This is a genomic window from Caproiciproducens galactitolivorans (genome assembly GCF_004768785.1).
GTDB classification, from domain to species: Bacteria; Bacillota; Clostridia; order Oscillospirales; family Acutalibacteraceae; genus Caproiciproducens; species Caproiciproducens galactitolivorans.
Genome location: NZ_SRMQ01000008.1, coordinates 57672 through 115342, shown reverse-complemented (window position 1 = coordinate 115342; position 57671 = coordinate 57672). Strand labels below are relative to the sequence as shown.

The 57671-nt window shown below is 47.8% G+C and carries 51 protein-coding genes and 2 riboswitches (1 of these 53 only partly in view); of the genes, 48 read left to right on the top strand and 3 right to left on the bottom strand.

The annotated features are described in order from the left end of the window. The first annotated feature begins 4 nt into the window (after positions 1-4). The 3 genes from CAGA_RS09150 to CAGA_RS09140 all read left to right on the top strand — a co-directional run bounded on the left by CAGA_RS09150 (position 5) and on the right by CAGA_RS09140 (position 4087). The gene (locus CAGA_RS09150; protein ID WP_135660080.1) at positions 5-817 is read left to right on the top strand and encodes a M15 family metallopeptidase; all 813 of its coding nucleotides are present in this window, start codon (positions 5-7) and stop codon (positions 815-817) included. Positions 818-925: 108 nt separating this feature from the next. Continuing rightward, positions 926-2392, top strand: a complete 1467-nt coding sequence (gene gltX / locus CAGA_RS09145; RefSeq protein ID WP_135660078.1) for a glutamate--tRNA ligase — start codon at positions 926-928, stop codon at positions 2390-2392. 12 nt (positions 2393-2404) lie between these two features. Then, the gene (locus CAGA_RS09140) at positions 2405-4087 is read left to right on the top strand and encodes a glutamine--tRNA ligase/YqeY domain fusion protein (protein WP_135660076.1); all 1683 of its coding nucleotides are present in this window, start codon (positions 2405-2407) and stop codon (positions 4085-4087) included. Positions 4088-4121: 34 nt separating this feature from the next. On the opposite strand, the gene CAGA_RS09135 is transcribed toward CAGA_RS09140, so the two are convergent. Beyond that, positions 4122-5099: a biotin--[acetyl-CoA-carboxylase] ligase gene (locus tag CAGA_RS09135; RefSeq protein WP_135660074.1), complete on the bottom strand. Its 978-nt coding sequence runs from the start codon at positions 5097-5099 to the stop codon at positions 4122-4124. A 160-nt stretch (positions 5100-5259) separates the two neighbouring features. Here CAGA_RS09135 and CAGA_RS09130 point away from each other — a divergent pair, with 160 nt between their 5' ends. The 7 genes from CAGA_RS09130 to CAGA_RS09100 all read left to right on the top strand — a co-directional run bounded on the left by CAGA_RS09130 (position 5260) and on the right by CAGA_RS09100 (position 11268). After that, positions 5260-5457, top strand: a complete 198-nt coding sequence (locus CAGA_RS09130) for a DUF951 domain-containing protein (protein ID WP_135660072.1) — start codon at positions 5260-5262, stop codon at positions 5455-5457. 40 nt (positions 5458-5497) lie between these two features. After that, positions 5498-6595 (top strand): peptide chain release factor 1, encoded by a 1098-nt coding sequence (gene prfA, locus CAGA_RS09125; RefSeq protein WP_135660071.1) that lies wholly within the window; start codon positions 5498-5500, stop codon positions 6593-6595. Beyond that, positions 6595-7617 carry an L-threonylcarbamoyladenylate synthase gene (locus tag CAGA_RS09120; protein ID WP_135660070.1) on the top strand — a complete coding sequence of 341 codons (1023 nt, stop codon included), beginning with the start codon at positions 6595-6597 and terminating at the stop codon, positions 7615-7617. Before prfA ends, CAGA_RS09120 begins: the two co-directional genes overlap by 1 nt. Further along, positions 7610-8212, top strand: coding sequence for a dephospho-CoA kinase (coaE, locus tag CAGA_RS09115; RefSeq protein ID WP_167875201.1), 603 nt, complete (start codon positions 7610-7612; stop codon positions 8210-8212). The genes CAGA_RS09120 and coaE overlap by 8 nt, the downstream gene beginning before the upstream one ends. Then, the gene (locus CAGA_RS09110) at positions 8209-8808 is read left to right on the top strand and encodes a lytic transglycosylase domain-containing protein (RefSeq protein ID WP_135660066.1); all 600 of its coding nucleotides are present in this window, start codon (positions 8209-8211) and stop codon (positions 8806-8808) included. The genes coaE and CAGA_RS09110 overlap by 4 nt, the downstream gene beginning before the upstream one ends. Next, positions 8801-10210: an aminopeptidase gene (locus CAGA_RS09105; RefSeq protein ID WP_135660064.1), complete on the top strand. Its 1410-nt coding sequence runs from the start codon at positions 8801-8803 to the stop codon at positions 10208-10210. The genes CAGA_RS09110 and CAGA_RS09105 overlap by 8 nt, the downstream gene beginning before the upstream one ends. Positions 10211-10272: 62 nt before the next feature. Next, positions 10273-11268 carry a hypothetical protein gene (locus tag CAGA_RS09100; protein WP_135660063.1) on the top strand — a complete coding sequence of 332 codons (996 nt, stop codon included), beginning with the start codon at positions 10273-10275 and terminating at the stop codon, positions 11266-11268. A 65-nt stretch (positions 11269-11333) separates the two neighbouring features. On the opposite strand, the gene pyk is transcribed toward CAGA_RS09100, so the two are convergent. After that, entirely contained in the window at positions 11334-13091 is a 1758-nt protein-coding gene (gene pyk / locus CAGA_RS09095; protein ID WP_135660061.1) for a pyruvate kinase, read from the bottom strand. Between the two features lie 230 nt (positions 13092-13321). Between pyk and CAGA_RS09090 the strand changes: the two genes are divergently transcribed. The 21 genes from CAGA_RS09090 to CAGA_RS08990 all read left to right on the top strand — a co-directional run bounded on the left by CAGA_RS09090 (position 13322) and on the right by CAGA_RS08990 (position 42436). Then, positions 13322-14134: a M15 family metallopeptidase gene (locus CAGA_RS09090; protein ID WP_135660059.1), complete on the top strand. Its 813-nt coding sequence runs from the start codon at positions 13322-13324 to the stop codon at positions 14132-14134. Positions 14135-14240: 106 nt separating this feature from the next. Next, complete coding sequence (rpmE, locus tag CAGA_RS09085) at positions 14241-14444, top strand: 50S ribosomal protein L31 (protein WP_135660057.1); 204 nt, start codon at positions 14241-14243, stop codon at positions 14442-14444. A gap of 75 nt (positions 14445-14519) precedes the next feature. Next, positions 14520-15140, top strand: coding sequence for a YigZ family protein (locus CAGA_RS09080; RefSeq protein WP_135660055.1), 621 nt, complete (start codon positions 14520-14522; stop codon positions 15138-15140). Between the two features lie 71 nt (positions 15141-15211). Then, positions 15212-16207 carry a deoxyguanosinetriphosphate triphosphohydrolase gene (locus CAGA_RS09075; protein WP_135660052.1) on the top strand — a complete coding sequence of 332 codons (996 nt, stop codon included), beginning with the start codon at positions 15212-15214 and terminating at the stop codon, positions 16205-16207. A 23-nt stretch (positions 16208-16230) separates the two neighbouring features. Further along, positions 16231-17997: a DNA primase gene (gene dnaG, locus CAGA_RS09070; RefSeq protein ID WP_135660050.1), complete on the top strand. Its 1767-nt coding sequence runs from the start codon at positions 16231-16233 to the stop codon at positions 17995-17997. Positions 17998-18008: 11 nt separating this feature from the next. After that, positions 18009-19103, top strand: a complete 1095-nt coding sequence (gene rpoD / locus CAGA_RS09065) for an RNA polymerase sigma factor RpoD (RefSeq protein ID WP_135660048.1) — start codon at positions 18009-18011, stop codon at positions 19101-19103. A gap of 11 nt (positions 19104-19114) precedes the next feature. Then, positions 19115-19522, top strand: coding sequence for an RrF2 family transcriptional regulator (locus CAGA_RS09060; RefSeq protein WP_135660046.1), 408 nt, complete (start codon positions 19115-19117; stop codon positions 19520-19522). 272 nt (positions 19523-19794) lie between these two features. After that, positions 19795-23535: a DNA-directed RNA polymerase subunit beta gene (rpoB, locus tag CAGA_RS09055; protein WP_135660116.1), complete on the top strand. Its 3741-nt coding sequence runs from the start codon at positions 19795-19797 to the stop codon at positions 23533-23535. 18 nt (positions 23536-23553) lie between these two features. Continuing rightward, positions 23554-27096 (top strand): DNA-directed RNA polymerase subunit beta', encoded by a 3543-nt coding sequence (gene rpoC / locus CAGA_RS09050; RefSeq protein ID WP_135660044.1) that lies wholly within the window; start codon positions 23554-23556, stop codon positions 27094-27096. A 164-nt stretch (positions 27097-27260) separates the two neighbouring features. Continuing rightward, positions 27261-27689: a 30S ribosomal protein S12 gene (rpsL, locus tag CAGA_RS09045; protein WP_135660043.1), complete on the top strand. Its 429-nt coding sequence runs from the start codon at positions 27261-27263 to the stop codon at positions 27687-27689. Positions 27690-27822: 133 nt separating this feature from the next. Then, on the top strand, positions 27823-28293 hold the full coding sequence (rpsG, locus tag CAGA_RS09040; RefSeq protein ID WP_207669570.1) for a 30S ribosomal protein S7: 471 nt from the start codon (positions 27823-27825) through the stop codon (positions 28291-28293). Between the two features lie 69 nt (positions 28294-28362). Next, the gene (fusA, locus tag CAGA_RS09035; RefSeq protein ID WP_135660041.1) at positions 28363-30444 is read left to right on the top strand and encodes an elongation factor G; all 2082 of its coding nucleotides are present in this window, start codon (positions 28363-28365) and stop codon (positions 30442-30444) included. Between the two features lie 100 nt (positions 30445-30544). Next, positions 30545-31747, top strand: coding sequence for an elongation factor Tu (gene tuf, locus CAGA_RS09030; RefSeq protein WP_135660039.1), 1203 nt, complete (start codon positions 30545-30547; stop codon positions 31745-31747). A gap of 468 nt (positions 31748-32215) precedes the next feature. Further along, on the top strand, positions 32216-33448 hold the full coding sequence (locus CAGA_RS09025) for a CapA family protein (protein WP_167875200.1): 1233 nt from the start codon (positions 32216-32218) through the stop codon (positions 33446-33448). A gap of 40 nt (positions 33449-33488) precedes the next feature. Further along, positions 33489-33618: riboswitch (FMN riboswitch) on the top strand. A 75-nt stretch (positions 33619-33693) separates the two neighbouring features. Next, the gene (locus CAGA_RS09020) at positions 33694-34263 is read left to right on the top strand and encodes an ECF transporter S component (RefSeq protein ID WP_135660035.1); all 570 of its coding nucleotides are present in this window, start codon (positions 33694-33696) and stop codon (positions 34261-34263) included. A 78-nt stretch (positions 34264-34341) separates the two neighbouring features. Beyond that, a riboswitch (SAM riboswitch) is annotated at positions 34342-34438 on the top strand. Between the two features lie 77 nt (positions 34439-34515). Continuing rightward, on the top strand, positions 34516-35700 hold the full coding sequence (gene metK / locus CAGA_RS09015; protein ID WP_243113009.1) for a methionine adenosyltransferase: 1185 nt from the start codon (positions 34516-34518) through the stop codon (positions 35698-35700). A 49-nt stretch (positions 35701-35749) separates the two neighbouring features. After that, on the top strand, positions 35750-36088 hold the full coding sequence (locus CAGA_RS09010; protein ID WP_135660031.1) for a hypothetical protein: 339 nt from the start codon (positions 35750-35752) through the stop codon (positions 36086-36088). A gap of 63 nt (positions 36089-36151) precedes the next feature. Continuing rightward, positions 36152-38368 (top strand): SF1B family DNA helicase RecD2, encoded by a 2217-nt coding sequence (gene recD2 / locus CAGA_RS09005; RefSeq protein WP_135660029.1) that lies wholly within the window; start codon positions 36152-36154, stop codon positions 38366-38368. Then, a complete protein-coding gene (locus tag CAGA_RS09000; protein ID WP_135660027.1) occupies positions 38358-39026 on the top strand; it encodes a ComF family protein in 669 nt (222 codons plus the stop codon). Before recD2 ends, CAGA_RS09000 begins: the two co-directional genes overlap by 11 nt. 63 nt (positions 39027-39089) lie before the next feature. Next, complete coding sequence (gene mreB / locus CAGA_RS08995; RefSeq protein ID WP_135660025.1) at positions 39090-40115, top strand: rod shape-determining protein; 1026 nt, start codon at positions 39090-39092, stop codon at positions 40113-40115. Between the two features lie 452 nt (positions 40116-40567). Then, complete coding sequence (locus CAGA_RS08990; protein ID WP_167875199.1) at positions 40568-42436, top strand: methyl-accepting chemotaxis protein; 1869 nt, start codon at positions 40568-40570, stop codon at positions 42434-42436. 186 nt (positions 42437-42622) lie between these two features. On the opposite strand, the gene CAGA_RS08985 is transcribed toward CAGA_RS08990, so the two are convergent. Then, positions 42623-42859: a hypothetical protein gene (locus CAGA_RS08985; protein WP_135660021.1), complete on the bottom strand. Its 237-nt coding sequence runs from the start codon at positions 42857-42859 to the stop codon at positions 42623-42625. Between the two features lie 341 nt (positions 42860-43200). Between CAGA_RS08985 and CAGA_RS08980 the strand changes: the two genes are divergently transcribed. From CAGA_RS08980 to CAGA_RS08905, 17 genes are all read left to right on the top strand, one after another. Then, positions 43201-44106 carry a DUF5685 family protein gene (locus CAGA_RS08980; protein ID WP_135660019.1) on the top strand — a complete coding sequence of 302 codons (906 nt, stop codon included), beginning with the start codon at positions 43201-43203 and terminating at the stop codon, positions 44104-44106. Continuing rightward, positions 44090-44731 (top strand): J domain-containing protein, encoded by a 642-nt coding sequence (locus CAGA_RS08975; protein WP_135660017.1) that lies wholly within the window; start codon positions 44090-44092, stop codon positions 44729-44731. Before CAGA_RS08980 ends, CAGA_RS08975 begins: the two co-directional genes overlap by 17 nt. A 22-nt stretch (positions 44732-44753) precedes the next feature. Further along, positions 44754-45287, top strand: coding sequence for a hypothetical protein (locus CAGA_RS08970; RefSeq protein WP_135660015.1), 534 nt, complete (start codon positions 44754-44756; stop codon positions 45285-45287). 140 nt (positions 45288-45427) lie between these two features. Continuing rightward, positions 45428-46312 carry a MurR/RpiR family transcriptional regulator gene (locus CAGA_RS08965; RefSeq protein WP_135660013.1) on the top strand — a complete coding sequence of 295 codons (885 nt, stop codon included), beginning with the start codon at positions 45428-45430 and terminating at the stop codon, positions 46310-46312. Next, complete coding sequence (locus CAGA_RS08960) at positions 46284-47555, top strand: BaiN/RdsA family NAD(P)/FAD-dependent oxidoreductase (protein WP_135660011.1); 1272 nt, start codon at positions 46284-46286, stop codon at positions 47553-47555. The genes CAGA_RS08965 and CAGA_RS08960 overlap by 29 nt, the downstream gene beginning before the upstream one ends. Next, a complete protein-coding gene (cmk, locus tag CAGA_RS08955) occupies positions 47552-48226 on the top strand; it encodes a (d)CMP kinase (protein WP_135660009.1) in 675 nt (224 codons plus the stop codon). The genes CAGA_RS08960 and cmk overlap by 4 nt, the downstream gene beginning before the upstream one ends. A gap of 78 nt (positions 48227-48304) precedes the next feature. Continuing rightward, positions 48305-48871 carry a lysophospholipid acyltransferase family protein gene (locus tag CAGA_RS08950; RefSeq protein ID WP_135660007.1) on the top strand — a complete coding sequence of 189 codons (567 nt, stop codon included), beginning with the start codon at positions 48305-48307 and terminating at the stop codon, positions 48869-48871. 11 nt (positions 48872-48882) lie between these two features. Then, entirely contained in the window at positions 48883-49482 is a 600-nt protein-coding gene (locus CAGA_RS08945; RefSeq protein WP_135660005.1) for a lysophospholipid acyltransferase family protein, read from the top strand. Further along, positions 49479-51449 (top strand): bifunctional 4-hydroxy-3-methylbut-2-enyl diphosphate reductase/30S ribosomal protein S1, encoded by a 1971-nt coding sequence (locus tag CAGA_RS08940; protein ID WP_135660003.1) that lies wholly within the window; start codon positions 49479-49481, stop codon positions 51447-51449. The genes CAGA_RS08945 and CAGA_RS08940 overlap by 4 nt, the downstream gene beginning before the upstream one ends. Positions 51450-51562: 113 nt before the next feature. Next, positions 51563-52198, top strand: coding sequence for a sporulation protein YunB (yunB, locus tag CAGA_RS08935; protein WP_135660001.1), 636 nt, complete (start codon positions 51563-51565; stop codon positions 52196-52198). A gap of 74 nt (positions 52199-52272) precedes the next feature. Further along, a complete protein-coding gene (ligA, locus tag CAGA_RS08930; RefSeq protein ID WP_461949990.1) occupies positions 52273-54270 on the top strand; it encodes an NAD-dependent DNA ligase LigA in 1998 nt (665 codons plus the stop codon). A 113-nt stretch (positions 54271-54383) separates the two neighbouring features. After that, positions 54384-55403, top strand: coding sequence for a stage III sporulation protein AA (locus CAGA_RS12680; protein ID WP_167875197.1), 1020 nt, complete (start codon positions 54384-54386; stop codon positions 55401-55403). Next, a complete protein-coding gene (locus CAGA_RS08925; protein WP_243113007.1) occupies positions 55390-55818 on the top strand; it encodes a stage III sporulation protein AB in 429 nt (142 codons plus the stop codon). Before CAGA_RS12680 ends, CAGA_RS08925 begins: the two co-directional genes overlap by 14 nt. 16 nt (positions 55819-55834) lie before the next feature. Further along, positions 55835-56029: a stage III sporulation protein AC gene (gene spoIIIAC, locus CAGA_RS08920; RefSeq protein ID WP_135659997.1), complete on the top strand. Its 195-nt coding sequence runs from the start codon at positions 55835-55837 to the stop codon at positions 56027-56029. Positions 56030-56032: 3 nt separating this feature from the next. After that, the gene (locus CAGA_RS08915; RefSeq protein WP_135659995.1) at positions 56033-56428 is read left to right on the top strand and encodes a SpoIIIAC/SpoIIIAD family protein; all 396 of its coding nucleotides are present in this window, start codon (positions 56033-56035) and stop codon (positions 56426-56428) included. Then, entirely contained in the window at positions 56425-57564 is a 1140-nt protein-coding gene (locus CAGA_RS08910; RefSeq protein ID WP_135659993.1) for a stage III sporulation protein AE, read from the top strand. Before CAGA_RS08915 ends, CAGA_RS08910 begins: the two co-directional genes overlap by 4 nt. Further along, on the top strand, positions 57561-57671 hold the start of the coding sequence (locus tag CAGA_RS08905; RefSeq protein WP_167875195.1) for a stage III sporulation protein AF. The gene runs 369 nt beyond the window's last position; 111 of the gene's 480 nt are visible here — the first part of the coding sequence; the start codon lies at positions 57561-57563; its stop codon lies beyond the right edge, outside the window. The genes CAGA_RS08910 and CAGA_RS08905 overlap by 4 nt, the downstream gene beginning before the upstream one ends.

The following is a 57671-nucleotide window of genomic DNA, read 5'->3' as shown; positions in this document are numbered from 1 at the left end:
CAGGATGTATCAAGAAAAACATAGATTTAAAAAGACACTATCGGCATTAGCTGTTATTTTCGTTGAGCTGGCACTTATGGCCGCGACAACCGCTGTTTTCGTGGTGGCTTTTGAACGCGTGGACGCAATGCGGCTTGCCGCCGCAGCGGCTGCGAAAAGCAGCAGCTCCGAAGTGATTACACAGGAAAAACTGGATGATGGGGGTTTCTCGTCTTCGTCTAGTGGGGCAACTCAGGAGTTTAAGCAACCGGACGACTGGCGGCTTGTTTTAGTGAATTTGGACCATGAACTGCCTCAAACGTATAAAGCAAATATTGTACACAAGTTTAATGTGGATATTGATTCCAGAATTGCCGATTCTTATCAGCAGATGCGCGACGCCGCTTTAAAGGATAATATCAAGCTGTGGATATCCTCGGGCTATAGAAGCTATGAAAAACAGCGGCAGCTTTTTTCAGAGGAAATTCAGGCGTTTTATAAAAATGGAATCAGCCGGGAGGAGGCGGTCAGCAAAGCGGCCCGTTCGGTGGCCCGCCCCGGATGCAGCGAGCATATAACCGGGCTTGCCGTTGATTTGAACGGCGTTTTGGAAAATTTCGGTGATACTAAGGAGTTCACTTGGCTGCAGCAGCACGCGCAGGACTATGGCTTTGTCCTTCGCTACCCGAAGGACAAGCAGCATACAACAAAAATAAAATTTGAACCGTGGCATTACCGCTATGTCGGGGTGGAACATGCGAAAAAGATGAAAGCCCTCAATATGTGTTTGGAGGAATATGTTGATTATTACAATAAAAATCAGGCTGCGTCGCATTGAATAACGGCTTGTGATTTGCTATAATTATAAAATTAAGGCTCGGCCCTGTTTAGAAAAGAATGGAATATAGGACTGGGAATTTTTTAATTTGATGAGAGGGGTCTATTCATGCAGCAAAAAACAGTTCGAACAAGGTTTGCGCCAAGCCCGACGGGGTTTATGCACGTTGGAAATTTGCGCACGGCCTTGTATGAATATTTGATCGCAAAATCGCTGGGCGGCACTTTTGTGCTGCGCATAGAGGATACCGATCAGGAAAGGCTTGTTCCGGGCGCGGTCGATGTGATTTACAAAACACTTGAAAAAGTGGGGCTTAAGCATGATGAAGGACCGGATATTGGAGGCAAATTCGGCCCCTATATTCAAAGCGAACGCAAGGATATTTATAAACCGTATGCGGAGCAGCTTGTCCGGGAAGGAAGGGCATATTACTGCTTCTGCACCAAAGAGCGCCTTGAGGCGCTGCACGAGGGAAAGGAAGGGGAGTTCCCTGGCGGCTATGATCGTCATTGCCGCGACCTGCCCAAAGAGGAAGTGGAACGGCTTTTAGAATCCGGTGTTCCCTATGTTATCCGTCAGCGGATGCCGATCGAAGGCTCGACCACCTTCAATGATGTTGTATACGGTTCGATCACAATTGAAAATAAAGAGCTTGAGGATCAGATCCTAATTAAATCCGACGGTTACCCAACCTACAATTTTGCGAACGTCATCGACGACCATCTGATGCACATTACCCATGTAGTGCGGGGTTGCGAATATCTTACTTCCACGCCGAAGTATAACCTGCTGTATCAGGCTTTCGGCTGGGAGGTTCCTACTTATGTCCATCTGCCCTTAATCATGGGAAAAAATGAGGACGGAAGCGTTTCGAAACTTTCCAAGCGACATGGTTCGACCGGCTTCGAAGATTTAATGAAGGAAGGCTATCTTCCACAGACAATTATCAATTACATAGCGCTTTTGGGTTGGTGCCCGAAGGACAACAGGGAGCTTTTCACGCTGCCGGAACTGGTGGAGAATTTCTCCATTGACGGGATTAGCAAGTCCCCTGCCGTTTTTGATTACGATAAGCTCACCTGGTTTAACGGCGAATACATCCGTGCCATGAGCGAGGAAGAATTTATCCAGAACGCCATGCCGTATTTTAAGGAAGTATTTCCTGACAAAGAAATGAACTGGAAGGTTCTGGCTTCCATTTTGCAGCCGCGAATCACAAAGTTTACGCAAATTCCGGAAATGATTGTGTTTTTAAAAGAACTGCCGGATTACTCAACCGACTTTTTTGTCAATAAAAAGAGCAAAACCAACCTTGAAAACTCCGTGCAGATGCTGAAGGAAGCCCTACCCGTACTGGAAGAAATTAACGACTGGACGGTGGAGGTTATCCACGACGCGCTGATTGGACTTGCGCAGAAGCTTGAAGTAAAGAACGGAACCCTGCTCTGGCCGGTTCGCATTGCGGCGGCCGGCATGCTGGTAACGCCGGGAGGGGCAATGGAAATTCTTGCGATTCTCGGCAAAGAGGAATCTATCCGCCGCCTGCGCTTGGGACTTGAAAAATTGGGAGCATAAGGAGCGAAAACAATGAACGAAAAGAAAAGCAATACGGAAGAAACCGAGATTTCGAGCAATTTCATTCAGACCTTCATAGCGGAGGATATTGCTCCGGGAGGAAGGTTTGAGGGGAAAAAGGTACATACCCGTTTCCCGCCCGAACCGAACGGTTATCTTCATATCGGCCACGCGAAAGCAATTTGCATTGATTTTGGCATGGCGGAAAAATTTGGCGGGATCTGCAACCTACGCATGGACGACACCAACCCCACAAAAGAAGATACCGAGTACGTTGACGCCATCAAGGAAGATATTCGCTGGCTCGGTTTCTCTTGGGATGACCGTTTTTACTATGCTTCCGATTACTTCCCGCAAATGTACGAAATGGCTGTCAATTTGATTCGGAAAGGGCTGGCGTATGTCTGCCAGCTTACCCCGGAACAGATGCGGGAAAACAGGGGCGACCTGACCCATCCGGCTGTCAGCCCTTACCGTGACCGCCCGATTGAAGAAAGCCTGGACTTGTTCGAGCGGATGCGAAAGGGCGAGTTCCGGGACGGGGAAATGACCCTGCGCGCAAAAATCGATCTTGCTTCGGGCAACTTCAATATGCGCGACCCGGTTATTTACCGCATTAACCATATCGAGCATCACCGCACAGGATCCGAGTGGTGCATTTATCCCATGTACGATTTTGCCCATCCGATCGAGGATGCGCTTGAGGGGATTACCCATTCGCTCTGTACCTTGGAATTTGAAGATCACAGGCCGCTTTACGAGTGGGTGATTAACCATATCGATTTGCCGGACAAGCCGCGGCAGATCGAATTCGCCCGTCTTGGGATCAACAATACCGTAATGAGCAAGCGCAAACTTCGCCAGTTGGTGGAAAACCACTATGTCAACGGGTGGGACGACCCGCGCATGCCGACGCTTTGCGGGTTGCGCCGCAGAGGCTACACGCCGGCATCCATTCGCAATTTCTGCGAACGCATTGGTGTGGCAAAAGTCAACAGCACCGTGGAATACAGCTTTTTAGAGCATTGCCTGCGGGAGGATTTGAACCTTAACGCACAGCGTACCATGGCGGTATTGCACCCGGTAAAGCTGGTTTTGACGAACTATCCGGAGGATCAGACCGAAGAATTTGAAGTGGAAAACAACCCGGAAAAGCCGCAGAACGGCACCCGGAAGGTTTCTTTCTCCCGCACGCTGTGGATTGAGAAGGAGGACTTCATGGAAGAGCCGGTAAAGGGCTATTTCCGCCTTTTCCCGGGCAATGAGGTTCGCCTGAAAACGGCGTATGTGGTTCGCTGCACGGGTTGCAAAAAGGACGAAAATGGGAACGTTGTGGAAGTCTATGCGGAATACGACCCGCAGACGCGCGGCGGAAACACGCCGGACGGCAGGAAAGTAAAGGGAACCATCCATTGGGTGGACGCGGAAACTGCCGTTGACGCGGAAGTCCGCCTGTACGACAGTCTGTTTACGGTTCCCGATCCGGAAGCGGACGATTTTCTGGAGCATATCAATCCGGATTCCCTCAAGGTATTACAGAACTGCAAAGTAGAACCTTCACTAGTTAACGAGAAAGTACCGAAATCCTTCCAGTTTATGCGCCAGGGCTATTTCTGCCTAGATTACGACAGCACGCCGGAGCATCTGATATTTAACCGTTCCGTATCCTTAAAAGATAGCTTCAAAAAGAAATAAAACCATATAAAAAGCCCGCTGTTAGGCGGGCTTTTTATTCCCCATAGATTCCCTGTACGGTTACTTCGCCGGAAGAAATCGGGAATTTTGTTCCGTCGTCACAGCGGACAATAAGCTCTCCGCTCGGCGAAATATCCTCCGCTACGCCGACCATCTTCCGGTTTTCCCTTATAAATCCGACCCTTCGGTTCAAGGAAACGCATCGGGATTTATATTCGCGGAGCAGGCTTTCGGTGTGGAGTGGGAAATCCTTCAGCACCGTTTCCAATTCGAACAGGATTTCCTGCAAAAGAGGTACGCGCCGGATGAAGCTTCCGCTTTCCAGTCGAAGGGAGGTTGCCTTTACAGACAACTCCTCTGGGAAATTTTCATTATTAACATTCACGCCGATACCGACCGCCATATATTCGATCCGGTCCATTTCGGCGGCCATTTCTGTTAGAATCCCGCAGACTTTTTTGCTTTCGATGACAATGTCGTTCGGCCATTTGATCATGGCGGCGCATCCGGTGTTTCTTTGAATTGCCCGGCAGACTGCCAGCCCGGCCAGCAGGGTGATATTGGCTGCCTGTGAAGGTAATAAGCTTGACCGCAAAAGGACGGTAAACCAAAGTCCCTGCCCGGCGGGCGAAGTCCAGGAACGGCCGAGCCGCCCCTTTCCGCCGGTTTGCTCTTCCGCAACGAACAGACTTCCGTCCGGGGCACCTGCAAGCGCTTTCCGTTTCGCTTCCTCGTTTGTAGAGTCGATACGGTCGTAGCAGTCTATTCTTTTCGCCAGAAGCTTTGTTTTTAGTCCCAAAGCGATTTCTTCCGGGGTGATTTTGTCAGGGCGGGCTATCAGTTTGTAACCGCGGTTTGTCACGGATTCGATGGAATATCCGCTGTTCCGCAAGGCGTTGATATTTTTCCATACGGCGGTACGGGTGATGTGCAGGAACTCGCTGATCTTCTCGCCGGAAACATATTCGCTGTTCTGCTCTAATATCCTGATAATTTCTTTTTTTGTATTCATAAAACCACGGCCTTTATCGAATTGTTCCTTTCATTATACCTTCCCTTTGTGTGGAATGGCAAGGAAATATCAAAAATGTATTGTTCCACTCGCGTGTTTAGTGCTATACTATATCATATATGTCCTATTAGAATTTGAACTGGAAAGCGGGGTGTGTGCCATGGATGTCAGGCCGGGTGACATTTTGCAAATGAAAAAAACACATCCGTGCGGTAGCAAGACCTTTCTTGTGCTCCGTTCCGGCATGGATTTTAAAATCCGCTGTACCGGCTGCGGCCATGAGGTCATGGTGCCAAGGCTGAAATGCGAAAAGAATATCAAGAAAATCATCCGCGAGGAACCCCAGCATGAATTGTAGCTCCTTAATATTCAATTCATAAAAATTAAGGAGAATAACAATGTTTGAAAATTTAGAAGTGTTTGAGAAACGGTATGAAGAACTGGGGCAAAAGCTCTATGACCCGTCTGTTTTGGCGGATCAGACCACCTATACGGAGTTAATGAAGGAGTATAAAAATATTACTCCGATTGTCGAAAAATACCACGAATATTTGAAAGCGATCCAAACCGTGAAGGATTCAAAGGAACTCTTGGAAGAGAGCGGCTTGGACAGGGAACTGAGGGATATGGCGGAGGAGGAACTGCAAACGGCAAAAGCCGATGTTGAACGGTGCAGCGAGGAACTGAAAATCCTGCTCCTGCCAAGTGATCCGAACGATGAGCGAAATGTTATTGTTGAAATCCGCGGCGGGGCCGGCGGGGAAGAAGCAGCCCTGTTTTCCGCCGTTTTATTCCGTATGTACAGCATGTACGCCGAATCGAGAGGGTGGAAGACGGAAATCCTAAACGCAAACGAAACGGAGCTTGGCGGATTTAAGGAAATCAGCTTTATGATTACCGGGCACGGTGCGTATTCCCGGCTGAAATACGAAAGCGGCGTCCACCGTGTTCAGCGCGTTCCGGAAACAGAAACGCAGGGGCGTGTCCACACTTCCACCTCTACGGTCGCTGTTTTGCCGGAAGCGGAAGAAGTGGAAATTGAAATTAATCCAAAGGATTTGCAGATCGACACCTACCGCTCCAGCGGCGCGGGCGGTCAGCATATTAACAAGACCTCCTCCGCAATCCGCATTACGCATCTGCCCACCGGAACGGTGGTCGAATGCCAGGATGAGCGGAGCCAGTACAAAAACAAGGAAAAGGCGATGCGGGTGCTGCGTTCGCGCCTGTACGAGGCAAAACTGCGGGAGCATGACGCGGCGATTGCTTCCGAGCGCAGGAGCCAGGTTGGTACCGGCGACCGTTCGGAGCGTATCCGGACGTATAACTACCCGCAAGGCAGAATGACCGACCATCGTATCGGTTTGACGCTTTACCGTCTGGACGATATTTTGAACGGTAACCTGGATGAAATTATTGACGCCCTGATTACGGCGGACAGAGCCGCGAAACTGCAAAATACGATTGATAACCAGTCAGAAGAGAGAGATTCATAATGCAAACCCTGCGTTTAAATGCAAATAATCCGGAAGATATTCAAAAAGCCGCTCAAATCCTCCGCGAGGGCGGCTTGGTTGGCATGCCTACGGAAACGGTATACGGGTTAGCGGCAAATGCGCTGGACGGGAAGGCTGTTGCAAAGATTTTCGCTGCAAAGGGAAGACCGATGGACAATCCCCTGATCGTACATATTTCAAAATTCGATCAGCTTTATAAACTGGTCAGAGAAGTTCCGCCGGAGGCGGAAAAGCTCGCACAAGCGTACTGGCCGGGTCCCATGACAATGGTTATGCCGAAAACCGGCTGCATCCCGGACGAAGTGAGCGCGGGGCTGGAAACGGTGGCGGTTCGGTTCCCGTCGCATCCGGCGGCGCAGGCGCTGATTAGCGCATCCGGCCTTCCGCTTGCCGCGCCTTCCGCAAACCTTTCCGGAAGGCCCAGCCCCACCACCGCGGAGCATGTCCTGCACGACATGGACGGGAAAATCGAGGCTGTTTTGGATGGAGGAGCCTGCGGGGTCGGCGTGGAGTCCACCGTCGTTACGCTCGCCACAAAACCGCCGCGGCTTTTAAGGCCGGGCGGAATCACTTTGGAGCAGCTCCGCGCCGTTCTTGGAGAGGTCGAGATGGACAATGCTGTGCTGAAACCGCTTGCCGAGGGCGTCAAGGCGGCTTCCCCCGGAATGAAGTACAAGCATTATTCACCAAAAGCGAACGTAATCATCATTGACAGCAGTTTTGAAGCATATAAACAGTATGTAAATGCTCATAAGGAAGCGGGAACGGCCGCGCTGTGCTACAGCGGAGAAGCCCCGGAGCTGGAGGTCCCGGTGGTCTGCTACGGAAGGGAAGACGATTACGGCGAGCAGGCGCGGGAGCTTTTCGATGCGCTGCGCAGGCTGGATGAAATCCATGCAAAAACCGTCTATGCGCGATGTCCCGAACCCAAAGGCGTTGGGCTGGCGGTTTACAACCGGCTGATCCGCGCGGCCGGATTTGAGGTGCTTCGTCTTGAGTAAACTGGTGATCGGCCTTACCGGGCCGACCGGAGCGGGGAAATCAACCGTCGCGCAGGCGTTCGAAAGGGCAGGCTGTGAAATCATTGACGCTGATCTGGTTGCCCGGCAGGCGGTAACGGATGAAAAATGTCTGGCGGCTTTAAAAGCCGAATTTGGGAATGATATTGTGCAGGACGGCGTTTTAAACCGTCGTTTGTTGGCACAGCGGGCTTTTTCGAGCGAAAAGGGCGCCGCGAAATTAAATTCGATTACGCATCCCGTCATTATGGGTATGGTCAAGAATCAAATTGCGTCCATCAAAACAAGCGGCGCAAAAGCGGTTGTCCTTGACGCCGCCCTTCTGTTTGAAAGCGGAGCGGATTCGCTGTGCGATACAACGGTTGCCGTTACCGCGCCGGTGGAAATCCGCCTGAACCGCATTATGAACCGGGACGGGATTTCCAAAGAACTGGCTGAAGCGCGTATCGGGGCGCAGAAGGGGAATTCGTATTATAACGAACGCGCACGGTACCGGCTGGACGGTGTCATGAACCGGGATGACATCCAGACGGCGGTCAATCGGCTTTTAGAACAGATCATTGGAGATTATACATGAAACGTTACAAACGAATCCTATTCATCTGCGCCATAGCAGCGGCTTTGCTTCTGCTTGGTTGGTTTTTCTTAAACCGTGAATACAAGTACTTTATGAGAAGTGCTTATCCGCTGAAATATTCGGATATTGTCGCAAAAGAGGCCACGAAAAACCATCTTGACCCGGCCATGGTGTATTCCGTTATCAAAGCGGAAAGCAATTTTGATCCCGACGCGAAATCCCGGGCGGGTGCCATCGGCCTGATGCAGCTTACCCCGGACACGTTCGATTGGTTGCAGACGAAACTGAAAAGCGATGAAAAATATACCGAGAACAATCTGTATTCTCCGGAAATCAACATTCGCTATGGCTGCAAGTTTTTGTCGATTTTGTTCAATAAATACAGCAAGCAGGCAACCGCGCTATGCGCTTATAACGCCGGAATCGGCACGGTAAATGCATGGCTGAAGGATCCGGATATTTCAAAGGACGGCGTTACGCTTGACCAAATTCCTTTTGAAGAGACAAGGAATTATGTCAATATCGTCCTGAAGAATTACGAGAATTATAAAAAGACTTATCAATTTAATGACAAAGGAGAAAGTGTGAATGACTAAGCTTAGCAAGGAAGATGTTAAAAAGATGTCGGAAGAGCTTCTGCTTGACCGCAAAAATCCCTTTTTTAAAGTCGAGGATGAAAAGGTTCGCAAAGCGGATGAATTTTGCGAGGGCTACAAGAAGTTTTTAAACGAGTCCAAAACCGAACGGGAAGCAGTCCGCTTTAGCGTGAAAGCGGCGGAGGCCGCCGGGTTTGTGCCGTTTGATCCTGCGAAAAAATACAATGCAGGAGATAAGGTTTATTACAACAACCGCGGGAAAGCCCTGATTCTTGCGGTAATCGGGAAGAACGGCTGTAAAAACGGTGTCCGTATTGCAGCAGCGCACATCGATTGCCCCCGCCTTGATTTGAAACCGCATCCGCTCTATGAGAAGGATGAAATCGCTTTCTTTAAAACCCATTATTACGGTGGCGTGAAGAAATATCAGTGGACGGCCATCCCCCTTGCCATGCACGGCCTTGCGGTGCTGAAAGACGGTACGCCGATGGAAATCTGTATTGGGGAAGAGGAAGGCGATCCGCAGTTCTGCATTACCGACCTTCTCCCGCATTTAAGCGCAGAGCAATATGAAAAGAAGCTTTCCAAAGCGATCGAAGGGGAAAATCTGAATATCGTAGTGGGAAGCCGCCCGGTTGTATCCGACGAAGGCGACGATTTATTTAAGCTGAATGCCATGAGGCTGATTCATGACAAATACGGCATGACAGAGGAAGACTTTGTTTCCGCCGATATTGAGTTTGTTCCGGCGTTCAAAGCAAGGGATATCGGTTTTGACCGCAGCATGATCGGTTCCTACGGCCACGATGACAGGGTCTGTGCCTATCCGGCAATCATGGCGGCACTAGATTTACAGGCCCCGGAGAATACGGTGCTTACTGTTCTGGCCGATAAGGAGGAAATCGGCAGCGACGGCAATACCGGTTTAAACTCCCGGTTTATGCAGTATTTTATTTCGGATCTGGCAAGAGCGGAAGGGTTGGAGCCGCAGCATGTTTTAAGTAAGTCCAAATGCCTTTCTGCGGACGTGACGGCCGCTTATGACCCGACCTATTCTAGTGTATATGAACCGAACAATTCCTGCTATATCAATAATGGCATTGGAATGGCCAAATATACCGGCTCCAGAGGAAAGAGCGGTTCTAGTGAAGCGTCGGCGGAATTCGTTGCGGAAATCCGCCGGCTGTTTGAGGCTAACGGCGTTCTCTGGCAGATTGGCGAGCTGGGCAAGGTTGATGCCGGCGGCGGCGGAACCGTTGCCCTGTGCATAGCAAGTCTGAATGTTGATGTTCTGGACGTCGGCGTTCCGGTCCTGTCGATGCATTCTCCTTTTGAAATCGTATCGAAGCTGGACGTTTACATGACCTATCTTGGCATCCGGGCTTTTTATGAGGCAAAATAAAAAGCAATAAAGAAATCGTGCCGGCACTTTGCCCGGCCCGTTGAATTGAGGGAGGAATCACGATGCGTTTTCCGAAGTTATTCAGCACAAAGGGACCGGGCAAAAAATGTGCGGCACTATTTTTATCCCTGTGCACGGTATTCTTTACTGCCTGCAATTCGGCCCCTAATCCGGGAAAGCCCGAATCGGTTTCTTCCGGCATTTCCGCAGGCCGTTCGAGCAATGCGGCCGCGCTTGAGTCCCAAGCATCGGGGAATACAGATAATATAGAGAACAATCTAAACATAATTTTATCGTCCCCGAAAGAAAGTTCCAATCCGGCTGATTATATTAACGCGCACCAAAAAGAATATGAGAATATCATCAAATCAGGGGACGATGCGCTTTTCTATTTGCTGAATGAATTTAAGGAAGGACGAGCCGAAGGGCTGCGCGGCGAGGTGATGAAAGCCATCTGTGTGGAACTGCTGGGCGCGAAAAACAATGTTCCCGAAGGCAGTTATCATACGGCGCAGGAATGGTACGAAAAACTGCAGCCGCTAAGTCCGCTTCCAATGCCGAAAGCCGTCTATTGGGAAACCGGCGACCCCGATTATGATTTCATGTATGCTTCTTTAATTGAACGGTATTCGAAAAATGAGGAGGATACGGTTACCATCTTCGCTCCTGTTCTTTACGGAAGCGACAAGAAAGGTGAAACAACAAAGCTGTTTGCAACGGTGTGTATGCAGGACTTCCGAGTGCTTGGCGACACGATTTTTGAAACGGGCGGAGCGGTTCTTCCGGTGGCAATTACTGCTGTGGAAAGCGGCGGCACAATAAAATGCACGGATATTGCACAGGCGAAGGATGGCGGCTATTTTGCTTCGTCCATTCGCGATTTCTGCGGAACGCATAAAGATATTGCGGAAGAGATGATTTCACGCTATTCAAAGGAAAATTATCAGGCTCTTATTAAAAAGAATTTGCAAACGTATCTGAAAGCCGTCAATATTAGTCCAAAATATTACAGCAATACCGTCGAAAAGATGGCCTTTGCGGATTATTTGAAGAAATAAAAAAACGAAAAAGGCTTGGTTCCGCACATGAACAGAACCAAGCCTTTTGTAAACCGGAACAGGAATCAGACCCCGCATTTTTCTTTTCCGCTGAACACAATTGCCCGGGCGGCGTCAAGCGTAACCGTTGTGCCGCTTTTTAAAATTTGTGTGGCGTGTTCCGCGGCGACAATCACCGGCTTGTCCAAAGCTAGACCGACGATTGCGGCATGGGAATTCATGCCGCCGTTTTCGGTGATAATGCCGGATGCTTTTTTAATAATGTTCAGGATTCGATTGCTTGTCTGCGGGATGACAAGAATATCCCCTTCTTTAAAGGTTTTTATAGCGGTATCTTCATCCTTGCAAACGCAGAGGTTTCCGCAGACGGCACCTTTTGTTACCCCGATACCGGAGACAAGCACGTCGCCGACCAGATGAACCTTTAGCAGGTTGGTTGTTCCCGAAATCCCAAGCGGGACGCCGGCGGTAATAACAACCAGGTCGCCGTTTTTCAAAAGCCCCTTGCTACGCGCAACGTCCACCACATGGTCGAACAGCTCGTCGGTGTTATCCTTTTCGTCTACCAAAATCGGAACTACGCCCCAGGACAGATTCATCTGGCGCTGAACGGTTTCGTCGGTTGTGCCGCTGATAATCGGGCATTCCGGGCGGTATTTTGAAATCATACGGGCGGTTCTTCCCGACTTGGATACGGTGATGATAGCTACCGCACCCAAATCCTGCGCGGTCGTGCAGGTTGCGTGGGAAATCGCAGAGGTAACATTCGGCAGTTCGGTAAAATCCCGCTTCCGAAAACGGGATTGATAATCAATATCCCGCTCCGTGCGTTCCGCAATCGTGGCCATCATTCTCAGCGCGGCGATCGGGTATTTGCCGGCGGCGGTTTCACCGGAAAGCATAATTGCGCTTGTGCCGTCATAAATTGCATTGGCAACATCGGAGGTTTCGGCGCGGGTAGGACGTGGGTTTTTCATCATGGAATCCAGCATCTGTGTCGCGGTAATCACCTGTTTGCCGGCGTTGTATCCTTTTTTGATTAATTTCTTTTGTATAACCGGGACTTCCTCCAGCGGAATTTCAACGCCGAGATCCCCGCGGGCAACCATGATGCCGTCAGAAACGCGGATAATTTCGTCAATATTATCCACTCCCTCGGAATTTTCAATTTTTGCAATAATGCGGATTTTATGGCAATTATGTTTTTCCAGCTCTGTGCGCAAATCCAGAATGTCTTGGGCGCTGCGCGTAAAGGAAGCGGCGATGAAATCGAAATCCTCTTTTACGGCAAAGGCAATGTCTTCCTTGTCCTTTTCGCTGATAAACGGCAGGGATAATTTGCTGCCGGGCACATTGATGCCCTTGTGTGCGGAAACATCGCCGCCGTTGATTACGGTGCAGTAGATATCGGTGTCCGTACGTGATTCCACTTTCAATTCAATCAAACCGTCGTCAATCAGAATTTTTGCACCGGGAACAACCTCCTGCGGAAGGTGGTCAAAGGTAACGGAGGCAATCGTTTCGTTTCCGACAATATCTCGGTTTGTAAGGGTGAATTTATCGCCGGCATTTAGTGTGACTTTTGGTTTGCTGAACTCTTTCAGCCGGATTTCCGGGCCTTTGGTATCCAGCAGAAGAGCCACCGGAAGCCCAAGCTCGCTGCGCAGCTTTTTAACCGCATCTGCCCGCACTTTCTGCTCGGCAGCAGTTTGGTGCGAAAAATTTAATCGGGCGACGTCCATTCCGGCAAGCATAAGCTGGCGGAGAACGTCCCCGTTATCCGTTGCAGGTCCAAGAGTGCATATGATTTTTGTTTTTCTCAAGAGGCACACCCCAATCTATATAAATAAAAAACCTTACCCAGTTTATATGATATTACATTTTGCTATATAAATCAAATATATTGGAACATATTGTATAGAAATCTGAAAAGAAGAAACCAGTTGAATTTATTTGATGGAAGATATACAATAAAATAAGAATTAAAGGGAAAACGGGGAAAGTAGTCTCCGTTTGTTATTAAATAGGGAATGTTTAGGGAGGAAAATTATTCGTGCGTAAACGCGGGGAAAAGATCGTGAAACGCCGTACCGGCTGGTATAAGGCAAACGAAGTGAGAAGAATTAAAATTATGATGTCCGTTATAGCCGTAACGCTTTGTGTTTCGGTTGCGGCAGGAGCGGTTCTGTTCTGGGTTGAAGTGAAACAGCCGTTCAGCAAACCGGCTTCCGCCAGTATTGCGGAAAGTTCAAAAAGTGCATCTTCAAACAGGGAATTGCCTGTTTACGATAATTCCTATAATTTACTGGTCGTAAATTCGTCGAACGGCCTTAAATCCGATTTTCGTGTTCAGTTAGAAGACTTTAACGGCGTGAAAGTGGATTCAAAAATCGTTCCCGCCCTGAAAAAGATGATAGAAGATGCCAAGGCAGACGGCTGTGCATTAAAGCTTACAAAGGGCTACGTTGCAACCGAGGAACAGGAACGCCTTTATAATGCCGCGGTGCAGGATCTGATGAAAAAACAGGGCTATTCGCAGGTGCGGGCACAAAATGAAATGCAAAATACGATTGGCCGCGGCGGCTATAATGAAAACCAGACTGGGATGGCCGTTGAATTTACCGCCGAGGGTCTTCCCGAAAACGGCGATTTCACCACGACGAAAGAATATAAATGGCTGTTGAAAAACAGCGTACAGTATGGCTTTATCCTTCGTTACCCAGAGAACAAGGCTTCCTTAACCGGAATGGCTTTTAATCCCCGCCATTTTCGCTACGTAGGAACGGCGAACGCGGTGAAGATGCGTGAATATTCGATGTGCCTGGAAGAATACGCAACGTATATGAGTCAGCAGGCTCCTAGGTAATCCATAAGAATTATTCCCGCAAATCGGATATTTTACTTGCATTTTATTGCTTGCTATGGTAGAATTCTAATGTTAAGTTGCAGTATTATTGAAAGAGGTGACAGGAATGAAGGAAAATATACATCCAGCGTATAAAGAGACAACAATCACTTGCGCCTGCGGAAATGTTATTAAAACAAAATCCACGAAGGAGAATATCCGCGTTGAAATATGCTCCAAGTGCCACCCGTTCTTCACGGGTAAGCAAAAGCTTGTTGATACAAGTGGACGTGTTGACATGTTTAAGAAACGTTACGGTATGGACAAGTAATTGTTCTTTTGCTCTCGTTGGATTTTAGGCGGTGCAGTTTTCTGCGCCGCTTATTTTATTGCAAAGGGAGGAGCCATGATTGAGTATCGGACCGTTGCAGGCGAAGCCTGCGCGGAATTTATGGAGAAACATTCCCGCTTTATCGGTTATGCAAAACCTGTTCAGAGTGAAGAAGAAGCCGTTTCCTTTATCCGTTCCATAAAATCAAAGCATTGGGACGCAACACATAATGTGTATGCTTATTCCGTGCGAGCCGGACAGGCCCAAAGATACTCGGACGACGGGGAACCGCAGGGCACAGCGGGAATCCCGGTGCTGGACGTTATCCGAAAGTCCGGCGTAACGGATACGGTTATTGTTGTTACCCGTTATTTCGGCGGAATCCTGCTTGGCGCGGGCGGTTTGGTCCGCGCCTATTCACACGGTGCTTCCCTTGCGCTTGAAAAGGCGAAAATCATTACTATGCGCACCTGTGTGACCGCGGAGGTATGCTGTGACTACAGCCGGTACGGCCGGTTGAGCGCGTTAATTCCCGAATGCGGCGGGACCATTGACGATACGGAGTTTACGGATGAAGTGAAGATCCTTTTTCATATGAGCGACATTACCTTGCCGACTTTCGAACAAAAACTTGCCGATATTACGTGCGGGCAAAGCAAAATTATCATTACCGGAGAAAAGTTTTTTGAAATTTAATTAAGAAATGCAGGAAATTTGTATTATTCTGCGTATATCTTAATTGAAGCATGAAAACAGGTGGTGATATTATGACGGTTCGTGAGCGGACGCAGACAATAGAGGAGCAGACTTTGTCGCCCTATGCGGCACTCTCGAAGAATACGCTGGGCAGAGATACCCCGGAAGAGGAATGTACGCTGAGGACGCCCTATCAGCGCGATAGGGACAGAATCCTTCATTGCAAATCCTTTCGGCGCTTAAAGCACAAAACACAGGTTTTCCTTTCACCGGAGGGCGACCATTACCGGACGCGCCTGACGCATACGCTGGAGGTTTCCCAGATCGCGCGCACCATTGCAAGGGCGCTGCGCCTGAATGAGGATTTAACCGAGGCAATTTCTCTCGGCCATGATTTGGGACATACCCCATTCGGGCATGCCGGTGAGCGCGCGTTGAACGATTTAATGGAAGGCGGCTTTCGGCATTACGAGCAAAGTGTGCGGATCGTTGAAAAGCTGGAGAAATCCGGAGCCGGGCTGAACCTGACAAAAGAGGTGCGCGACGGGATCCTTTGCCACACGAAGGGTACGGAGGCAATGACACTGGAGGGCAGGGTGGTACGCCTGGCGGATCGAATTGCCTACATCAATCACGATATTGATGACGCGGAACGGGCCGGGGTGCTGCATGAAAAGGATATCCCAAGGGAAATTACGTCTGTTTTAGGCGGACGCAGGTCGGAGCGAATAGATACGCTGGTTCATTCCCTAGTGGAAAACAGCCTTGACGGCAGAATACGGATGGATCCGGAGATACAGGAAGCTTTTGACAAGCTCTATGATTTTATGTTTGAATATGTATACTTGAATTCTTACGCGAAAGCGGAAGAGAAAAAGGTTCCGAACCTGATCGGTGCGCTTTTTGATTATTTGCGCAAGCCCGAAAATCTTCCGGATGATATGCGGAGAATTGCCGAACAGGACGGAATAGAGCGGGCGGCCTGCGATTATATTGCGGGTATGACCGATCATTTTGCACTTGAGTTATTCCAGGATATTTATGTGCCGAAGTCCTGGAATATTTAATTATCATAAAAAGGGGTGACGGCATGCCATTGCCGGAAGCTTTTATGCAGGAATTAAAAGCGCGCAATGATATTGCGGAAGTAGTCGCTTCCTATGTAAATCTGAGGCACAGCGGAAGAACATACGTCGGGCTTTGTCCCTTTCATATGGAAAAGACGCCGTCTTTCAACGTTTATTCGGACAACGGTTCCTTTTACTGCTTTGGCTGCGGGGCGGGCGGCGACGTCATTACATTCATCCGCCGAATCGAAAATTTAGATTACATGGAGGCGGTCCGTTTCCTGGCGCAGCGCGCCGGAATCCCGGTGCCGGAAAACAACGTGGACGATGGGATGCGCAGGCTGAAGGCGCGAATCTTGGAAATTAACCGCGAAGCCGCTCGATTTTTCTACGCTACTCTGAATTCGAAAGAAGGGGCGGAGGGGATGGAATACCTGCGGCGGCGTGCTTTAACGCCGCAGACCATCCGGCACTTCGGGCTTGGATGGGCGCCCGCTTCCCGTTATTCGCTTACACGGTATCTTGCCCAAAAGGGATTTACGCAAGAGGAAATGGTGTTGGCGAACGTTGCCTTTAAAGGTAGGAGCGGGCAGATCATCGACCGCTTTGCTTCCCGGGTAATGTTTCCGATCATTGATTTACGGGGAAATGTGGTTGCTTTCGGCGGCCGTATTTTAACGGACGCGAAGCCCAAATATTTGAATACATCGGATACGCCGGTGTTTAATAAGGGGAATTTTTTATTTGCGCTGAATTTCGCGAAAAACAATGCAAACGGGCAGCTGATTTTGTGCGAAGGCTATATGGATGTCATCTCCATGCATCAGGCGGGATTTACAAATGCCGTTGCAACGCTCGGAACGGCGCTGACCCCCTCGCAGGCAAGGCTGATGGCCCACTATGCCACAGAGGTGGTCCTTTCTTACGACGCGGATGAAGCCGGGCAGAAGGCGACCAGCCGGGCGATCCCCATTCTGCGGGACGCCGGACTTTTGGTGAAGGTTCTTACGATTGCAGGAGGCAAGGATCCGGACGAATACCTTCGTACAAACGGGAAAAATGGATATATAAAATTTAAGCAGCTTTTGGAAGCCTGCGGAAATGATGTAGAGTACCGGTTGCAAAAGATCAGGCAGAGCAGCAATCTGCAAAGCGCGCAGGGGCGAGTCGCTTATCTTACGGGAGCCTCCACCGTCCTTTCCACTTTGGAAAATGAGGTGGAACAGGAAGTCTATGCGGGGAAGCTGGCGGAAGAGACGGGCGTGGAACGCTCTGCGATTATGCAGCTGGTGAAAAGGGAAAGCGAAAAGCGGAAGAAAAACCGTGAACGGAAGGAGTTCAAGGCTTTTCAGCAGCAGTTGGCCGGGATACGCGATAGCATCAATCCCGAAAAAGCACAGAATTTGCGTGCCGCAAGCGCGGAAGAGGCGCTGATCGCGTATATTGTGCAATACCCGGAGAACGCTAAGGATATACTGGAAAGGTTACCCTCCGAAAAATTCATTACGGCGTTTAACCGTCGTGTATATCGGACAATAATGGATAGAATGAAAGATGAAAAGGCAATTAGCCTTACAGATATATCGGAAGACTTTTCTGTCGAGGAGATCTCCTCTATATCGAAGATTCTCGCCAAATTTCACGATGTTTCCGTCACAAAAAAGGACGCGCAGGAATATATTGACGTGATTGAACAAGAATATGAAAAAATACGTATAGAAAAAGCAAAATCAGCAGAACCACAGGATATACAGGAATATTTGCAGAAACTGAGGTCACAGAAAAAATAGGGGGATTCAATATGGGAGCACCGGATAAAAAAACAGCAATCAGGGAATTGATTGAGCAGGGGAAAAGCAAAGGTCAGCTTTCTACGAAGGAAATTTTAGACGCGATCGGGGAACTCGACTTTGAACCGGAACAAATCGAAAAATTTTATGATACCCTGGAAGCACAGGGCGTAGAGATTATTGAAGATTTTGTCGACACGTCTCTCGACGATCTTGACTTTAATTCCCAGATTGATGAAAATGAAGATCTCGAATCCGCCCTCAGCACAGAGGGAATCGCGATTGATGATCCGGTTAAGGTTTATTTGAAGGAAATCGGACGTGTTCCGCTTCTTTCGCCGGAAGAGGAAATTGATCTGGCAATCCGGATATCCGACGGAGACGAGGCCGCAAAGAAACGCCTGTCCGAAGCAAACCTTCGCCTGGTCGTCAGCATCGCGAAGCGCTATCTTGGGCGTGGCATGCAGTTCCTCGATTTGATCCAGGAAGGGAATCTCGGTCTGATTAAGGCGGTTGAAAAATTTGATTATTCAAAGGGGTTTAAATTTTCCACCTATGCCACATGGTGGATTCGTCAGGCGATTACCCGCGCCATCGCGGATCAGGCAAGGACAATCCGTATCCCGGTGCATATGGTGGAAACCATTAATAAGGTGAAAAAGGTTTCCAGCCAGCTTTTGCACACAAACGGCCACGAACCTACTGCGGATGAGATTTCCGCTGAATTGGACATGCCTGTCGATAAGGTGCGTGAAATCATGCGGGTGGCGCAGGAACCGGTTTCCCTTGAAACGCCGATCGGAGAGGAAGAGGACAGCCACCTTGGTGACTTTATTCCTGACGACGACGCTCCGGCTCCGGCGGACGCCGCTTCACATACGCTTTTGAAGGAACAGCTTGCGGATGTGCTCGATACGCTTACCCCGCGTGAGGAAAAGGTTCTCCGTCTCCGCTTCGGCCTTGAAGACGGCCGTTCCCGCACACTAGAAGAGGTTGGTAAGGAATTTAACGTTACCCGTGAGCGAATCCGCCAGATTGAAGCGAAAGCCCTGCGTAAGCTTCGCCATCCGAGCCGCAGCAAAAAGCTCAAAGATTTCTTGGATTAGGGGTGACGTAAATGGTCATGACACTTGAAGCCGACTATGCGGTGCGGATTGTGGAGCTGCTGGCGGTTTCCAGCGAAAAAATAGATGCAAAAACAATTTCCGAACAGGCTCATGTGCCGCTGCGGTTTGCGCTGAAAATCCTGCGTAAGATGGTGGCGGACGATTTGATCGTTTCTTACAAGGGAGCGCACGGCGGGTACAAATTGGCGCGTGAGCCCGGGAAAATTACCCTTCGTCAGGTGATCGAATCCGTTGAGGGACCATATATGATCAGCCGCTGCCAGCAGGATAAATATGCCTGCACACATACAACAAGCTGCCGCTTTCATCAGATTTATGGCGAAATTTCCGATCTTGTTAGAGCAAAGCTCGAATCGTATACATTTGATTCCCTAGGCGGCACAGATGAAAAAGAATAAATGAACATAAAAAAGCCGACGAATCCGTCGGCTTTTTAAATTTACAGAAATTTTAGCAAATAAAACTTGACAAACACAATATATTGTTATAAAATAATATACTGCATCATCATGGAAACATATACTCATATCCATCTTGGACTATAATATCACAAACGATGAAAAAAGGCAAGAGTATATCACAAAAGCTTCAAAAATCAATGGTTGATGCAATTTTTTTGTGCTTAATTTATGCCGCGGATGGTAAATATATGAATGGAGTGATTGAGCCAATGGTGAATGTCAAACCGGTGCAAGTAGGCAAAAATGTTCGCATGAGCTTCGCGCGTATTGATGAAGTTTTGGACATGCCAAATCTAATCGAGGTACAGAAGAATTCCTACAAATGGTTTCTTGAAGAAGGCCTCAAAGAGGTTTTTAGGGATGTTTCCGGAATTACAGATTATACGGGCAATCTCGTGCTGGACTTTGTGGATTACAAACTGGACGACGATAAACCGAATTACAGCGTAGAAGAGTGTAAAGAGCGCGACGCTACTTATGCTGCGGCTCTAAGGGTTACCGCCCGCCTGCTCAACAAGGAAAGCGGCGAAATAAAAGAATCCGAAGTCTTCATGGGTGATTTCCCGCTTATGACGGATAGCGGCACTTTTGTCATTAATGGCGCAGAGCGTGTTATTGTTTCCCAATTGGTTCGTTCACCGGGCGTTTATTATAAAATGGAATACGATAAAACTGGAAAGGAACTTTTCAGTTCGACCGTTATTCCAAACCGCGGAGCATGGCTTGAATACGAAAACGATGCAAACGATGTTTTTTATGTTCGTATCGATAAGAACAGGAAAATACCGGTAACCGTGTTTATCCGTGCGCTCGGTCTTGGTACGGATGAAGAAATCCGCGAATATTTCGGGGATGACGACCGCATCAATGCAACCATTGAAAAGGATCCCTGCAAAAATATGGAGGAAGCCCTTTTTGAAGTATACAGAAAATTAAGACCGAGCGAACCGCCGACCATTGAAAGCGCACAGTCGCATATCAACGGCCTATTTTTTGACGCCCGGCGTTATGACCTTTCCCGTGTGGGGCGTTATAAATACAATAAGAAACTGAATTTGGCAGGACGGATTACCGGTCAGAAGCTGTCCCGCCCGATTGTAAATCCGCTTACCGGCGAGCTCATGGCTGAAGCCGGCGAAATCGTTTCCCACGAAAAGGCGCAGCAGATTGACGATGCGGGTGTTTCCGTTGTTTATGTGAATGTGAATGAGCGCGAAGTTAAGGTCATTTCCAATGGGATGGTTGACATTAATAAATTCGTTAACTTTGACGCGATTGAAGAATGCAATATCAAGGAAAGGGTTCGTTTTAGCGTTCTGGTTGACATTCTGAATTCCTGCTCTACAGATGAGGAGATAAAAGAAGCAATTAAGACTAGAGTGGACGAACTCATTCCAAAGCACATCATTATTGATGATATTTTTTCATCGATTAACTATATGAACTGCCTTGCGATGGGTCTTGGCAACGTTGACGATATCGACCATTTGGGCAACCGCCGTATCCGTTCCGTCGGTGAGCTGCTTCAGAATCAGTTCCGCATTGGTTTCTCCCGTCTAGAGCGTGTTATTCGTGAAAGAATGACTTTACAGGCGCAGGATCTTGAAGTTCTGACTCCTCATTCCTTAATTAATATCCGGCCTGTTGTGGCGGCGATCAAAGAATTCTTCGGTTCTTCACCGCTGTCGCAGTTCATGGATCAGACAAATCCGCTTACCGAGCTTACGCATAAGCGCCGTCTTTCTGCTTTGGGTCCCGGCGGCTTGTCTAGAGACCGCGCCGGATTCGAAGTCCGTGACGTTCACTACAGCCACTATGGCCGTATGTGCCCTATCGAAACACCTGAAGGCCCGAATATCGGTTTGATTTCCTATCTTGCAACTTTTGCAAGAATTAATGAATATGGTTTTATTGAAGCACCGTTCCGCCGCGTGGACAAAAAGACCGGCCGCGTAACAGACGAGGTTGTTTATATGACGGCGGATGTAGAGGACGATTATATTGTTGCACAGGCGAACGAACCCCTTGACGAGGAAGGCCGTTTTAAAAATTCCAAGGTTAATTCCCGTTACCGCGATGAATTTCTTGAAATTGAACGTGAAAAAGCGGACTATATGGACGTGTCGCCTCGTATGGTTGTTTCCGTTGCTACGGCAATGATTCCGTTCCTTGAAAACGATGACGCGAACCGTGCCCTGATGGGTTCCAACATGCAGCGGCAGGCTGTTCCGCTTCTTAGGACAGAAGCGCCGATTGTTGGTACCGGCATGGAATACAAGGCTGGTGTGGACTCTGGCGTATGCGTTATTGCCAAACACTCCGGCGTTGTTTCCAGCGTGAGCGCGGATGAAATCCGGATTACCTGCGACGATGGCACGGTGGACACGTACCATATTATTAAGTTTATGCGTTCCAACCAGGGGACATGTATTAATCAGGTTCCGATCGTAGACGTAAACCAGAGAGTGGAAGCCGGTTCTGTTATTGCCGACGGTCCGGCGACCAAGGATGGAGAAATCAGCCTTGGCAAAAATGCTTTGATCGGGTTTATGACATGGGAAGGCTATAACTATGAGGATGCGGTTCTGATTAGTGAAAAAATTGTACGCGACGACGTTTATACTTCCATTCATATTGAGGAATATGAGATTGAAGCCAGAGACACGAAGCTGGGGCCGGAAGAAATCACACGCGATATTCCGAACGTGAATGAAGACCTTCTGCATGATTTGGACGAAAACGGCATTATCCGCATCGGTGCGGAAGTACGTGCCGGCGATATCCTTGTCGGAAAAGTAACACCGAAGGGCGAAACGGAGCTGACCGCAGAAGAGCGCCTGCTGCGCGCGATCTTTGGAGAGAAGGCCAGAGAGGTGAGGGATACATCCCTTCGCGTACCGCACGGCGAATACGGTATCGTTGTCGATGTAAAAGTATTTACCCGCGAGAACAGCCACGACGAATTAAGCCCGGGTGTCAATAAGGTTGTTCGCTGCTATATTGCACAGAAACGCAAGATTTCCGTCGGTGATAAAATGGCCGGCCGCCACGGTAACAAAGGTGTTGTTTCCCGTATTCTTCCTGTGGAAGATATGCCGTATCTGCCGGACGGCACGCCGCTTGATATCGTTTTAAACCCGTTGGGCGTTCCTTCCCGTATGAACATCGGCCAGGTGCTGGAGGTTCATCTGGGCTACGCCGCGAAAGCGCTGGGCTGGAAGATTATGACCCCAGTATTCGACGGTGCTCATGAAGATGACATCGTTGAGTGCTTTAAAATGGCCGGTATCAGTGAAGACGGCAAAACCATTCTGAGGGACGGCCGTACCGGAGAATTCTTCGATAATCCGGTTACCGTTGGCATTATGTATTACCTTAAATTGCACCACCTTGTTGATGATAAGATCCACGCGCGTTCAACCGGTCCGTATTCTTTGGTTACGCAGCAGCCTCTGGGCGGCAAGGCGCAGTTTGGCGGCCAGCGTTTCGGCGAAATGGAAGTTTGGGCGCTGGAAGCTTACGGTGCCGCTTATACTCTGCAAGAAATCCTTACGGTGAAATCCGACGACGTTGTTGGCCGTGTCAAGACCTATGAATCCATTGTGAAAGGCCAGAATATTCCGAAGCCGGGCGTTCCGGAATCCTTTAAGGTTCTTATTAAGGAACTCCAATCCCTTGGTCTTGATGTCAAAGTGCTGAATAAGGATAACGAGGAAATTGATTTGAAACAGAATTTTGACGATGAAGACGATATCGGCTTCAATCCTACTGAGGAGAACTTCGACGAACCCAACGTCGCAGACGATCTGGAAGGGTATTCCGTTGAGGAGTCAGAAGAGGACGAAAGCCTGTTTGACGACGCGGACGATTATGTCGATGTAGACGGCGATGATGAATTTGATAGGGATGAACCCTTTGACCTTAATTCTGACAGCGGCGATGAAATATAAAGAGAATGGGGTTGCAATATGGAATTTAATGAATTTGAATCAATTAAGATCGGACTTGCTTCACCGGAAAAAATAAGAGAATGGTCTCATGGCGAGGTAAAAAAGCCGGAAACAATAAATTATCGTACCCTGAAGCCGGAACGCGACGGACTTTTCTGCGAGCGCATTTTCGGGCCTCAGAAAGACTGGGAATGCCATTGCGGAAAATATAAGAGAATCCGTTATAAGGGCAAGATTTGTGAACGCTGCGGCGTTGAAGTAACGCGGGCAAAGGTTCGCCGCGAACGCATGGGCCATATTGAACTTGCCGCCCCGGTTTCGCATATCTGGTATTTTAAGGGCATTCCTTCCCGAATGGGTTTAATATTAGATATTTCGCCCCGTATGCTGGAAAAAGTGCTGTACTTTGCACTATATATTGTAACCGATCCCGGAAATGTTCGTGAATTGCAGAAGAAGCAGCTTCTCAATGAGAAGGAATACCGCGACATGCGTGAAAAATACGAGGACGATTTTGAAGCCGGGATGGGTGCGGAAGCAATTAAAAAGCTTCTGGCGGAAATCGATCTGGATCAGGTTTCCGAGGAATTGAAGGGCGAACTTCAGAACGCTTCCGGTCAAAAACGCGTGCGTATTTTAAAACGCCTGGAAGTCGTTGAAGCCTTCCGCCTTTCCGGGAACCGCCCGGAATGGATGATTCTCGATGTCGTTCCGGTTATTCCGCCGGATATTCGCCCGATGGTTCAGCTCGACGGCGGCCGTTTCGCGACCTCCGACTTAAACGACCTTTACCGCCGCGTTATTAACCGTAATAATCGTCTGAAAAGGCTTTTGGAATTAGGTGCTCCGGACATTATTGTCCGCAATGAAAAGCGCATGCTGCAGGAAGCTGTTGACGCATTAATCGACAACGGCCGCCGCGGCAGGCCGGTAACCGGCCCGAACAACCGCCCGTTAAAGTCCCTTTCCGATATGCTGAAGGGCAAGCAGGGGCGTTTCCGCCAGAACCTTTTGGGCAAACGTGTTGACTATTCCGGCCGTTCCGTTATCGTTGTCGGCCCTGAGCTGAAGATGTACCAATGCGGTCTCCCGAAGGAAATGGCGCTGGAGCTGTTTAAGCCGTTTGTCATGAAGCGGCTGGTGGAAACCGGTGCGGCAGGAAACATTAAAGCGGCAAGAAAAGCGGTTGAGCGCGCAAAACCGGAAGTTTGGGACGCGCTTGAAGTTGTGATCAAAAACCACCCGGTTCTGTTAAACCGCGCGCCTACGCTGCACAGATTGGGTATTCAGGCGTTTGAGCCTGTGCTGGTAGAAGGCCGCGCATTAAAGCTTCATCCGTTGGCCTGTACAGCTTATAACGCGGACTTCGACGGTGACCAGATGGCTGTTCACGTTCCGCTTTCCGCGGAAGCGCAGGCAGAGGCTCGTTTCCTGATGCTGGCTGCCGGTAACCTTTTGAAGCCTTCCGACGGCCGCCCGGTTACCGTACCGACGCAGGACATGGTACTGGGTTCCTATTACCTTACCCTTGAGAAAGACGGCGAACCCGGAGAAGGAAAAATCTTCCGGGATTACAATGAAGCCATTATGGCGTATGACGCTAAGATTGTTGGGCTTCACGCGAAAATTAAGGTTCGCAGAACACTTGAAATAAACGGTAAGAAGGTTTCTAGGCTGGTTGAAACGACCGTCGGCCGTATGATCTTCAACCGTCCGATCCCACAGGATCTTGGATTTGTCGACCGTACCAACCCTGATAATCTCTTTAAGTTTGAGATCGATTTCCTTGTCGGGAAAAAGCAGCTCGGGCAGATTATTGATCGCTGCATTAAGAAGCACGGAACGGCACAAACGGCAGACGTTCTGGATAGTGTAAAGGCACAGGGCTATAAGTATTCTACCCTGAGCGCGATTACGGTTGCCGTTTCGGATGCAACGATTCCGCCTGAAAAGAAAGATATTATCAATGCTGCCGAAAAGAAAATTGACGTGATTTACGACCAGTTTAAGAACGGTTTGCTTTCCGACGGTGAGCGTTACAATGCGGTTCTGAACACATGGTCAAAAGCTACGGAAGATGTTTCCGTCGCTCTGCAGAAAAACCTGGATCGCTACAATCCGATCTTCATGATGGCGGATTCCGGCGCCCGTGGTTCCATGAGCCAGATCCGTCAGCTTGCCGGTATGCGCGGACTGATTGCAAATACATCCGGTAAAACCATTGAAATTCCAATTCGTGCGAACTATCGTGAAGGCCTGAATATTTTGGAATACTTTATTTCGTCCCGTGGTGCCAGAAAGGGTCTTGCCGATACCGCTCTCCGTACGGCGGACTCCGGTTATCTAACCCGCCGTCTGGTCGATGTTTCACAGGACGTGATTATCCGTGAAGAAGACTGCGGCGCGACGGATGGACTGGAAGTCTACGATATCCGCGAGGGCAAGGAAGCTATTGAGTCCCTGCATGAACGTCTTCTCGGCAGGTATCTTGTGGAAGACTTCGTCGATGAAAAGACTGGTGAGGTTCTTGTTTCCAAGGATAAGCTGATGGATGATCACGATGCGGATATCATCGTCAACCACGGCGTAGAGCGTATTAAGATCCGTTCGGTACTGAACTGCTGTGCGAAGCACGGCGTCTGCAAGAAGTGCTACGGCGCGAACCTTGCGAACGGTCAGACCGTTTCCGTGGGTGAGGCTGTCGGTATTATCGCGGCTCAGTCCATCGGTGAGCCGGGTACGCAGTTGACCATGAGAACCTTCCATACCGGCGGTGTCGCCAGTTCGGAGGATATTACACAAGGTTTGCCTCGTGTTGAGGAGCTGTTTGAAGCACGTAAGCCGAAGCATCTGGCCATTATCAGCGAGATTGCCGGTACGGTGTCCTTCGAGGAAGTCAAGAAGAACCGCCACGTTGTTGTTACAAACCATGAAACGGGCGAATCGAAATCTTACCTTGTTCCTTTTGGCTCCCGCATTATTGTTTCGGAGGGCCAGCAGATAAAGGCGGGAACCAGAGTCACCGAAGGTTCCGTAAATCCGCACGATGTCCTTGCCATCAGCGGCACCCACGCCGTTCAGGACTACCTGATTGAGGAAGTGCAGCGCGTTTACCGTATGCAGGGTGTTGATATAAACGATAAGCATATTGAGGTTATTGTGCGCCAGATGATGAAAAAGGTGAAGATCGAAGATTCCGGCGATACAACCCTGCTGCCGAGCTCGCTTGTTGAGAAGAGCGAGCTGGAGGCGGAAAACCAGATCATCCGCGACCGCATTAAGGCGGGCGAAACCGACCTGCGCGAAGCAACGGAAACGCCTGTCCTGCTTGGTATTACCAAGGCTTCCCTTGCGACGGATTCCTTCCTGTCTGCCGCTTCCTTCCAGGAGACAACCCGCGTGCTGACCGATGCCGCTATTAAAGGCAAGGTTGACCCGCTGCTCGGTCTGAAAGAGAATGTCATTATCGGTAAGCTGATCCCGGCTGGAACCGGTATGAAATGCTACAGCGATGTGGACATCAAGCCCGTAAATGAAGACTTGACAAGCGACGCTGTGTAGGATTATAATACTAAAATGTGATGATTTGCTAATTGAAGGCTTAATTCCTATCCGGAGCTCTGCTTTCGGATAGGATTAAGTTGTTTAAAGATTAATTTGTTGTTACGCCGGATATACTATATATCCGCTTAACATATTAGAAATTTGAAGTGAGGAGGTGTCTTATGCCAACATTTAACCAGTTAGTCCATACGGGTAGGGAAGTTGCTGTATCCAAAGCAAAGGCTCCTGCGCTTTTAAAGGGATGGAACTCCAAGAAGCGTGTTGCCATCAATCAGAATTCCCCCCAAAAGCGTGGTGTGTGCACAACTGTTAAGACTGCTACGCCGAAAAAGCCGAACTCCGCTTTAAGAAAAATCGCCAGAGTCAGGCTTTCCAACGGGATTGAAGTTAGTGCTTACATTCCCGGAGTCGGCCACAATCTTCAGGAGCACAGCGTCGTTATGATCCGCGGCGGCCGTGTTAAGGATCTGCCTGGTGTGCGTTATCACATTATTCGTGGTACCCTTGATGCACAAGGTGTTGCACAGCGTATGCAGGCCCGTTCAAAGTACGGCGCAAAGCGTCCGAAAGCCGGCGCAGCAAAAAAATAAGGTAGTTTAAATTGACAGAAACCGAACGGCTGCAAAGCGGCGTTCTTTATATATAAAGACGCCTCTGAATGGCCACGGGAGTTTGTCGCTTTCGAGTACCTATGATATCATTCATGTGAAGGAGGGAAGTAAAGTGCCAAGAAGAGGTAATATTGCAAAGCGTGATGTTTTACCAGATCCGGTTTACAATTCAAAGCTTGTAACACGTCTTGTTAATAATGTTATGATCGACGGGAAGAAGGGTGTAGCCCAGAAAATCGTATACGGTGCATTTGACATTATCAGCGAGAAGACAGGGAAAGATCCTTTGGAGGTTTTCGAGGCAGCAATGGAGAATATTATGCCGTCTCTCGAAGTAAAGGCCCGCCGTGTCGGCGGCGCTACCTATCAGGTTCCGATTGAGGTTCGCCCTGAAAGAAGACAGACATTAGGTTTACGTTGGATGACCAACTATTCAAGACTTAGATCTGAAAAGACGATGAAAGAAAGACTTGCAGGTGAAATTCTTGATGCTGTAAATGGTGCTGGCGGCGCCGCAAAGAAGCGTGAAGATACGCATAAAATGGCGGAAGCCAATAAGGCATTTGCACATTACAGATGGTAATTGACCTTGCAGGTCAGATACCGGAAGTAATGTACAAATTCCAACGTTCCATACTTTAAGGAGGAAACTATGCCAAGGCAGGTACCACTTGAATTAACCCGCAATATAGGCATCATGGCTCACATTGATGCCGGTAAAACTACTACCACCGAACGTATCCTGTACTATACAGGAATTAACCATAAGATTGGCGAAACGCATGAAGGTACTGCAACTATGGACTGGATGGTGCAGGAGCAGGAAAGAGGTATTACCATTACTTCTGCCGCGACTACCTGCTTTTGGAAAGGCCATAGAATCAATATCATCGACACACCGGGTCACGTTGACTTTACAGTAGAAGTTGAGCGTTCCCTTCGTGTTCTTGACGGTTCTGTAACCGTATTCTGTGCCAAGGGCGGCGTTGAGCCGCAGTCTGAAACCGTATGGCGCCAGGCTGAGGAATATCATGTTCCGCGTATGGCTTACGTGAATAAGATGGACATCATGGGCGCGGATTTTTATCGTGTTGTCCAGATGATGAAGGATCGTCTGCAGTGTAACGCTGTTCCGATTCAGCTTCCGATCGGTTCCGAGGATTCCTTTAAAGGAATCATTGACTTGGTTGAAATGAAGGCCGACGTATATTACGACGACATGGGCAAGGATATGAAAGTAGAGGATATCCCTGAGGATATGCTCGAACTTGCCAATAAATACCACACAGAACTGATTGAGAATGTTGCTGAACAGGACGACGCTCTGATGGAGAAGTACCTGAATGGCGAGACCCTTACAAAGGAAGAAATTGTAAAAACCATTCGCAAAGCGACCATTGCGAACCGCATGGTTCCGGTTTGCTGCGGAACCTCCTACAGAAATAAGGGCGTTCAGAAACTCTTGGATGCAATCGTTGATTACATGCCCGCGCCGACAGACATTCCGGCGATCAAGGGTACGGATCCGGAAACCGGCGAAGAATCCGACTGCCATGCTTCGGATGAAGAACCGTTTGCGGCTTTGGCATTCAAGATTGCAACGGATCCGTTTGTGGGAAAGCTTTGCTTCTTCCGTGTATATTCCGGTAAGATTGCTGCGGGTTCAACTGTTTACAACTCAACAAAAGGAAAAAGCGAAAGACTCGGCCGAATCCTTCAAATGCACGCAAATCATCGTCAAGATATCGATACAGTTTATGCGGGAGATATCGCGGCTGCCGTAGGCCTTAAAAATACGACGACCGGCGATACGCTCTGCGATGAGAAGCGTCCGATTATTTTGGAATCCATGGAATTCCCTGAGCCGGTTATTGAAATCGCAATTGAGCCGAAAACAAAAGCCGGTCAGGAAAAAATGGGTATTGCGCTTGCAAAGTTGGCGGAAGAAGATCCAACCTTCAGAGCTTATACGCAGGAGGAAACCGGTCAAACCATTATCGCCGGCATGGGTGAGTTGCATCTGGAAATCATTGTTGACAGACTGATGCGTGAATTCCATGTGGAAGCAAATGTCGGTAAGCCGCAGGTATCTTATAAAGAGACGATTCGCGGCAGTGCGGATGTCGAAACGAAATATGCACGTCAGTCCGGCGGTCGTGGCCAGTACGGACACGTTAAAATTCGTATTGAACCGAATCCCGGCAAAGGTTATGAATTTGTCAACGCAATTGTCGGCGGTGCGATTCCGAAGGAATACATCCCGGCGGTTGACATGGGTATTCAGGGTGCTATGCTTTCCGGCGTACTTGCAGGATATCCGGTAGTTGACGTAAAGGTAACTCTTTACGATGGTTCTTTCCACGAAGTCGACTCCTCTGAAATGGCGTTTAAGATCGCTGGTTCCATGGCCTTTAAAGAGGCAATGAAGAAAGCAGATCCGGTTATTTTGGAGCCGATCATGAAGGTTACCGTTACTGTACCGGAGGAGTACATGGGCGACGTTATCGGCGACCTGAACTCCCGCCGTGGTATGATCGAAGGCATGGACGCTGTTTCCGGTGCACAGCAGATTCGTGCAAACGTTCCGCTTTCCGAAATGTTTGGCTATGCGACCGATTTACGTTCCAAAACACAGGGCAGAGGCCAGTTTGTTATGGAACCGGCTACTTCGATGGAAGTGCCGAAGTCGATCTCCGAAAACATTATTTCTGCTAGAAACAAAAAGTCCGAATAACTTATAAAATATGCTTGATTTTTCTCATTGTTATGATAAAATGATATGCATAGTTTAATGGTAAAATTATTGTCTGTAAAAATAAAAAGGAGGAATTCCAATGGCAAAAGCAAAATTCGACAGATCCAAACCCCACGTAAATATTGGTACAATTGGCCACGTTGACCATGGTAAGACCACATTGACTGCTGCTATCACAAAGGTTCTTAACTTTAGCGGCGAAGCTGATTTCGTTGATTACGCAAATATTGATAAGGCTCCTGAAGAGAGAGAGCGCGGTATCACAATCAACACATCTCACGTTGAGTATCAGACAGCTGCCCGCCACTATGCCCACGTTGACTGCCCCGGCCATGCTGACTACGTTAAGAACATGATCACCGGTGCTGCTCAGATGGACGGTGCAATCCTTGTTGTTTCTGCTGCTGACGGCCCGATGCCGCAGACCAGAGAGCACATCCTGCTCGCTCGTCAGGTTGGCGTTCCGTACATCGTTGTATTTATGAACAAGGTTGATCAGGTTGATGATCCGGAACTTCTTGATCTTGTTGAGATGGAAATCCGTGACCTCCTGAATGAATACGAATTCCCGGGCGATGACACACCGATTATTCGTGGTTCCGCTTTGGTTGCTCTTGAATCAAAGTCTACGGATCCGAATGCTGAGGAATACAAATGCATCAAGGATTTGATGGATGCTGTTGACAAATTCATTCCGACCCCGGATCGTAAGTCCGATCTGCCTTTCCTTATGCCTGTTGAAGACGTCTTCACAATTACCGGACGCGGCACAGTTGCAACCGGTAGAGTTGAGCGTGGTATGGCAAAGGTTGGCGAAGAAGTTGAAATTATCGGTCTTACCGAAGAGCGTAAGAAGTCTGTTATTACAGGCCTTGAAATGTTCAGAAAGACCCTTGATTTCGCTGAGGCTGGCGATAACGTTGGTGTTCTGCTCCGTGGTATCCAGAGAACTGAAATTGAGCGCGGCCAGGTTCTTGCAAAGCCGGGCACAATTAATCCACATACCAAATTCCGTGGTCAGGTTTATGTTCTGACGAAGGAAGAAGGCGGACGTCATACTCCGTTCTTCAATAACTATCGTCCGCAGTTCTATTTCAGAACCACAGACGTTACTGGTGTTATTTCTCTTCCAGAAGGCACAGAAATGTGTATGCCTGGCGATAACGTTGAAATGGATGTTGAATTGATTACCCCGATCGCTATTGAAGAGGGTCTCCGTTTCGCTATTCGTGAAGGCGGTCACACAGTTGGTTCCGGTGTTGTTACAAAGATTAACGGCTAAGCGATTTTGCTTACAGAAAGGCCTTGTCCCTTTTGGGATAGGGTCTTTTTTTCATATGTTTATAGTACCCGGGTTTGTCATGTATTCATTGCAAGGTGTAAGTTGCTTGTTTTTCGGCAGTCCGAAGGCCTTGATTTGTCATTTACATGTGGAGCCTTAAGAGTGATCCATAGAATTTAAATGAGCCGGAGAAAATATCATGCGGAAGACCTCTAAGTGAAGGTTGCCGCAGTATATTACGAGATTAGTCCGAATCGATAAAGTTAGCCCTTTCGGAATGAAGGTTTTTTAAGTCTCCGCTATATTAAGAGTACGGTCTTTTTTGAGAAGGTTGGCAAATGCAAGCAAAGATGATTTCATTAGCCGAAATGGCAAGGCTTCGTTTGCTTGAAAGAGAGCTTTGTAGGATCTGTTCTTTTTTTCTGTTTCATGCTATACTATACCTATCTTTTTGATAGGGGTTTTGATATGGAGAAAAAAAACAATCCGTCCCATCAGCTGATTAAAGTGACAATCGGTGTTTTCGTTGTTGCCGTATGTATGACGGGATTTCTCTTTTTCCTTGAGACTACGAGGCAGAATAATGCAAAAGCAGTTTCCCTGTCGTCTTCAGCATTGTCGTCCGTTTCGTCGGTTGCCCCGTCCCTGCCGGAGAAAAAACCGGTTTCAATCACCATTCTGGGGGCGGGCGACAATTTAATTCATGATGTGATCTATAAGCAGGCGAATGCCCGCGCAGGCGGAAAGGGCTATAATTTTCAACCGGTTTACGCACGCATCGCAGGCGATATCAAAAAAGCGGATATTGCGGTAATTAATCAGGAAACGCCGCTAGCAGGCAAAATAGCCCCGCTGTCGGGTTATCCTTTGTTTAATTCACCTGCCCAGATGGGTGACGAGCTGGTAAGTTTAGGGTTTGATGTAATCAATCACGCGAATAATCACGTGCTGGACAAAGGGGAAAAAGGGGTCGCGGCAACTCTTGATTATTGGGCAACCCAGCCATCCGTAAAAGTGGTCGGAGCTTATCGCAGCGATGAAGACCTGGAAAATATCCGTATCGTGGAAGCAAAAGGAATTAAAACTGCCCATATTGGGATAACCGAAATGACAAACGGCCTTTATTTGCCGAAAAATTCAAAATACAGGCTCATTTATGCAAATAATACTGCCTTGATCGAGCGCCTCATTAAAAAGGCGAAATCAATGGCGGATGTTGTGGTTATTTCCGTTCATTGGGGTACGGAAAATACGTATACCCTGACGGATAAGCAAAAAACACTCGCTCAGAACATGGTGGACTGGGGTGCGGATATCATTTTCGGCAATCATCCCCATGTGATTCAAAAGCTGACTGTTTTAACAAGGAAGGACGGAACAAAATGTCCGGTTGTGTTTGCTTTGGGCAATTTGGTTTCGGCACAGCAAAAGGGCGATAACATGATCAGCGGCCTTTTAACGGTGACCATGACAAAGGATTTTACGACAAACAAAACGACTTTTACCGGTATGAAGTTTAAGCCGATTGTTACGCAGTATGGCAAACGCTGTGCCAATATTACGATTTATCCTCTTAATCAGTATACGGATGCCCTTGCTTCCGCCCATGGGGTGAGGAAATATACGCCAGCTTTTAGTCTGCGCTATATTCAATCCGTTCTCGATAGAAATATCCCAAAAGAGTATTTACAAAAGGATTGACAAAAAACTAACGGAATGCTATAATAATAGCAAATAAAATAGCTGTCTTCGGGGCGGGGTGAAATTCCCCACCGGCGGTAAAGCGGCGAAAGCCGACAAGCCCGCGAGCGAAAGCTGATTTTGGTTCGATTCCAAAGCCGACGGTATAGTCCGGATGAAAGAAGAGCGCGCATATTTGCGTATTTAGTCCCGTAGCTTTGCTGCGGGATTTTTTTTCGTTGGCAGCATGTAAAGGAGAGAGGTTTATGAAGACAAGCAAAAGAAACAGTATTCTTTTCATGGCTCAACTGGGTATGCTGGCGGCCGTTTCCATTGTTTTAGTCGCGTTTGTTCGCATACCGCTTATTCCAGCGGCTCCTTTCCTGGAGTATGACATGGCGGATGCGCCCATTTTAATTGCGGCCATGCTTTTCGGAACGGTTCCTTCCATCGTAGTTCTGTTTGTCGTGTCGGTCATACAGGCATTCTTGTTTGGCGGAAATGGATGGGTCGGTCTTTTGATGCATTTTGTTGCTTCTGGCGCCTTGGTGGTTTTGGTCGGGCAATTCTATCACCACAGCAATAAATTTACCCATGCGGTCATCGGTATGGTATTGGGTACGTTCGCAATGACGGCTATCATGGTTCCGATGAACTATATTTTTACGGTACACTTTTTCGGGACGCCGAAAGCGGTAGTTGACGCGATTATGCTCCCGGGTATTATCCCCTTCAATTTAATAAAAGCGGGCTTAAACAGCATTATTGCGGGGGTTATTTTTAAAGCACTAACTCCGTTTATCAGTAAAAATAAAAATATGTTTAATGCCGCTTAACCCATCGTTTTCTTTCAAATCCGCTCTTTACAATTATTCATGTATATGTTATAATCCTGTTGTAAAACTAAATATGCCCCCTTATCAAGAGTGACGGAGGGAACAGGCCCTATGATGTCCGGCAACCTACAATGTGTAAGGTGCCAAATCCTGCGGTAAAGCCGAAAGATGAGGTAATAATATACACCGTTCGGACTTTGCGAACGGTGTTTTCTTTTTACCGGCTAGTGTTAATATAGGAGGAATATGATTATGTCAAGACATTTTTTTACTTCCGAATCGGTTACGGAAGGACATCCGGATAAGTTGTGCGATCAGATTGCCGACGCTGTGCTGGATGAGATTCTTGCTCAGGACCCACAGGCTCATGTAGCCTGCGAAGTTACCGCCACAACCGGTGTGATTCATGTGATGGGGGAGATTTCCACGGAATGCTATGTGGATATCCCTTCGATCGCGCGTCAGGTTGTAAAGGATATCGGTTATGATAATCCGGATTACGGATTTGACGGGAATACGTGCGGCGTTATTACATCCATCGACGTTCAGTCGCCCGATATTGCGATGGGTGTAAATCAGTCTTTGGAAGCAAAGCAGGGCGCGACCGATGAAAACGACTTAATTGGCGCGGGCGACCAGGGAATGATGTTCGGATATGCCTGCGATGAAACGCCGGAATTGATGCCGCTAGCCATATCGCTTGCGCACAAGCTTTCTAAGCGTCTGAGTGAAGTACGTAAAGAAAAAATCCTTTCGTATTTAAGACCCGACGGCAAGACGCAGGTGACGGTTGAATATGAAGGGGACGAGCCCGTGCGTGTGGATACCGTTGTTGTATCTACCCAGCATGACCCGGACGTTTCGCTTGAGCAAATCCGAAGGGATATTATTGAAAAAGTCATCAAGCCGATTATTCCCGATAAATGGCTTGACAGTAAAACGAAATTCTTCGTCAACCCCACCGGGCGTTTTGTAATCGGCGGGCCGGTAGGCGACAGCGGGCTGACCGGAAGGAAAATTATCGTTGATACCTACGGCGGCTATGGAAGACACGGCGGCGGTGCTTTTTCCGGGAAGGATCCGACGAAGGTCGACCGTTCAGCGGCTTATGCTGCACGCTATGCCGCGAAAAACGTGGTTGCGGCCGGCTTAGCCAGGAAATGCGAAATTCAGCTTGCCTATGCGATCGGAGTAGCCAGACCGGTCTCCATTATGGTCGATACCTTCGGAACATCAAAGTACGGCGACGATGAGCTCGCGGCTGCCGTTTCCAAGGTGTTTGACCTTCGCCCGACTGCGATTATCCGTGACCTGGATCTTCGGCGCCCGATTTACCGCTCTGTCTCCAATTATGGGCATATGGGCCGCGAGGACCAGCATGTTTCCTGGGAAAAACGGGACAAAGTGGACGCATTAAAAGCAGCTTTGGCAAAATAAAAGAGCACAAAATCACCTCATTACATAAACTGTAATGAGGTGATTTTTTATGCTTGAAATCATAGCAAGACTGTTTTTTGTGTTTTTGGCGATCCTTGGGGCGGTCGAAATCATTCGAAGCTTTATTTCGTGGTCCTTGCGCACGCCGCATCATAAGGGAAAGCTTTATCTTGTTCTTTCCATTGAGGGGCATGATGAGGAAGCGGAGCTGCTTCTGGAGAGTGGCATTGAAAAACTGAAATGGGTTCATGGCGAAGAAAAAATGCTGATTTGTCTGGATAGAGGGATGGATGAAGAAACCAGAAAAATATGTGCAATTATAGCGCACCGGAATCCCGGGGTGGTAGTCTGTAAACCGGAGGAATTGGTGAATATTCTTGAACAATAATTTGCAAATACATATCCTATGTATTATACTGGGTTTATAAGGATGATAAACTGAGGGAGTTTCATGAAAAGCGAAAGCCTGCTGGAAATGACCGGCTCCGTGGAGCAGGTCATTTTTAAAAATGAGAGTAATGGATATGCAATCATTGAAATGAATAACGGGGAAGAGCTTGTTACCGTAGTGGGTTCAATGCCGCTTGTAAGTGTCGGAGAGGAATTGCGGGTGATTGGAAACTGGATAAACAGTCCCACTTACGGTACGCAGTTTAAGGTGGAAGCCTTTGAACTTTCAAAACCGGCCACAACGGTTGCCTTGCTCAAATATCTTGCCTCCGGCGTGATTAAAGGGATCGGGCCGAAAACGGCCGGCAAAATTGTGGATGCATTCGGGATGAACGCGTTGGAGATCATTGAAAAGGATCCGGAGCGCCTTTGTGAAATTAAGGGGATCACAAAAGCTAAGGCGCAGAAAATAAGCGACGAATTCCAGAGAACACACGGCATTAAGGAAATGATGCTGTATCTTGGAAGCTACGGCATATCCCCGGAGGAATCCATACGGGTTTGGAAATATTATGGCCCGGAGTCGGCGGAACGCGTGCGGGAGGATCCTTATTGCCTGTGCCGGGACGGTATTGGAATCGATTTCGGGCGGGCGGATGAAATCGCTGCTTCGCTGGAACGCCCGCAGGACGATAACTGTAGGATTAGGGCAGGAATTCTGTATGTTTTAAAACATAATATTGGGAACGGGCACACTTGCCTGCCGGCGGACAAGCTGTTGAAGACTGCCGCAAGGCTGCTTGAAATCGAGGTGGAACTGGTTACGGAAACGCTGGAGGAGTTGAAGTCGGAAGCTTCGGTTGCCTTCGCTGCTTTCAATGGCAGAGAATATATTTTCACGCCGCAGATGTATCGCTCCGAGGTGTATTGTGCCGGGCGACTCAAAATGATGCTTCGCTATCCCGCGCAATCCATTGTTGGGGTTGACGATTCAATTTCCGCCATTGAAGAAACATTACAAATCCGCTACGCGGAGAGGCAGAAGCAGGCGATCAAGGAAGCGCTGTTAAAGGGAATTCTGATTTTAACCGGAGGTCCCGGAACCGGAAAGACAACGACCTTAAACGCAATCATTAAGATACTGGAAGAAAAGGGAGAAAAAGTCTTGCTAGCGGCTCCGACCGGACGCGCCGCAAAGCGTATGTCGGAGCTGACCGGGCAGGAGGCAAAAACCATTCACCGTATGCTTCAGGTGGAATGGGACGAGAACGACCTTCCCGTCTTTGCCAAGAATGAGAAAAATCTTTTGCAATGTGATGCTCTGGTTATAGACGAGCTGTCGATGGTGGACGCAAATTTGTTAGAGGCGGTTCTGCGCGCCTTGCCGCTTGGATGCCGTATGATCATGGTTGGCGACTGCGATCAGCTTCTTTCCGTTGGGCCGGGCAATGTTTTGGGGGATTTAATAGCAACAGATTTGTTTCCCGTTGTACAGCTTGACCGGATTTTCAGGCAGTCCATGCAAAGCCTGATTATCACGAACGCGCACCGAATTGTAAAAGGGCAGATGCCGGAACTTGCGGTCCACAGCAGCGACTTTTTCTTTCTGCCGAGCAATGACCCTTCTGAAATCCAAAGGACAATTGTTGAGCTGTGCGCGGTACGGCTGCCCGCCAGCTACGGATATTCGCCTCTGACCGATATTCAGGTGCTTTCCCCCGGACGCAAAGGGAAACTTGGTACTATGGAACTGAACAGGCGAATTCAGACGGCGGTAAATCCGCCGGATCCTTCCAAACGGGAAATCAACATTAACGGGGTGCTTTTCCGCGAAGGCGATAAGGTGATGCAGGTAAAGAACAATTATAATCTTTCATGGTCAAAATCGGATGGTTCTTTGGGCGAGGGCGTTTTTAACGGCGATCTGGGAATCCTTTGCTCGATTGACCGAAGAGCTTCCACTTTAACGGTGCAGATGGATGACCGTGTCGTCCTGTACGAACTGGAAACCGCGGCGGAATTGGAGCTTGCTTATGCGATGACTGTCCACAAGAGCCAGGGAAACGAATTCCCGGCAGTGGTGATACCTATGTATCCAGGCGCTCCGCAGCTTTCTTACCGCAATCTGCTTTATACGGCAATTACACGGGCAAAATCGCTGCTCATCCTTGTAGGAACGCAAAGGACAATTCAGGCGATGGTCAACAATAATAAAAAAACGCGCCGGTATACCGGACTCTCCTATTTTTTAACGCAAGGAGCGGAAAATGAAGAATAAAGGGATATTTGCCGCAGTTTTGAATATGATTTTTCCCCCGAGATGCGCTTTTTGCGGTGAAGTCATTTTATCCGGAGAAAAAGCCTGCGGAAAATGCTCCAAAGAAATCAAAACGCTCAATCTAACGAAACGCATGGTTTTACCGAATTTAGGGAAAACTGTTTTTTGTGTATCCCCTTTTGCATACGAATATAAAATCCGGGTTTCCCTCATTCAGTTTAAGTTTTATGGTCGCCGGGACTTCGCGGATGTTTACGCGGAAACCATGGCGGCGCTGGTACAGAAACAATTTCCGGAAATTTCGTTTGACTTTCTTACCTCTGTGCCGATTTCTCCAAAAAGAAAACAGGGAAGAGGCTACAACCAATCCGAACTGCTGGCAAAGGCAATTTCCAAATGCGCATTTCTTCCATATAATGAATGTTTAATAAAAATCAAAGAGAACAGAGAACAGCATAAATTGACGGAAAAAGAACGCCGGACAAATGTTTTGGGTGTTTACCAAGTAATAAACAAGGAAAAAATAGCAGGGAAAAAGATTCTTTTGATCGATGATATTGTAACGACGGGGGCAACGCTGAGCGAATGCGCCGAAACACTTTACCAAGGCGGCGCGGAATTTGTTGCCTGTGCCGCAGTTGCCCAAGTGCCGCTTTAAAAAGTTGAAATATCATCTATTCTGTAATATAATAATTGGGAAATTAAGATTGGATGTGGTTGTGTGCTGGGAACAGATATAGCGATCGATTTGGGTACATCGACTGTCAAAATTTATCTTGACGGCAAAGGGATTATACTTAATGAACCGGCAATTGTTGCCGTAAATGTGGAAACGGATGAAGTTGTTGCTACCGGAATGGAAGCATATAAAATGGTGGGAAGAACGTCCGATAAAATTGACGTTGTCCATCCGCTTTGCAACGGGGTTATTTCAAATTTTGATTTGGCGCAGCATTTAATAAGTACTTATTTAAAGAAAATCAGCGGTAGCAAGGTTTTTATGCCCCGCGTTGTTGTAAGCGTTCCCTGCCAGATTACGGAAGTTGAAAAACGCGCGGTAGTGGATGCGATTAGTGCGGCGGGTGTCCGCAAAATCTGTTTGATTGAAGAACCCGTGGCGGCCGCACTAGGCGCCGGGGTAAATATCGCGACCCCGCACGGCACCCTGATTGTTGACATCGGTGGCGGCACGACGGATATGGCGGTGCTGTCGCTGAGCGGAATTGCGATCTCCAGATCCATTAAGGTTGCGGGAAATGCGTTTGATGAGGCGGTTATAAAATATATCCGCAAAAAATATAATCTGATTATCGGGCATCGTACAGCGGAGGATGCGAAGATTGCGATTGGCTGTGTTTACCCGAGAAAGGAGCTGGTTTCCCACAGAGTAAAAGGGCGTAACGCGATGAACGGTTTGCCGCAGTGGGCCGATATCAGCTGCGACGAGATGCTGGAAGCTTTAATTGAACCGGCGATGCAGATTGTCCGCACCATACAGGAAATGCTTGAAAAAACACCTCCGGAACTTATGGGCGATGTTTATTCCGACGGAATTATTTTAACGGGCGGATCGGCGCAACTTTCCGGGTTCGATACGCTGATTTCAAAAAAAGCGAAAATGCCGGTTCATATTGCGCAGGATTCGCAGATTTGTGTGGCATTGGGTGCCGGCAAAGCAATTCAATTTATTGATGATATACAGAATAAGGGCTATGGCATTTTAAATCCGCTGAGCGCGGCGTACTAAAATCAAAAACTTCAAAAAAGCGTTGCCGTATTTTTCTACGGCGGCGCTTTTTGTTTAGCAAATTCGATTGGAATGCTTTTTTAAGCATGGCAAAGTTGCGATGTATTTTCCGTATATTTTTAAACAATAACTGTATAAAATTGAAGAAACTTTCTGTTAAAATTATAACATTAATCTTCAATTCAGACAAAAATATAGCAATTTTGTTGATCTTAGATAATATTTTAAGATTATATTTTATACAGAATCAATTTTACAACTCGACAATATATAATAATTACTAACAAATATTATTAGAAGGAAGGAAATTTATGGTGAGTGCGAGTAAAAAAATTACAAGAAAATTAGCATTTAAAATTCCCTTAAAAGTTGTTTTCGCAATTGCTGTTATGATTGTATTTATCTGTGTTTTTCTAAATATTTATCTAACAAATTTACAACAAAGGTCTGTGATGAACAATATCAATGCGGTTGCGGAAAACAACGCCTATCTGGCATCGGGTTACCTGAATAATCTAAAGACCGTTGCGAGTACATTTTCAAAACAGGTTTACCAATATAAAACGTTGGATGCTGGTCTTAGGGATCAACTTATCCGGAAGGACTTGGCTTCCTATTTGGACGATGAACGTATCTTTTCCGCTTATATCGCATTAGAACCGAATTCTTTATTTGAAAATACGCCGAGTGGCAGGTCGTACTATGAATACCGAGACGGAAACACCAAGAGATTGGATGTAGCCGATGATTATGATACATATAAGGACGGGGAATATTACGCTGTTTCGAAGCAAACCGGCAAAGCGCATATTACGGAACCGTATACCTATAAGCTTTCAAATGGGAATACCGTGTGGCTTATTACAATCAGCAGTCCGATTGTTGACGGCAATGGAAAATTCTTAGGCGTTGTAACTGCAGATATTTTAACCGACACCATCAATAATCTAGATTATAACTTAGGTGGCTACACAACATCGGATAACTATATCCTTTCAACCGGTTCGGTTTATGTTTCCGATACGGCGGATAAGAAAAAATCTGGTACAAAATATTCAGAGAAGGCAGACAATTCTGTTTTTAAAGTAAGCCAGCCTTTAAAAATTGATGGTATTGAGAGTAAATGGACCAGTAATTTTACTGTTGGGAAATCCGAGGCATTAAAAGATGTTTCCATGCTTACCCTTTTGATTTCTCTGGTTGGTATAATCGGTATTCTCATAATCGGATTTGTTATCATTCTGATTATCCGCAGGTCTCTTGCCCCGGTTAATAAGATTGTTACGCTTTCTCAGGAGATGGGAAACGGCAACCTGAATTCCGATATTCATGTAGATACGCAGGATGAACTGGGGGAACTGGCCGCCATCTCAAAAGAAACCTCCCAAAGGCTGAGCGAATATGTTAGTGAGATATCGCAGGTTTTAACAGAAATATCAAACGGAAATCTGAAAGTAGATGTTACGCGTGATTATGTAGGCGACTTTTCCCCAATTAAAAAAGCGCTAGTTAAAATTATTGACTCTCTGAATATTGCGTTTTCGGAAATCGGAACCGCCGCCATACAGGTTTCGACAGGAGCAGAGGAAATTGCCAATGGTGCCCAGTCGCTTTCAAATGGTGCAACGGAACAGGCCGGTTCGTTGGAAGAACTTTCTGCCTCAATCGACGAGGTGTCGCAGAAAGTGAAACTAAATGCCAACAACGCGAATAACGCGAGAATACTGGCAGAGGATGCGCAAAGAGAACTGGAAATTGGCAAAGAGACAATCGGCGAAATGATGGCGGCAATCACGGAAATCCGCGATACATCTATGGAGATTACGAAGATTATTAAGACGATTGACGACATCGCTTTCCAAACCAACATTTTGTCACTAAATGCCGCCGTTGAAGCGGCCCGGGCGGGCAGTGCCGGAAAGGGTTTTGCTGTTGTGGCCGATGAGGTTCGCAACCTTGCAAGCAAGAGCGCGGAAGCTGCTAAGCACACGACCACATTGATTGATAATTCTGTCAACGCGGTAGAGAACGGTACAAAAATAGCGGCGAAAACAGCGGAGCTTTTGAACTTGATTGTTGCGAAATTTACGGATGTCAACAACTTGGTGACGGAGATTGCGGACGCTTCCAATGAGCAGGCAAGCTCCATTTCCCAGATTGATACCGGTGTTTCGCAGATTTCTTCTGTTGTTCAGATGAATTCCGCTACTGCGGAAGAAAGCGCCGCGTCCTCCGAAGAACTTTCCGCTCAGGCTAATCTCCTAAAGGAACGGGTGGCCAAATTTGAACTGAAGACAGACCTTCAAATATCAAAAGAATAGTAAACAATAGTAAAAGGACAGCTACTGGATCACCAGCGGCCGTCCTTTTACTTGTAGTGCGAAAATAGTGCGAAAACGCCCGGTACAGCCGGGCGTTTAAAAAGCTTTCATACAGTACAAGCGCCCCCGAGCGCTTTAAAACTACATAGGAAAACCCCGGCATAGCCGGGGCGACGGTTCTGAAGTTTATTTGCTCATCATGTAGTTGATAAACATTAATTCATCTTCCGGATTTTCTACATTTAGCTCAGCGGAAACGGTTGAATTTTTCGCGCTTTCCAGGAGCGCACGAACGCCATAAAGCTGGCAGAGCTTGCTTTTCAGATTCAGCGTATTGCCGTCTTCTGTAATGAGGTATACATTTCCTTTGGCCTTGTCTAAAAGGTCGATCAGTTTCACTACGTCAATGTCGTAAAGTTTCATCTACTTACCTCCTGTTATTACTGTTTATCACGGTCTGCTCTTGAGCAGATTATATCATGGAAATCCAAGAAACACAATCAATCTTTGTTTATTTCTTTCCATATCTAAACAGTTCAGTCATTTCTTTTACAGTTTTATAATACCATACATTATACACAAAATCAACATCTTACATTTGTGCAATGTTTAAAAAATCAGAAGAATTTAAGAATTAAACTATTTATTTTTCAAGTTTTGCTTTTGATTTCTTAAAATTCACATATTGTTAATTAAATCATGGAGCCAAATATAGTAAAATAATAGACAACGTATAGGAAAAGCTGTTTTTAAGGATGGTTTTGGTGTTTGGTTATATAAGGCCGCAAAAATCAGAAATGCTTGTTCGGGAATATGAACAGTACAAGGCTGTGTACTGTTCGCTTTGCCGTCAGCTTGGGAAAAGCTATGGAATGATGGCGCGCCTTACATTAAGTTACGACTGTACGTTTTACGCATTGGTGCAAATCGCGGTCGGCGCGGATTGCCCCGGTTTTAAGAATGGACGTTGTGTTGTTAATCCGTTGAAAAAGTGCGCATACTGTAACGCGGGCGAAAATGAGTTGATTGCCGCTTCTGCGTTGTCGGTAATCATGACGTATTATAAAATAAAGGATGACATTGCGGATTCCCGCTTTTTGGGGAAGCTTCGTTCCGCTTTACTTTTGCCCTTCGCGGCCCGCGCGCACAAAAGGGCGGCTCGTGATTTCCCGTGGATGGATGCCATCGTTTCCAAGTCAATTCAAATGCAGTATGAAGTGGAGCACAGGGACAACCCTTGTATCGATGCCTGTGCGGAACCTACTTCGGAAATGCTTAGACAGATTTTTGAATCCATTGCCGGGAAACCGGAAAATTCGGAAAGTGCGAAGGTCCGTATTCTTCGTCAGTTTGGGTATTATCTTGGACGATGGGTCTATTTAATCGATGCTGCGGATGATATTGAAAAGGATATTCGATTTGCTTCTTTTAATCCTTTTGTATTAAAATTTCAATTAAATCAGTCGAGTACGCAGGAAGAACTGGACAAAGTAAGAGGTTACGTGAATCAGGTATTAAACCTTACACTTTCTCAGCTCATAGCCGCATTAAATATCTTGGATTTAAATTGTTTCGGGCCTATAGTTGATAATGTTGTAAAAAAAGGTCTGCCGCAAATTCAAAAAGAAATACTGTTTAAGAAGGAGAAAATGCATGTCGGATCCTTATAAGGTATTAGGAGTTTCACCAAACGCCACAGATGACGAAATTAAAAATGCTTATCGCGAGCTTGCGAAAAAATACCACCCCGATAATTACTCCGGAAGTCCGATTGCCGATTTAGCCGGTGAAAAAATGAAGGAAATTAACGAGGCTTATGATACCATTATCGCGCAGCGAAAGCAGCAGAAAAATGGAGGGTATTCTTCCTATAACACTTCAAATGGCGGATATACAAATCCGGGTTATGCATATTACTCGAATACGGGATTCGGCGACGTTCGGAATTTAATTATGCTGGGTAGGATTGCGGACGCGGAACAGATTTTGGACGGCGTACCGCCGGAAAACAGAAATGCGGAATGGTATTTTTTGAAGGGAACCGTCCTTTATAAACGGGGCTGGCTCGAAGAAGCATACAACTGCTTAGCAAGAGCATGCCAAATGGATCCTGGCAATGGGGAATACCGCGCGGCCATGAATCAGGTGATGAACCAGCGCAACGGTGCGTATGGTGGGTATAATCCCAACGTCACATATGCCAACGGTTGCAGCGGCTGTGATATTTGTTCGTCGCTGCTTTGCGCGGACTGTTGCTGCGAATGCATGGGCGGGGACTTAATCCCATGCTGTTAACAGCATTTAGGGGGGATTTCCTTTGACGAAAAGTTTCCGCTTGGCTTTTTGCGGAATTGCTACGGCATTGTGTACACTACTGATGTTTCTAACTGGAATCATATCGATCGGGACCTACGCGTTTCCGGCGCTGGCGGGCGTGCTGCTGATCGCGGTTGTGATCGAATTCGGGAAGAGCTGGGCATGGTTGGTTTATGTTGCTGTTTCGGTGCTTTCGCTGTTCCTAGCAGGGGATAAGGAAGCCGTGGTACTATTTATCCTTTTCTTCGGGTATTACCCCATTTTGAAAGCGCAGATTGAAAAAATTCATAACAGGGTGGCAGCCTATATTTTGAAATTTTCTGTATTTAACGTATCGATGGTTGCCTGTTTTTTTCTCAGCATCAAGCTGCTGTCCGTACCGGAAGATAGTTTTACCGTTGCGGGGATATACCTTCCGTGGGTATTCCTGCTCATAGGAAATATTATTTTTGCAGTATACGATTACGCACTATCCCTGTTGGTTGTTTCCTATTTCCAGCGGTTTCATCCGTATTTCCGTAAATGGTCAAAATAAAGGTTTGCCCCCGAAGGGGGCTTTTTTTATTGGGAATCCGCATTAAAATGAATTAAAAAGTGTCCCTTCCTGCAAAATAACGGAAATATACTTGATTTTTAAGCGATTTCGAATTAATATGAATAACAGGAGTTGGTTGAATGAATAATTTATTAATCACCAGAATCAGAAACAAGATGAAAGAATTTTCGAAAGGGCAAAAATTAATTGCAAAATATATTGAGGAACATTACGATAAAGTTGCGTTTATGACCGCTTCGAAACTGGGAGCGACCGTCGGCGTGAGCGAATCGACGGTTGTCCGTTTTGCTACGGAAATCGGCTATACGGGGTATCCCGAATTGCAGCAGGCTGTGCAGGAAATGATTCGCAGCAAGCTGACCTCCGTTCAAAGAATGGAGGTTACCGCAAGCAGGATCGGCGACGCCGATATTCTTGATTCCGTATTTAATCAGGATATCGAAACTATCCGCAGAACGATGGAGGAAATACCGCATGAGGATTTTTACCGTTCGGTAGACGCGATTGTCGCCGCACGCAAAATTTATATTCTCGGGGCAAGAAGCTCGCTTGCCTTGGCAACGTTCCTCTACAATTATTTTAATTTAATTTTCGAGAATGTCCTCTTAGTAAAGTCAACCAGCGAAGGTGAGATTTTTGAACAGATGATCCGGGTGGACGAGCGGGATGTTGTTATTGGAATCAGCTTTCCCCGTTATTCCCGGAAGGCGGTTAACGCTATGAACTTTGCCCACAAGCGCGGGGCGACGGTAATTGCCATTACGGACAGTCCGCTTTCCCCTCTTGCGAAAGAGGCGGATTACGCCTTGCTTGCCCGTAGTGATATTGCTTCGATTGTGGACACCCTCGTAGCGCCGCTCAGTTTGATCAATGCACTGATTGTAACCACCTCACTAAAAAAATCAGGAGAGCTTACACAGGTATTTAAGCGCCTTGAGGATATATGGGATGAATATGAAGTGTATGAAAAGGTAGATGAAAAAGCTAGTGGATCAGCTCTATGATGCGCTGATAATCGGGGGCGGCGCCGCGGGGATGCTGGCGGCAGGAACCGCTGCCAGCAACGGCCTGTGCGTTTGTCTGCTGGAAAAAAAGGAACGTCTCGGGCGGAAGCTGCTCATCACCGGAAAGGGCAGATGCAATCTTACCAACAATTGCGATATACAGACCTTTATCGCATCAGTTCCGTCAAACGGGCGCTTTCTTTACAGCGCGGCCACGCATTTTCCTCCGCAGGATACCATCCGCTTTTTTGAAGAGCTTGGCGTTCCAATCAAGGTTGAGCGGGGAAACCGCGTTTTTCCTCAGTCGGACAAATCCTCCGATATTGTGGACGCCCTTACGAAATTTGTAAAGCGAAACGGTGCTGAACTTGTTACGGGGGAAGCAAAAAGGCTTTTGCTGAAAGAAGATACCGTCCATGGGGTACAGCTTTCGGACGGGGCTGAAATAGCAGCAAAAAATGTGATCGTATGCTGTGGAGGTGCTTCCTATCCCGCAACCGGTTCCACCGGCGACGGTTACCGCCTTGCAAAGCAGGCAGGACACACCGTAACCCCGCTGCGCCCCTCGCTGGTGCCGCTTGTTGTATCCGGAAGCGAGTGCCGGGATATGATGGGCCTTTCGCTGAAAAATGTATCGATTACGGTAATGGATACAAAAAAGAAAAAAACGATCTATACGGATTTTGGCGAAATGCTCTTTACGCATTTCGGCGTTTCCGGTCCGATTATCTTAAGCGCGAGCGCGCATATGCGGGATATGGAGCCGGGCCGTTATCATATTTTTATCGATCTGAAGCCGGCGCTCAGCATAGAGCAGCTTGACGCGCGCCTGCAGCGCGATTTTGCACAGAATCAGAATCGGGATTTTTGCAACTCCTTATCTGCGCTGCTGCCGCGAAAGATGATTCCCGTAATGGTTTCGAAATCCGGAATACCGCCGGAAAGGAAATGCAACCAAATTACAAAGGAAATGCGCCGTGCTTTTGCGGGCCTTTTGAAATCCTATGAATTGCAGGTATCGGCTTTTCGGCCGATTGAAGAGGCAATCGTTACTTCCGGGGGCGTTAAGGTCAGCGAAATCAACCCAAAGACGATGCAGTCCAAATTGGTGAAAGGTCTCTATTTCGCAGGGGAAGTCATTGATGTGGACGCCTACACTGGCGGCTTTAACCTGCAGATTGCGTTCAGCACCGGCCGCCTTGCGGCTGATTCTATAATAAACAAGGGAGAAGCAAACGAATGATAGCAATTGCCATTGACGGCCCGGCAGGGGCCGGGAAAAGCACCATCGCCCGCCGGGCGGCGGCGGAGCTCGGCTATATTTATGTCGACACCGGCGCTTTGTACCGCGCGGTCGGCCTGTTTATGTTACAAAAAGGGGTTGCTCCTTCCGACTCCACGGCGGTTTGCCCGCTTTTGGAACAGGTGAAAATCCGGCTTGCTTTTCAAAACGGGGAGCAAAAGGTTTATTTAGGGGATAGGGATGTTACAGGCGATATCCGTACGCCGGAAGTTTCTATGGCGGCTTCCGATGTTTCTGCCATTCCGGAGGTACGGAAGTTTTTGTTCTCTTTACAGCAGGATCTAGCGAAAACAAACAATGTTATTATGGACGGGCGTGATATAGGAACGGTTGTCCTTCCGGATGCACAGGTGAAAATTTTCCTGACTGCATCGCCGGAGGAGCGCGCGGAAAGAAGATATGAGGAGCTGAGGGAAAAGGGAGAAAAGGTGCGGTTTGACGAAGTTTTGGCCGATTTAAAAAAGCGGGATTACAACGATTCGCACCGTACGGTTGCGCCGCTTGTTCCGGCGGAAACAGCGATTGTGGTGGATACTACGGGAATGACATTGGAACAATCGATTGATAAGCTGATGTCGATTATTGAAAAGAAGCTGAACGAAAATAATTGAAACTGGTGATACTAAGTGAAGCGTACACCTCTGTATAATTTTGGGAAAATATGTATTCAGCCTGTGGCAAGATTATTTATGCCTTATCAGGTTAATGACGGCGACAATATGCCGCCTACCGGAAAAGTAGTTGTCTGTTGCAATCATATCAGCAATTCCGATCCGATACGGCTTGCTTTTTCGCAGCGCCGCCAGATTTTTTATATGTCGAAATCGGAGCTGTTTAAAAACAAAGCGTTTGGCCTGATTCTTTCCGGGCTTGGCGCTTTCCCCGTACAAAGGGGGAAGGGGGATATGTCCGCTATCAACAGAGCCCAAGAGCTCCTGCAAAACGGCCAGGCGCTGGGCGTTTTTATTGAAGGAACACGTTCGAAAACCGGGGAGCCCTTACAGCCGAAGGCGGGGGCGGTCATGCTGGCTTACAAAAACAATGCGCCCATTCTTCCATGCTGTATTACCCCAAAGAGCGGCGGCGTTCCCAAGGCCTTTGAAAAATGCATGGTATCGTTTGGAAAACTGATACAGCCGGAGGAACTGGGAATCGAAAGGGGCACAGGGACGGAATTCCGTAATGCATCCCGCTTTGTGATGAATAAAATTATTGAGCTTCGTGAGCGTGATTTGAAAGCATTTGAAAAAATGTAAGGCTTGATTTTATGTTTTATTTTTTTTGCCTTCGGTTTCTTTCCTTCTTCGCAAAACGGCTTTTTTCAATTGAATACAGGGGGATTGAAAATATACCGGAGGAAGGAAGGTTGATTGTCTGCTGTAACCACAAGTCGGTGTTTGACCCGCTGTTTCTGGCGATGCCCTTTAAAAGGCAAATCCGGTATATGGCAAAATCCGAGCTGTTTGAGGAGCATGGGGCCGTTATCCGGTGGGTTTTATACCGGTTGGGTGCTTTCCCGGTGAAAAGGGATTCGGGCGATGCAGGCTCTGTCCGCAGGGCTGTGCAAATATTGAATCAGGAAGGTTTGCTGGGGATTTTCCCGCAGGGGAAATGTGTTTTTGACGATACGCCGTTCCAACCGAAAGCCGGCGTTGCGATGATTGCCGGCCTTTCAAAGGCTCCGGTTCTTCCCGCTTCCATTTACTGTGATGGGATCATTAAACCGTTTAAGCGGATAACGGTTCGCTACGGAAAACCGATTTTCCCGGATGAGCTGGATATCCGGGAGAAATCAACCGCTTCCATACGCTCGGCGGCGTTGGTCATCGCGGAAAAAATAAATCAAATGCTGGAGGAAAAGTATTGAAGGTCATTGTAGCCCGTTCGGCGGGATATTGCTTCGGCGTCAACCGGGCGATCGAAATGGTGGACGCACTTCTTCGCAAAGGGAAAAAGGTTTGTACGCTTGGACCGATTATTCATAATCCGCAAACGCTGGCGCAGTTTGCGGAACGCGGCGTGAAAATTGTGGATTCGCCCGACGAGGCGCCTGCGGACGCGACAATTGTCATTCGCTCCCACGGCGTGTCGAAGGCCGTATGCGATGCGATTTTTGAGAAAAAATTAGAATGTGTCGATGCGACCTGCCCGTTTGTCGCAAAAATACACAAAATTGTATCAAAGGCATCTGCTGAGGGAAAAACAGTCCTGATCGCAGGGGATTGCAGTCACCCGGAAGTTCAGGGAATCCGGGGGCATTGCTCCGAAAATTGTTTTGTGTTTAGAAATGCGGAAGAATTACGGGGGATCCTCCAAAATATTCCGATTGACAATAAAATGCCCCCCTGTGTAGTAGCCCAAACAACTTTTAGCGTATCGGAATGGGAAAATTGTTTGGAAATCATCAAAAGGGTATATACAAATGCAACAATTTTTGATACAATATGTAATGCTACTGCTGTTCGTCAATCGGAAGCGGAGTCGCTTTCCCGATGTTGCGACGTAATGATTGTAATTGGTGGGAGGCAGAGTTCAAATACAGCGAAATTACGGGATGTGTGCAGAAAAAACTGCAGCACCTATCTTATAGAAACGGCGGATGAACTGCCGTTGTCGGCTCTGAAAGGGGCCGAGTGTATTGGCATTACTGCCGGTGCTTCCACGCCGGCAAGCATTATAAAGGAGGTACTTGATACCATGTCAGAAATCAACGAGGCTGCTGGTCAAAATTTAATGGAGAATAATGCCGAGGGAAACTTCGAGGAAATGCTTGAGGAGTCCCTAAAGAATTTAAATACAGATGAGAAGGTACGCGGTGTGGTTGTCGGCATTACTCCCAGCGAGGTGTTTGTCGATGTAGGAAGAAAGCAGGCTGGTTTTATACCGGCTTCGGAGCTTTCCGCTGACCCGAATGTCCGTCCGGAGGATGTCGTTAAAATTGGCGATGAGATGGAACTTCTCATCATGCGTACAAACGACCAGGAGGGCACCATTATGCTTTCCAAGAAGCGCTTAGACGCAGCAAAGGGCTGGGAAACGGTTTCCTCCGCGGAAGAGAGTCAGGAAGTACTTACCGGTGTTGTTACCGAGATCATCAAGGGCGGCTTAATTGTTGTTTCCCATGGTGTCCGCGTCTTTATTCCTGCTTCTCAGGCTACCGTTTCCCGTGGCGAACCATTGGATGAGCTTCTTAAAAAAGAGGTGAAATTCCGCGTTATCGAAGTTAACCGTAACCGCAGACGTGCGGTTGGTTCGATCCGTTCCGTCCTGAAAGACGAACGCAAAGCATTGGCCGAAAAATTCTGGGAGACTGCCGAAGAAGGCAAGGAATACGACGGTGTTGTAAAATCATTGACTTCGTACGGTGCCTTCGTTGATTTGGGCGGTATCGACGGCATGATCCATATTTCCGAACTGTCCTGGGAGAGAATCAAACATCCCTCCGAAGTTGTCAACATTGGAGATACGGTTCATGTGTATATTAAGGGTCTTGACAGAGAAAAAGGGAAAATTTCCCTTGGATATAAACGCGCAGAGGACAACCCCTGGGAAATCCTGAAGCGGGATTATCCTGTCGGCACAGTTGCGGATGTTACGATTGTTGGGATGACAGAATTCGGCGCATTTGCAAGAGTTATTCCTGGTATCGACGGTTTGATACATATTTCTCAAATCGCCGACCACAGAATTGAAAAACCGCAGGATGTCCTGAAAGTGAACGAGGTTGTGAAAGCCAAGATTACGGATATTGATTTTGACAAGAAGCGCGTCAGCCTTTCCATTCGTGCTCTTCTTGAGCCTGAAGAAAAACCGGAAGAAACGCCGGCAGAATAATTTTATATTGGATTGTAGAAACGCAGAGGAATTTGTTTCTCTGCGTTTTTTCTGCCTTTGCACATTTTTATTCCTCCTGTGTATTATAGGGTAAGTGCTTTGGAGGTGAGTCTATGCAAGGGTGGCGCAGATACAGGACTCGTTCGCATAGTGGTTTTAAGGGTTTATTATTCATAGCTTTCATTTTAGCGTTTATACTATTGCTGGACACTCAATTTCGTCCGGTAATTAAAGCGATTATTACAAATCAGGCTCGGATAAAGTCGGTTGACGTAATCAATCGCGCAATTTCCCAAGAATTGGATAAAAATGCCCTTACCTACAATGACCTAGTATCGATTGAGCGCGATACCAACGGAAAAGTGCTTTCGATTACCACCCAGATGGTTCGGATGAACCAATTGAAATCCGTGGTCATTGCGGATGTACAAAAAGAACTTGGCGATGATTCCCATATGGATATGGGCGTTCCTTTGGGAACCCTTATCGGGAATGATTTATTGCATGGACGGGGACCGGACGTACCGCTTCGGCTTACCCTTTCCGGTTCCGTCAGCGCGGAATTTAAAAGCACGTTTGAATCCGCGGGAATAAACCAGACCAAGCATCAGATTCTTTTATGCATACATACCAGCATTTATTCGTACATACCGTGGTTCGATTCGACTACGGAAGTTGAAACCTCGATTCCAGTTGCGGAAACCGTCATTATCGGCGAGGTGCCCCAGGTTGTTGCAAATATTAACTGATCTTGTTATAGTATAATTGCGTAATTTATTTCCAGTATTTCCTGATACAGCCCTGTTTAAAAGCAGATTTAAGAATGAAAGGAAACATTTCAATGGATGTGAAAGAAGCGGAAATTCAGCATAAAAAACTGACTGAATTAATTAATTATCATAATAAAAAATATTACACGGAAGACGCGCCGGAGATTGATGACTACGAGTACGATATGCTTTACCGTAAACTTCAACAGCTTGAATCGGAATTTCCCAGCCTGATTACACCGGATTCTCCTACGCAGAAAATCGGCGGCGAATCGCTGAGTAAATTTCAACCGGTTAGGCATGAAGTACCTCTGGAGAGTCTTCACGATTCCTTTTCAAAAGAGGAATTGATGAACTTCGACCGCAAAGTCCGCGCGGTGGTAGAAAATCCGGTATATATTGTCGAACCGAAATTCGATGGCCTTTCCGTTTCGCTCGAGTACCGGGACGGCATTTTCTTTCGCGGTTCCACCCGCGGGGACGGCTTTGTCGGCGAGGACGTAACGGAGAACCTTCGCACCATCCGCACCATTCCGCTGAAGCTGACCAAAGCTTTACCGTTCCTTGAAGTGCGCGGCGAGGTTTATATGTCCCATAAGAGCTTTTTTGAGCTTTCCGAGCGGCAGGAACTGAACGACGAAAAGCCGTTTAAAAATCCGCGCAACGCGGCGGCTGGTTCCCTCCGCCAGAAGAACGCAAATGTGACCGCATCCCGTAAGCTCGACATTTTTGTCTTTAATGTTCAGCAGATTGTCGGAGCGGAGCTTCACGCGCATGACGAAGCGCTCCGCTTTTTAAAAGAACTTGGATTTGTCATTCCGCCCTTCTTTACCGTCTGTAACACGATGGAAGAGGTGATCTGCGAGGTAGAAAGGATTGGGGATATGCGCGGAACGCTGGATTATTCCATTGACGGCGCGGTTGTGAAAGTAAATTCTTTTTCCCAGAGGGCGGCTCTGGGAAGTACCGCGAAGTTCCCAAAATGGGCGGAGGCGTTTAAATATCCGCCGGAAGAAAAGCAGACGAAACTGCTGGACATTGAAGTCAATGTCGGCCGCACCGGCGTACTTACGCCCACGGGCCTATTTGAACCTATTACGCTTGCGGGGACGACCGTAAGCCGCGCAACGCTGCATAATCAGGATTTTATCGCGGAAAAGGATATCCGCATCGGGGATACCGTTGTATTACGAAAAGCGGGCGAAATTATTCCGGAGGTTGTTTCCGTTGTATCCCATGCCGAAGGCTCGCGACCGTTTGTTATGCCCGCCGTTTGTCCTTCCTGCGGCGCGAAGGTCACGCGGGAGGAAGGAGAAGCCGCTACGCGCTGTACGAACCCCGAGTGCCCGGCGCAGCTTCTGCGGCATATGATTCATTTTTCAAGCCGCGACGCGATGGATATTGACGGGCTTGGTCCGGCTGTTATTGAGCAGTTGGTTAAACATGGCCTTCTTTCTTCACCGGCGGATTTATACCATCTGGAGGTAGAACAATTGAAATCCCTTGACCGGATGGGGGAAAAATCGTCTCAGAATTTGGTCGACGCCATTAAACGGTCGAAGGACAATGATCTTTACCGGCTGATTTATGCTTTAGGTATCCCGAATATCGGGCTGAAAGCGGCAAAACTCCTTTCTGCGTATTTTAAGAGCATGGATGCGGTTTTCCAGGCGACGGAGGAAGAAATAGCCAAAATCGAAGGCTTTGGCTGGATTATGGCGCAAAGCGTCCGGCACTTTTTCGACCTGCCGAATACCGCCCATTTAATCGGAAGGCTACGGGACGCGGGCGTCAATATGCTCAGCAAAGCCGTGGTAGCGGATAACCGTTTCTCCGGAAAAACCTTTGTGCTGACCGGTACCCTGCCCACATTGACAAGAGCGCAGGCAAGCGCGGTGATTGAAAAGCTCGGCGGCAAGGTTTCCGGAAGTGTTTCCAAGAAAACCGATTATGTTTTGGCCGGCGAGAATGCCGGGAGCAAACTGACGAAGGCGCAGCAGCTTGGCGTCACGATTATTACCGAAGAAGACTTTCAGGAAATGATCCGATAGTATTTATATGTAGAAATATACCGATGCTTCGCGGGACTTCTCCCGCGGGGCATTTTTTTGTTCTAACATGCCCTAGTTGTCCATATCTATGTAGTGAAAGGGAGGACAAGTAAATGGAGAACAATAGTAACCCAAGATTTGACTCGGCGGCAAAAGCTGTGTACGGGAAAATCGGCAAATATTTTTTACAGCTTCCGCTGGAAATAAAAAGCCAGGTGCAGGAATTGCGTATTCGTGTGAATAAGCCGGTTTCTATTTGCTGCATTAAAGGGATTTATTTCTTTAACCAGAACGGTACGTTGGTCTGCCGCCCCGACAGCAACACGCTGATCGCGACAAAGGAAGATATTGACGAGTGCTTCCGGAATCTATGCAGCTACTCAATTTACAGCCATCAGAATGAAATACGCAACGGGTATGTTACGCTGGTTGGGGGACACCGGGTCGGAATCAGCGGCACCGCCGTTTTAGAGAACGGGGAAATCAAAGGCTTAAGGGATATCTCTTCCATTAATATCCGAATTGCGCGGGAGATTTCCGGTTCGGCAAACGCGCTTTTGGTCGGCTTAAAAAATAATGTGTCCGACGGCTTGCTGATTGCAGGTCCGCCGGTAAGCGGGAAAACAACCATTTTGCGGGACATCGCCCGCCAGCTTTCAAGCGGTTTGCTTGGAAATATCCGGAAGGTGGCCGTTATTGACGAACGTGGGGAATTGGCGGGCACCTACATGGGGGTGCCGCAGAATGATCTGGGCGTGTGCAGCGACATCCTGGACGGGTACCCGAAGGCGCAGGGGATTATGCAGGCAATCCGCTGTCTTTCCCCGGATTACATAATTTGCGATGAGCTGGGGGGATATGACGAAGTTAGCGCGGTGCAGCAATGCCTGAATGCGGGAGCGGTCATGATCTCCTCCATCCACGCCGGCAGTTTGGAAGAACTCTTAAAGAAGAAACAGGCGGTAGACCTTTTGAAAACGGGCGCTTTCGGCAATGTCGCCATCCTGGATAGGAAAATGGAGCCGGGGAAAATTGCAGGAATCTATAAGGCGGGTGAGTTGCTTGCTAAAATTCACGGGGGCTATGTTCCTGATTGCGGCAGGGGCGATGGCGGGATATATGGAGTCGCATAGGTTGGCGTTAAGAGTGGAGCGCCTTGAGGGCTTTCTGAAATTCCTTTCCGCGGCACAGACGGAGATTCGGTTCTCGGCGCGGCCAGTTGACCAAATCGTAAGAAGATATGGAAACGAACTTCCCTTTCTGAAAGCATGCGCGAATTGCTTTGAGAACGGCACGGATTTCTTTACTGCCTGGCAGCATGGTGTCAACCACAGCGGTTTGTGCGACAAGGACAAAGAACTTTTCAACGGATTTGGCAGAAGCTTTGGAACAAGCGATACGGAAGGTCAGGTTTCACACTGTGCGCTGTATTACGAGCTGACCTCCCTTAGCCTGAAAGAGGCAAAGGAAGAAAAAGACAGGAAATCAAAGCTATACCAAATGTTTGGCATATTTTCCGGAATGGCGGCGGCATTGCTGTTGTGCTGAAATTGGAGGAATGGAAATGGATGTGGATTTAATTTTTAAAATTGCGGCAATCGGGATCATTGTTGCCGTATTAAACCAACTGCTGATTCGCTCCGGCCGGGAGGATCAGGCAATGATGACGACGATTGCCGGACTCATTGTCGTACTGATGATGATTGTTAAGCAAATAGACCTGCTGTTTAAGTCTATTAAATCCATATTCGGTTTATAAATTATGAATATCGTAGCAGTAGCAGGAATTTCGATCATCGCAGCCATTCTGTCTGTGATGATGAAACGCTATCATCACGAGTATTCTGTAATCATCAGTATTTGTGCCGGACTCATCATCCTGTTTGAAATAATGGCCAATGTTTCGCCCGCGGTACAACAAATCCATACCCTGCTCGACAGCGCGGGGATTTCCTCCGAATATGCCGCAATTTTGTTGAAATCACTCGGCATTTGTTTTTTGGCGCAGTTCGCGGCGGATTCCTGCCGCGACGCAGGAGAAAGCGCGCTCGCCTCTAAAGTGGAGCTCGCGGGGAAGGTTGCCATCGTCGTTTTATCTCTTCCGCTTTTTGAAAAAATTGCCAGTACGGCTGTCGACTTGATAGGAGGAGGACGATGAAAAGGATTGCATGCTTTCTTCTTACCCTGTTTTTTTTATCCGCTTTTCTTCCACAAGCTTATGCGGCGGAGAATCAGGAGAAGTATTATCAGCAGCAGCTGGAACAGAGCGGTGCGGAGGATTTGCCCTACAAGCTGCCGGAAGAAACCCGGAAAGCGCTGGAAAACCTCGGCATAGAAAACGCGGACTGGAAAAGCATCTCCTCGATTACGCCGCAGAACTTTTTTGAACATATCCTTTCCGTAGCCGCAGGAAAAACCGGCGCGCCGTTCAAAGCGGCGGTTTCCGTGGTTGCCGTTATGCTGCTGTGCGCTCTGCTGGACGGCATGAAGCTGTCCTTCGGGGAAAAAGCGCTGGGCGGGGTCATTGGAATGGTGGCCACGTTGTGCATCAGCATTATCGTAATCAATCCGATTGTATCTTGCATTGTGAATGCTGCCACGGTAATCCGTGCGGCGGCAGGCTTCCTTTTAGCCTGTGTGCCCGTTCTTGCCGGCATTATGGTAGCAGCCGGCCAGTCGGTTTCGGCAAGCTCCTATAATCTCTTGATGGTTGCAGCCGGAAATGTGATATCCCTTTTATCTGCGAATATTCTGGTGCCGCTGATGAATATTTTTCTGGCTCTTTCCATCGTGTCCGCCGTGTCGCCGAATATGAACCTCAACGGATTGTGTGAAGCGTTCAGTAAGTCGGCAAAATGGATTATGGGCTTTTGCATGACCGTATTTACCGGATTGCTTACCATACACAGCATTGTCGCTACCGCAATGGACACAGCGGGAACGCGTGCGGCGAAGTTTGTTGTAAGTAGCTTTGTTCCGGTGGTGGGAAACGCTTTAGGGGAAGCGCTGTACACAATTAACGGATGCGTAAAAATGCTGAAATCGGGTGTCAGCGCCTTTGGGCTTCTTGCCGGATTATGCATTTTCCTGCCAATCCTCATCGAGTGTTTGATCTGGCTTATCACTATTCATATTTGTGCGGGAATCGGAACGATATTTTCGTTAAAGGAAATAACCATGCTTTTAAAAGCGGTCGTGAATGTAATCGAGACTCTGCTCGGGATTATTTTATGCTGTATGGCAATCCTGACGGTTTCCACGGCCGCCATGCTGATTATCGGAGGGGTGTCATGAATGCGGTAAGAGAGTGGTCGGCGGCAATTTGCCTGACCGCGTTGGTTGCAACGTTTCTGCAGAGCCTTGTCCCGGGCGGTTCCATGGAACGTATGGTGCGCTTTGTG

Coding starts and splice junctions, on each gene's coding strand:
- CAGA_RS09150 (WP_135660080.1), top strand. CDS start 5: ATGTATCAAGAAAAACATAGATTTAAAAAGACACTATCGGCATTAGCT.
- gltX (WP_135660078.1), top strand. CDS start 926: ATGCAGCAAAAAACAGTTCGAACAAGGTTTGCGCCAAGCCCGACGGGG.
- CAGA_RS09140 (WP_135660076.1), top strand. CDS start 2,405: ATGAACGAAAAGAAAAGCAATACGGAAGAAACCGAGATTTCGAGCAAT.
- CAGA_RS09135 (WP_135660074.1), bottom strand. CDS start 5,099: ATGAATACAAAAAAAGAAATTATCAGGATATTAGAGCAGAACAGCGAA.
- CAGA_RS09130 (WP_135660072.1), top strand. CDS start 5,260: ATGGATGTCAGGCCGGGTGACATTTTGCAAATGAAAAAAACACATCCG.
- prfA (WP_135660071.1), top strand. CDS start 5,498: ATGTTTGAAAATTTAGAAGTGTTTGAGAAACGGTATGAAGAACTGGGG.
- CAGA_RS09120 (WP_135660070.1), top strand. CDS start 6,595: ATGCAAACCCTGCGTTTAAATGCAAATAATCCGGAAGATATTCAAAAA.
- CAGA_RS09110 (WP_135660066.1), top strand. CDS start 8,209: ATGAAACGTTACAAACGAATCCTATTCATCTGCGCCATAGCAGCGGCT.
- CAGA_RS09105 (WP_135660064.1), top strand. CDS start 8,801: ATGACTAAGCTTAGCAAGGAAGATGTTAAAAAGATGTCGGAAGAGCTT.
- CAGA_RS09100 (WP_135660063.1), top strand. CDS start 10,273: ATGCGTTTTCCGAAGTTATTCAGCACAAAGGGACCGGGCAAAAAATGT.
- rpmE (WP_135660057.1), top strand. CDS start 14,241: ATGAAGGAAAATATACATCCAGCGTATAAAGAGACAACAATCACTTGC.
- CAGA_RS09080 (WP_135660055.1), top strand. CDS start 14,520: ATGATTGAGTATCGGACCGTTGCAGGCGAAGCCTGCGCGGAATTTATG.
- CAGA_RS09075 (WP_135660052.1), top strand. CDS start 15,212: ATGACGGTTCGTGAGCGGACGCAGACAATAGAGGAGCAGACTTTGTCG.
- dnaG (WP_135660050.1), top strand. CDS start 16,231: ATGCCATTGCCGGAAGCTTTTATGCAGGAATTAAAAGCGCGCAATGAT.
- rpoD (WP_135660048.1), top strand. CDS start 18,009: ATGGGAGCACCGGATAAAAAAACAGCAATCAGGGAATTGATTGAGCAG.
- CAGA_RS09060 (WP_135660046.1), top strand. CDS start 19,115: ATGGTCATGACACTTGAAGCCGACTATGCGGTGCGGATTGTGGAGCTG.
- rpoB (WP_135660116.1), top strand. CDS start 19,795: ATGGTGAATGTCAAACCGGTGCAAGTAGGCAAAAATGTTCGCATGAGC.
- rpoC (WP_135660044.1), top strand. CDS start 23,554: ATGGAATTTAATGAATTTGAATCAATTAAGATCGGACTTGCTTCACCG.
- rpsL (WP_135660043.1), top strand. CDS start 27,261: ATGCCAACATTTAACCAGTTAGTCCATACGGGTAGGGAAGTTGCTGTA.
- fusA (WP_135660041.1), top strand. CDS start 28,363: ATGCCAAGGCAGGTACCACTTGAATTAACCCGCAATATAGGCATCATG.
- tuf (WP_135660039.1), top strand. CDS start 30,545: ATGGCAAAAGCAAAATTCGACAGATCCAAACCCCACGTAAATATTGGT.
- CAGA_RS09025 (WP_167875200.1), top strand. CDS start 32,216: ATGGAGAAAAAAAACAATCCGTCCCATCAGCTGATTAAAGTGACAATC.
- CAGA_RS09020 (WP_135660035.1), top strand. CDS start 33,694: ATGAAGACAAGCAAAAGAAACAGTATTCTTTTCATGGCTCAACTGGGT.
- metK (WP_243113009.1), top strand. CDS start 34,516: ATGTCAAGACATTTTTTTACTTCCGAATCGGTTACGGAAGGACATCCG.
- CAGA_RS09010 (WP_135660031.1), top strand. CDS start 35,750: ATGCTTGAAATCATAGCAAGACTGTTTTTTGTGTTTTTGGCGATCCTT.
- recD2 (WP_135660029.1), top strand. CDS start 36,152: ATGAAAAGCGAAAGCCTGCTGGAAATGACCGGCTCCGTGGAGCAGGTC.
- CAGA_RS09000 (WP_135660027.1), top strand. CDS start 38,358: ATGAAGAATAAAGGGATATTTGCCGCAGTTTTGAATATGATTTTTCCC.
- CAGA_RS08990 (WP_167875199.1), top strand. CDS start 40,568: ATGAACAATATCAATGCGGTTGCGGAAAACAACGCCTATCTGGCATCG.
- CAGA_RS08985 (WP_135660021.1), bottom strand. CDS start 42,859: ATGAAACTTTACGACATTGACGTAGTGAAACTGATCGACCTTTTAGAC.
- CAGA_RS08975 (WP_135660017.1), top strand. CDS start 44,090: ATGTCGGATCCTTATAAGGTATTAGGAGTTTCACCAAACGCCACAGAT.
- CAGA_RS08965 (WP_135660013.1), top strand. CDS start 45,428: ATGAATAATTTATTAATCACCAGAATCAGAAACAAGATGAAAGAATTT.
- CAGA_RS08960 (WP_135660011.1), top strand. CDS start 46,284: ATGAAAAAGCTAGTGGATCAGCTCTATGATGCGCTGATAATCGGGGGC.
- cmk (WP_135660009.1), top strand. CDS start 47,552: ATGATAGCAATTGCCATTGACGGCCCGGCAGGGGCCGGGAAAAGCACC.
- CAGA_RS08950 (WP_135660007.1), top strand. CDS start 48,305: ATGCCTTATCAGGTTAATGACGGCGACAATATGCCGCCTACCGGAAAA.
- CAGA_RS08945 (WP_135660005.1), top strand. CDS start 48,883: ATGTTTTATTTTTTTTGCCTTCGGTTTCTTTCCTTCTTCGCAAAACGG.
- yunB (WP_135660001.1), top strand. CDS start 51,563: ATGCAAGGGTGGCGCAGATACAGGACTCGTTCGCATAGTGGTTTTAAG.
- ligA (WP_461949990.1), top strand. CDS start 52,273: ATGAAAGGAAACATTTCAATGGATGTGAAAGAAGCGGAAATTCAGCAT.
- CAGA_RS12680 (WP_167875197.1), top strand. CDS start 54,384: ATGGAGAACAATAGTAACCCAAGATTTGACTCGGCGGCAAAAGCTGTG.
- CAGA_RS08925 (WP_243113007.1), top strand. CDS start 55,390: ATGGAGTCGCATAGGTTGGCGTTAAGAGTGGAGCGCCTTGAGGGCTTT.
- spoIIIAC (WP_135659997.1), top strand. CDS start 55,835: ATGGATGTGGATTTAATTTTTAAAATTGCGGCAATCGGGATCATTGTT.
- CAGA_RS08915 (WP_135659995.1), top strand. CDS start 56,033: ATGAATATCGTAGCAGTAGCAGGAATTTCGATCATCGCAGCCATTCTG.
- CAGA_RS08910 (WP_135659993.1), top strand. CDS start 56,425: ATGAAAAGGATTGCATGCTTTCTTCTTACCCTGTTTTTTTTATCCGCT.